Below are 56950 nucleotides of genomic sequence, written 5' to 3'. Positions count from 1 at the left end.
AGTTCCAGTGCTCGACGTCCACGCGGTACTGGCCCTGGGCGATGAGCATGCCCCGGCAGAGCTTCTTCTTGTCCGGCTCGTTCTGCTGTTGGCGCGCCCGGTCGAGCAATTCATCCCAGACCCATTGCGGCACGTGGTCGCGCTGGCCCGGATAGCTGAAGCGGTAGAAGGTGACGTGGGCCAGGAGCACCTCCCAATGCGGCTCGAAGCGCATCATCAGGTGCTTCCAGTCCATCTGCTTGCCGCGCGCGAGGATGAGATGGTTGATGTCCGTGCCATCGAAGCGCTCACGCTCGCAGACGAAGGCCTTGGACCAGATGATGTCCTCGGGGGGCGCCACGAGGATGGGCAGGCCATGGACGATGCCGGACTGGGCCCGGTCGATCCACAGGTCATCCACCACCGCCACCCCGTTGCCCGAGCTGAAGATGAGGTCGGCGAAGTACTCGTCGTTGGCGTACGCCTTGGCGATCCACACGGGGTCGTGCATCTTCGTCTGGAAGGACATGCTCGACAGGGCTTCCATGGCGCGCTGCACGTGCTCGCGCTTGAGGAAGATGTCCAGGTCCTTGGTGCTGCGGTAGATGCCCGTATAGACATGCAGCGCGTAGGCGCCCGCGACCACGAAGGGAATCTCCGCGTTCTTGAGTGTGCTCAGGGCCAGCAGGTGCGCGCCCCGCTCGATGGGCGTGCGTTGGTCCGCCTGCATCGGCGGAGGCGCCTTGCTGGGCCGCTTCGACTGCTCGTCCTGTGCTTGCGTGGTGTCCTGCCCAGCCATCTGGGTGTCGATGTCGCTCATGGCACGCCCTCGGTTGTCCTATCGGCAAAGGTAGGTCCGGGAGCAACCGAGCGCAGAGCGGCGGAGAACACCTCGTCTGGCGGGCTGCCCCCCTGGCGAGCAACTGCTCTCAGGTCGGCGCCCAGAGGGCGGTGCCCGGCTCCGCTCCCATCACCTGGCGCTCGGCGTGGCGATAGGCCAGGGCCTTGGAGGCGGCGTCGACCTTCATCTGCTCCCCGCGGGGCCCATGCAGCTCGAGGTGGTACTTCCGCTCCCGCGGCCCCTCGTTCGCGATGCTCCACCCGGCCTGCTGGATGTGCTTCTTGCACACGCGCTGACGACCCTTCATGTCCCGTCCCCTTTTGGAATCGAATGACCGACGAGGCTTCAAGGTCCATCCGCTTCCCCGCGCGTGCAGGAAGGGAAGTGGAAGGCGAGGCCCGGTTGCCTGCTCTCCGGCGCGGCGCTCAATCCCTCCCAGGCTCGAGCGGAGCGCCGAACGGCCACTGGAAGCCGGGGTACTGGAGGCGCTCGGGGGATTTACGTCCCCGCCACGCCAGGGCCTCGCCGGGACGCAGCAGCAGGGCCCTGGGCCCGTGCCGCTCGCGTCGGCGCACCTCTTCCAGCCGCTCGGGGTAGGGGTCCGCGTCCGGGTTCTCGTCGCGGGTGCTGGCGCCGCTCACGGGCTCGCCCGGATAGCCCGGGTAGCGCGGGCCCATGCCCTCGCGCCAGTACCACGGGGCGCCGCCATCCGCGCAGGGCACCACGTAGCGCGCGCCGAGCAGCTCGCCATAGCGCAGCGCCTCCTCGGGGCCGGCCATGAGCCGCTGGGGCCGGGTGAGCGCGTCCACGGGCACGTCGACGAGGTAGGCGTCCAGCGTGGTGTAGCCGAAGAAGAGCGGCTCGAGCCGGAAGCCGCGCACCCCGCAGAAGAGCACGTCCACGGGTGCTTCCTCGCGCAGCGCGCGGCACACGTCCTCCATGTCTCCGCGCACGTCATGCCCCGCGTCGGCGAAGAAGGCCGCGGAGAAGCCCGGCGCGCGCACCAGCCACGTGTTCCCCTCGTTGAAGAGCCCCGGGTACAGGCCCTCGCCATCGGTGGGCTGCTCGCCATGGAAGGGCAGGGCGCGCACGGTGATGTCCCCCACCTGGCGCTCCTCGCCCCAGCGCAGCGGCTCCACCCGGGTGTAGCCCAATTGCGCGAGCCGCAGGGCGCAGTCGGTGGAGAAGAGGCTCTCGCGCGCCACCGAGGGCACGAAGATGCGCGTGTCGCGCGGCAGTTGCAGCAGCGAGCCCAGGTGGAAGTGGTCCCCGTGCGAGTGGGTGATGACGACCGCATCCACCCGCCCGATGTCCCGCGGCTGCATGGGCTGGTAGTCCGCCCGATCCAACGGGTGGGCGGGGCGGAAGTAAGGATCCACGAGGACGCGCGCCTTCGCACTCGCCACCAGCACGGTGTTGTGGCCGACGAAGAGCGCGCCCGGCGTGGGCACCTCCACCGGCGCTTCGTGGCGCACGAGCCAGCCCGCGTCGGACAGGTCCGCGAGCAGCTCGCCTGCGGCGGGCAGCGCCGAGAGGGCCCGCAGCTCGGCGGGAGTCGCCCCGCGTGCCAGCGTCGCGAAGAGCTCGGCGAGCGCGGGCCACTCGCGCGCCTTCACGGGGAAGTCGAGCCCCTGCTCCTCCTTGCGCAGGTGCAGCACGCGGGGCGTGTGACGGGTGGCGTCGGGAAAGAGCACCTCGTGCCGCACGGGGCGCCGGCCCAGACGGCGGCGGCCGCCGGTGCACAGTGCGGCGTAGCGGGGCGTGTCCTCGAGCCAGCGCACGAGGGCGCGTGCCTCGCGCAGGGCGCGCTCGGGGCCGAGCTTCGCGAGTTGTTGCTTGAGCGCGAGCTGGGCCCGGCGCACCGGACGGGAGGTGGGGCCCTGGATGCTGCAGCCCAGGTCCTCATGGTGCTCGGCCTCGGTGCGGGCGGAGGCGAGCACGGCGAGGCTGACTCCGCGATGAAGAGAGAGCGGCATGAAGTTCGTGGTCCTACCAGGACGATGATACCGGTGCGGGCAGGGCGAGCGGACTGCTTGCCCACCCCGCGCTTTCCGATGATGCTCCGCGCCAGACCGGGACCGTGGGCTGGAATGGGAGGTGGGTGCCGGGTGGATTCTGTGTTCCAGCCATCGGAGGGGGCATGAGAGGTGTTTACAGGAAGGTCGCCGTCCTCGCGACGGTGTGCGCCCTGGTCAGCGGGGTGTGGCCCGCGGTCGCCCGGCCCCTGAGTGCCTACCGCGAGTACGACAGCGGAGTGTTCGCGGGCGGTGGTTTCAAGATCTCCCTTCCAGGCAAGGGCCGCGCGGAAGCCTCGAGCGACAAGCCGTCGGGCCGAGGGGGTGACGGGGAGGCGATCTCCCCCGAGTTGTTGCCGCTGTCGGTGTCGTCGTTTCGCACCGTGGGCAACCCCATCATGCCCAAGCGCGTGGCGGAGGCCGTGCCCGGCCTGGACAAGGAGGCGCGCCGGCAGCTCGAGGCATCCCTGATGCTGCTGCTCAGGCAGTACGAGCAGCAGCTCGATCGCGATGATGACTTCCGCCTGAAGAACAACCTGGCGGGTGCCTTCAACTTCCTCTTCGGCGCCGCCTACAGCGTGCACAAGGACGGCCGGGCGCTCAGCCCCGAGCAGCGCGAGAGCATGCTGCGGCAGATCAACGCCGGCTTCGCCCTGCGGCTCAAGGAGCAGCGGCTGTCGGATCGGGAGAAGCAGGAGCTGTACGAGTCCGCCGTGCTCTCGGGCTCCATCATCCTCGGGCTCTACTCGGAGGGGCGGGACACGCGTCAGCCGGAGCAGCAGCGCACGGCGCGCGAGCTGGCGCGCGAGCTGTTGACGCGGCTCATGGGCCTGTCCATCGAGCAGGTGCGCACCGAGGGCGGCTCGGTGCGGATCAACTAGGCGCCGCGCCCCGCCTCAACGCCAGGGGCGGGAGATGACGCAGGCGTTGATGCCGCCCACGCCCATGGACAGCTTGCCGGCGCAGCCCTGGGGCGAGGCCACGGGCGAGTCGAACACGTAGCGCTCGTGCACGCGGCCGATCTCCTTGTTGAGCTCGCCCTCGCTCAGGGGCGTGGGGAACACCTGGCCGCGCGCGTAGCCGAGGTACTGGGCCGTCAGCTCCCAGCCACCCCCGGCGCCCATGCCGTGGCCGAAGGTGCCCTTGCGCGCGGTGACGAGCACCGTCTCGGGCAGCACCGCGCGCAACGTCTCCATCTCCAGGTAGTCCCCCGGGGTGGCGGTGGCGTGCAAGTCCCAGCTTCCCATGTCCGCGGGGCTCAAGCCCGCCTGGCGCAGGGCCTCGTGGATGGCCACGGTGGGGCCTTCCTTCGAGGGGGTGATGATGTGGTCCGCGTCCGAGGTGACGCCCACGCTCAGCGGCTCCATGCCCAGCGGCTTGAAGCCCTGGGCGGTGAAGTGCTCCAGGTCCCCGAGGATCCACACCACCGAGCCGCCGGACACGTGCGTGCCGCGCAGCTGCGTGAGGGGCTTGGACACGGCGCCGTCCGCGCTCACCACGCGCGCGTTGTAGAAGCCGCCCACCACGAGCGGATGCGGCGGCGGATCCGTCATGCCCAGCACCACCGCCTGGGCGTCACCGCGGTGGATGGCATCGAGCGCCAGCTTCAGGCCGTAGCCGAACGAGGAGCAGGCCGCCACGGGCGCGAACGACATGCCGGTGAGCTTGCCCATGATGGAGATCTGCGAGGCGGGCATGTTGTGGATGTTCCACAGGATCTCCGCCGGCACCGCGTTCCACGGCGGCTCGGGCGCGCCCCACTTCTTCTGCAGGCGCTGGTTGCGCGTGCGCTTCTCCTTGATGACGGCGAGCTTGGCGGCCTCCACGTTGCCGCTCTCCACGCCCAGGCCCTCGATCTCCTTCTGCTCGGCGAGGTACTCGCGCAGCTCGGGCGACTGACCCGCCCAGAAGTGCCACCACGCCTCCTCGGCCACGTCCCGGTCGTTCTCCTCCACCGTGGCGGGGTCGGGCGGCAGGCCGGGCAGGGGCTCGCGCGTCTCCAGCCAGTGGCGCAGGGCGGAGTTGCGCTCGGGCGCCGCCCAGAAGCGGTCCCAGCGGCGCTGGGCGCGGTGCAGGTTCAGGGTGATGTCATGGACGGTGGGCAGGTCCCCGAGCCCGGTGCCCACGTAGACGTGGGCGCGGGGCCCCAGCGCCTGCAGCGCCTGCTCCAGCCCGGGGTTCTGCCCCAGTGCCTGGATGAAGGAGCCGATCGCCATCTTCGTGGGCATGCCCATCTTCTTGTCGAGCTGGGCGAAGCGCGTGGCGGGAAAGCGCGCGTCCACCCACGGCTTGTACTCGGCGAAGTCGAAGTCCGGGTTGCCCACCAGGAAGTTGTTGGGACCGAAGCCGCCGTTGAACGCGGACAGCCAGCTCTCCGACGTCGCGAGGTTCTTCTCGAAGGTCTCGATGTTCCGGGACCGGGGCGCGACCACTCCCCAGCCAAAGATTCCGACTCTGCGCACGTTGTGTTCCCCTGATTCCTGATTCGCCGCGGGTGGCTGGGAGTGGTTCCTGTTGCTACAGCGGCTCGATCTTCAGGTTGTCGAAGAAGAGTTGGGCCTCCCAGCTGGAGAACCCGAAACGGTCGTGACCCTTTCCCACGAGGGGAAGGGGATCATCGAATTGCATGAAGGGCTTGCCGTCGATGCTCCAGCGTAGCAGCGAGCCCTTGCGCTCGATACGCCAGTGATACGTCTGTCCCTGCTTCACCGGATAGGGCCGTGCTTCCACGCGCATGTGTGTCCTGGCGCGCAAGACGCCCGTCTCCACGAGGCCCGCCTGCTGCGCGTTGCCCCGCTGCTCCGCCACGCGCTGCGCCTGGCGCTGGAGCTTGTCCAGGGGCGTGCCGTGCTCGTCCAGCCTCGCGATGATGGACAGCGTGTTGTTCCACCCGCCGTGGATGAAGATGTAGCCGGAGGCGTGGTCGGAGCCGTCGCCGAAGAGCTCCACCTTGATGTCGCCCTCGGGTGACTCGGAGCGCACGTCGAACTCGACGGCCACGTCCGCGGGCAGTGACGCCTGGAGCCACAGCGGGTTGTTCCTCACGCCGGGTGACAGCAGCTGGCCGTTCACCACGCGCCAGAAGCCGCCGGTGGAGAAGAAGTCGCGCCCCACCACGCCTGGATCCGAGAAGTCCTGGGCGTAGGGCACCCGGGTGGTGGTGGCGGGCTCGCCCCGGAAGAGGGCGTAGTGGATGAGGGGGAATTGCAAGAGGACGAGCACGGCGCCGAGCACCGCCCAGCCCCCGAGGGACAGACCCTCGGGCTTCTTCCAGGCGGGCGGGGCCTCCGTGGCCGGCTCCTGGGGCCGCCCCGCGGTGGGCTCCGGCGAGGGCTCCGGCGGCGGCTCGGAGCGCCTGGGCTCCCTGGTCTCGGCGTTCTTCTCCTTGCGTCTGGCCTGGCGCATCGGTGTCGCTCGTCCCGGGGGGAGGGTGAGGGGGGCGCGGACTCTACGCGCGGCCCAGGTGCAGGTAAAGACCGAGTCCCGGGGCCTAGTCGCCGCCCCGGGGAACGCTCCAACGCTTCTCGAGGGCCTTCTGTTCCGCCTTGCGCTGCTTGAGCTTCTGGCGTTCGGCGCGCTGCCGCTCGGCTTCCTCGGGGGAGGGCCGCACGGCGATCTGGTAGATGCTGCCGGCGAGCGCGAAGAGGCCCGCGGCGATGACGATGCCCCAGGGCTGCTTGGCCATGACACCCACCAGGCCCGTGAAGCGATGCAGGGCGGCCATGGCCCCGATGACCAGCAGCCACCCGCCGAAGCACGAGGCGATGATGGCGGCCATCTGCCGGTAGAGCACCACGCCGATCAGCCCTCCGAGGATGAGGCCCGGCGCGAACCCGATGACGAAGTCGTTGGGCCCGGCGATCTCCCCGCCGAGCAGACCCAGGGGGATGCCCACGCCCAGGTAGACGATGATGGGCGGGAAGAGGAACCCCACGAGGGTGAGCGCGGCGGCGATGACGTTGATCAGGCGCGGATCCACCCACCCGAGGGAGAAGCGGGTGATGAGCAGGCCCGTCCATCCCAGGCCGATGCACGCCCCGATGGGGCCGGCCAGCACGCGGAACAGGCGACCGCCTCCGGCCAGCAGGAGGATCAGCCCCAGCACGCCGCACACGATGCCGGCCCACATGGGCAGCACCCGGTAGAGGGCCACCCAGCCCGCGGGGTTGAAGCTCTGGTAGGCCTTGAGGGCCTCGAGGTAGGCGTCCAAGAGGATTGTCCTAGTAGCGCGTGGCGGCGAGGACCACGAGCAGCACGAGGAAGAAGGCGGCCAGGGCCGCGTAGCCGTAGAGAGCGGGGGGCGTGGTGCCACGGCGCAACAGCTCCGCGGCCTGGGCCGTGTCCTCGGGAGCCGAGGGTTCGGCGAGGAGCCGTTCGGCGGCATGCCGCGCGGCCACCACGTCCCCGGCTTCCTTGAGCTTCCATGCCGCCTGCATCCGGGGGGATACGGGCTCCCTGGGCGTCTGTCCGCCTTTCGCCATGGCCCTCCTGTATAGCGGGGAATGCGAGGGCGCGTCGACGGTATATAGGGCCCCCATGCCCGTGCGCCCCCTTAGCCGTCGCCACCTGCTGTTCGGGAGCGCGGCGCTCGTCCCGCTGCTGGCCGGACGTGCGTCCGCCTTCGGAGAAAAGAGCCGTTTCATCCCCGCGGTGGCCCGGCATGGCGGCCGCTGGGATGCCCGCCTGTCCGGTCTGCGGCGCATTTCCTGGGAGGTGCAACGGCGTACCTCCGTGGAGGTGCTGCCCGATGCCCGCCCCTTCGCCCTCTCCAGTCCGGAAATCTTCGAATACCCCTTTCTCTACCTGGGCGGAGACGGGGGCTTTCCTCCCTTCAGCACCGCGGAGGTGGAGAACCTGCGGCGCTACCTCACCTTCGGCGGCTTCCTGCTCGCGGACGCCAATGACGGCAGCGACGGGGACGGCTTCGACGCGAGCTTCCGCCGGGAGATCGCCCGGGTGCTGCCCCGCAGCCCACTCACCCCCGTGCCCTCCACCCACGTGGTCTTCAAGAGCTTCTTCCTGCTGGATTCCGCGCCGGGCCGCGTGCTCAACAAGCCCCAGCTCGAGGCGGCGAACGTGGGCAAGCGCGCGGCGGTGATGTACTCGCAGAACGACCTGGCGGGGGCGTGGAGCCGCGGCGAGCTGGGCGACTACGAGTTCGACGTCACCCCCGGGGGCGAGCCCCAGCGTGAGCTGGCGGTGCGCCTGGGCATCAATCTCTGCATGTACGCGCTCTGCCTGGACTACAAGGATGACGCCGTCCACCTGCCGCTCATCCTCAACAAGCGCCGCTGACGCGCGGGACTTCGACTGTCATTCATGGACACCACTCCCTTCAATGCCTGGAAGCTCGTCAGCCTCTCGCCGCTGCCCATGTGGGTGCTGGTGCTGCTGGGGGTGGGCGTGGCGCTCGGCGTGGGACTGGCGGCGTGGGGCGTGCGGCGCGAGCCCGCGCGGGCGCGGCGCTGGACGTTGTGGGGGCTGCGCCTGGGCGCGGGCCTCGCGGCGCTCTTCTTCCTGCTCGAGCCCGGCATCCGCAACCTCCAGGTGGCGCGGATGAAGAACCGGCTGGCGGTGCTGGTGGACCGCTCGGCCTCCATGAACTTCCCGGTGGAGCCCGGGGGCGTGACGCGCTCGGCCGAGGCGGCCGCCTTCCTGGAGGGCGCCGCGCCGGGACTCGCGGCGCTCCAGGACCGCTACGCGGTGGAGGTGTATGGCTTCGACCCGGAGCTGGCGCCCGTCACCACCGAGACGCTCACGAAGGAGCCGGCGCGCGCGGGCACGTCCGACCTGCTGTCGGCCCTGCGCTCGGTGGGCGCGGGGGCGCAGGGGGCCAAGAAGCTCGGGGGCGTGCTGCTCTTGAGCGATGGCGCGGACAACGTGGAGCTGGCCAGTGGGGCGGTGGGCCGGGCGCGCGCGGCGCTCGCGGACCTGGGCGTGCCGGTGTCCACCTTCGTGGTGGGCCAGGAGGCGCTCAAGGACCTGGCCGTCGAGCGGGTGAAGGTGGATGACTTCGCCTTCGTGCGCAACTCGCTCACCGTGGAGGTGGAGGTGCACGGCCGGGGCTTCTCCGGCCAGGACGTGCCGGTGGTGCTCAAGCAGGAAGGCAAGGTGGTGGCGAGCAAGTCCGTGCGCTTCGAGTCCTCGGACGACGTGAAGCCCATTGGCTTCACCTTCACGCCGGACCAGACGGGCCGCTTCGTCTACACCGTGAGCGTGCCGGTGTACCCGGACGAGGCGGTGGGCGACAACAACACGCGCTCCTTCGTGCTCAAGGTCATCCGCGACCGGGTGCGCGTGCTGCTGGTGGTGGGCAAGCCCTCGTGGGACGAGCGCTTCCTGCGCGGCCTGCTGCGCCAGGACGCCAACGTGGACATGGTGTCCTTCTACATCCTGCGCACCATGTCCGATGACCCGGGCGTGGTGAGCCAGGAGCGCGAGCTGTCGCTCATCCCCTTCCCCATGGAGGAGATCTTCGACACGAAGCTGGACACCTTCGACGTCGTCATCTTCCAGAACTTCGGCTACTCGGACTCGTCGCTGTCCATCGCCCAGTACGAGCGCAACCTCGAGCGCTACGTGCACAACGGCGGCGCGATGGTGATGATTGGCGGGGACAGCGTGCTGGGCGAGGGCCGGGCGAACATGCCCACGCTCTACGAGGCGCTGCCGTTGGAGGGCGCGGGCCCGGCCAACGTCGATTCCTTCAAGGCGCGGCTGACGCCCGAGGGGATGCGCCACCCGGTGACGGCGATGGCCTCGGGAGGCACGAGCACGGAGGCGGCGTGGGCGGAGCTGCCGGCCATTCCGGGCGCCAACCTGACGCGCGCCAAGCCGGGAGCGACGGTGCTCATGGACCATCCCTTCCTCACGTCGGAGGGGAAGAACGCGCCGCTGGTGGCCGTGTGGGACTACGGCCGGGGCCGGGCGATGGTGCTGGCCACGGACGCCAGTTGGTACTGGGCCTTCACCGCACACAAGGAGGGCTCGCCCAGCCGCACCTATGATCGCTTCTGGGGCAACGCGCTGCGTTGGCTGGTGCGCGACCCGGACCTGACGACGCTCAACGTGACGGCGGATCCTCCCTCGGTGGAGCCGGGCCGGCCCGTGGGCGTGGTGGTGGCGTCGCGCACGTCGGACTATCAGCCGGCCCAGGATGCCCAGGTCCGGGTGGAGCTGGTGTCGGTGGACACGCAGAAGCCGGTGGCGGTGCAGACGGGCCAGACGGGGCCGGATGGCGTGGTGCGGCTGGAGTTTCCTCCGCCCGCCCCCGGGCCGTACAAGCTCGTGGCCACGGCGAAGAAGGGCGAGACGGACCTGGGCCGGGGCGAGGACGCGGTGGCGGTGCGCGCGGTGGGCCCGGAGTTGTCGGACGCCTCGGTGCGGCCGGAGCTGATGGAGCAGATCGCGAAGTACACCGGGGGCAAGGCGTACCGGTTGCCCATGAGTGGCCTGCCGGACGATGTGCCGCTGTTGGACCCTCCGGTGGTGGAGGTGGGCCGGGCGAAGGACAAGCCGCTGTGGGATCGCTGGTACTACCTCGTGGCGCTCGTGGGGTTGATGGGGGCCGAGTGGTTCCTGCGCCGCCGCTTCGGCTATGTCTAGGGGGGCATGAGCGCCTCCCCCCTTCGTGTCGGCAATGCCTCGGGTTTCTACGGCGATCGCTTCTCCGCCTTCCGCGAGATGCTCGAGGGGGGACAGCTCGACGTCCTCACGGGCGACTACCTCGCCGAGCTGACGATGCTCATCCTCGGCCGGGATCGGCTGAAGGATGCGAATGGCGGCTTCGCCAAGACCTTCCTCCGCCAGATGGAGCAGTGCCTGGCGCTCGCCGTCGAGAAGCGGGTGAAGATCGTCACGAACGCCGGAGGGTTGAACCCCGCGGGGCTCGCGACCGCGCTCCGGGCGCTCGCCGAGCGGCTGGGACTCCAGGTCCGGGTGGCGCACGTCGAGGGAGATGAACTCCTGGCCCGTGCCGGGGCGCTCGGGCTGGGCACGCCGCTCACGGCGAATGCCTACCTGGGTGCGTGGGGCATCGCCGAGTGCTTGCGCGCGGGGGCCGACATCGTCGTCACCGGACGCGTGACGGATGCCTCGCTCGTCGTGGGACCGGCGGCCGCCCACTTCGGCTGGCGGCGCGATGACTGGGATTGTCTGGCGGGCGCCCAGGCCGCGGGCCATGTGCTCGAGTGCGGTGCCCAGGCCACGGGGGGCAACTACTCCTTCTTCACGGAGATCGACGCGCGCCGCCCCGGGTTCCCCCTCGCGGAACTCCACGCCGACGGCACGTCCATCATCACCAAACACGAGGGCTCGGGAGGCGCGGTGTCCGTGGATACGGTGACCGCGCAACTGCTCTACGAAATCGAGGGCGCCCGGTACGCGGGCCCCGACGTGACGGCGCGCTTCGACACCGTGGAACTCTCCGCCGTGGGGCGCGACCGCGTGCGCATCTCCGGGGTACGCGGCGAGCCGCCTCCGCCCACCCTGAAGGTCTGCCTGAACCACCTCGGTGGCTTTCGCAACGAGATGACCTTCGTGCTCGTGGGGCTCGACATCGAGCAGAAGGCCCGCCTGGTGCGCGAGCAGCTCGAGGCCGCCCTCCCCAAGAAGCCCCGGGAGCTGCACTGGACGCTCGTCCGGACCGATCGGGAGGATGCCTCCACGGAAGAACAGGCGGCCGCGTTCCTGCGCGTCGTGGCGAAGGATCCAGACGAGAAGAAGGTGGGGCGTGTCTTCAGTGGGGCGGCCATCGAACTCGCCCTGGCGAGCTACCCGGGCTTCACCATGACGACACCTCCCACGGACGGCATGCCGTATGGCGTCTACACCCCGGCTTATGTCGACGCGGCGCTCGTCGAGCATGTCGCCGTTGTGCCGGATGGGACTCGGGTGGGCATTCCTTCATCGCAACAGACGCTGGCCCTCGCGGCGGTGGAGGCCCCGTCGCTTCCCGCGCCGCTACCTCCAGGGCCCATGCGCCGGGTGGCGCTCGGCCGGGTCGTCGCCGCGCGGAGTGGAGACAAGGGCGGCACCGCGAACATCGGCCTCTGGGTCCGCACGGATGAAGCCTGGCGATGGCTCGTGCATACGCTCACACCGGAACGGCTTCGTGAGCTGTTGCCCGAGACCCGGGACCTCCCCATCCAAAGACACCTCTTCCCCCGGTTGCGCGGGTTGAACTTCGTCATCGACGGCCTGCTCGGAGAGGGCGTGTCGTCCTCGACGCGCTTCGATCCACAAGGCAAGGCGCTCGGAGAGTGGCTCCGCTCGCGCCATGTCGATGTCCCCGAGGCGCTCCTCTGATTGCACCTCGGGCCGCTTGGGACGTGCCCTCGCTTGCGGCTATGACAGCGGGCCATGAGCCCTGACGCCACCCGCCTGTTGGATCTGTTGTGGGAACGCTACTCCGCCGAGGTTCCCTACGCGCGCACCTTCGCCGAGCTGTCCGGCGGACGCTTCCGCAATGATCACATCGCGCTGCGCTCGCTGGCCCGGTCCGGCGGGGGCATCGCGCTCTTCGTCCACGTCTTCGAGCGCTTCGGCTGGAAGCCGGCGGGGACGTACTCCTTCCCCGAGACACACCTCTCCGCCATCCACATGTCCCATCCGGAGGGGCTGCCCCGCGTCTTCATCTCCGAGCTCCACGCCGAGAAGCTCTCCGCGGAGGCCCAGCGTCTGCTGGCCGCGCTGCCCGTGGATCCTCCGGCCCCCACGTCCATCGAGGCGCTCGCCAACTGGTTCTCCGCGCCTCCTCCGCCCGAGGAGTCGGCGTTGCTCACGCTGGAGCGGGAGTCCCAATATGGCGCGTGGCTGCTCGCCTTCGGCCGCAAGGTGAACCACTTCACCGGCGCGGTGGATGACGTGGAGGTGTGGCAGCGGCGCATGCTCGAGGCGGGCGTGCCCATGAAGCGAGACATCGAGGGAGCACCGGGGGGAGATCTGCGCCAGACGGCCACCCACGCGGCCCCCGTCACCGTGACGCTCCGGGACGGCCGCACGCGCTCCTGGCCCTATGCCTACTTCGAGATCGCCCAGCGGGTCCCCGGCTTCGATGGCTTCCTGGACTCGCAGGCGCGTGCCCTGTTCGACATGACGAAGCGCTGAGCGCGGGGCACTTCGTGGAGGTTGGACGCGGTGCGTCCAACGAAACCTGCTCAACAGAGAGGGAGGACAGGTAGCCTTCGGGGGATGGCCGCCGGGGGGAGTCCGGCATGCTCCCGCGCCTCGTGCCACCAGGAGACGTCATGAAGAACGCTCGAATCGCCGCACTGCTCGCTACCGCGGGTCTCTGCTCCGCCCCCGGTGCGCTGGCCCAGACGCCCGGCTCCAGTGAGGCCACGGCGCCGGTCGCCGCCACCCAGCCTCCGCCTCCGCCCCCTCCGCCCTCCACCCCGGAAGAGGAGAACCTCTTCCGCTTCTATGGCACCTTCAACCCGCGCCTGATTGCCGCCACGGGCGCGGTGGAGTCCTACAACCAGCCCAACGCGGTGGCGATCACCGCCGCGGGCAACCCTGTCTTCTCCAACGCTCCGGACAAGGCTCGCTACTCCTTCCAGGTGGCGCAGTCGCGGGTGGGCTTCTGGCTCAACGAGAAGGGGCGCGCGCGCGCGCAGCTCGAGATCGACTTCGTGGACTTCGCCAAGGCCACGCCCACCGTGGCGAGCCTGCCCCGTGTGCGCATCGCGCGGGTGGACTATGCCTTCAATCCCAACCATGTCTTGTCGCTGGGGCAGGACTGGGATCTGCACGCGCCCCTCAACCCGCACGGCATCAACCTGGTGGGCGCGCTCTTCCAGGGGGGAAACACCGCCTTCATGCGCCAGCAGGTGAAGTATCTCTATTCGACACCGTCGCTCGAGCTGGGCGCGGCGTTGGGGTTTCCCACGCCGAACAACGCGGCCAAGGACGCGGCCTTCGAGCTGGCCTTCACGCCGACCCTGGCGGTGCGCGGCGCCTACAAGTTCGGCAAGAGCCGGGTGGGGGCCTCGGCCATCGCCACGCGGGTGCCCTTCAACCTGGGCCAGGCGGATGAGCGTTTTGGCGCCGCCGTCTCCGTCTCGCTCTTCTCCGAGCTGTCGCCCACCGCGAACACCAACGTGCGGGTGGAGCTCAATGCCGGGCAGAACTCCGCCAACCTGGGCCTGCTGACGCTGGCGCAGGGGCGCCTCGCGGAGGACATGCGGGAAGTGGGCGGCTTCATCTCCGTGCGCCAGCTCATCGCGGGCCCCCACGCCATCTACGGGATGGCGGGCTACCAGCGGGTGTTGGACCCGGAGAAGGTGGTGCCCTCCTACGGTTACTCGGGGCCCACCACGGGCGAGCCTCCGGCCTTCGGCACCGCCACGCTCTCGGGCACCGGGCCGGGTCTGCAACACAACGGCTCGGTGCGTCTGGGTTACGAGTTCAGGCCCCTGCGCCAACTGGCCTTCGTGCTGGAAGGCTTCCTCTTCCGCTCGCGCTTCCGGTTGCAGGACGTGGATGTGCCCCGCATCGGGGCGGCACGCACCGCGCTGGGCATCGAGACGGGTGCGGTGCTGACCTTCTAGGCGGGAGGCCGGGGGGCGCGCCGCAGGATGAACTCATGGTCCCGGACGCGCCCGACCGGGAACTTGTACTCGCCGACCCGGACGAAGCCATGGCGTGCGTAGAAGCGCTGCGCGCCGTGGTTCTCCGACCAGACGCCGATCCACAGGGTCCGCGGGCCGTCGCGCTCGAGCCACTCGATCGCCGTGCGGAACAGTCGCTCCCCGTGGCCGGCATTCTGGACGCGCTTGAGCAGGTAGAGCCGCTTGAGTTCCCCGTCCTCCTCGCGCACCTCGGGATGGGGGAGGGAGCAGGGCCCCGCCAGCGCGATGCCGACCGGCTCCCCGTCCGCTTCCACGAACCAGGTGCCATGGGCCTCGCTCGCGAGCACCCGGCGGTGGACCTCCACCGTATGGTGCTCGGTGAGGAAGGCGAGCAGATCCTCGGGCGGGTAGAGGTGCCCGAAGGTCTCGGTGAACGTGGCCGCCGAGAGCTTCGCCGAGGCTTCGGCGTCATCGGGTCCGGCGCGGCGGATGAGGAGGGAGGACGGGCTCAAGGGCTGTTCCGTGGGGCGAGGGTCCGGAATGGAGGATATCGCCCCTCGGAACGCGGAAGGTGCTTCAGGGGAACGTTCCGCCATCCCAGCCGGGAGGCGGGCCCATGCCGCCACCATCCCGACCACCCGGGGGAGGACCCATGCCGCCATCGCCGGGCGGGCGGGGTCCGCCGCCACCACCGCCGCCGCCCGGGACCGAGCACGAGGCATTGGAGAGCGAGGAGCGGATGACGATCGTCTTCCAGGCGAGCATGGCGCCGTCCGCCATGCGCCTGGTCTGGAAGGAGTACTCGGGAGCGCTCTCGGCCGAGACGACGTTGTCGGTGGAGTTGGTCGTGTCGCGCGGGCCGCGCGTGTTGTAGAGCGGCTGGGAGTTGATGATCTCGTCGTCCAGGGTGTCGTCGAAGACGAACTGGGACGTCACGTACTCCTGGTTGTCGAGGCGCACGGTGAAGTGGATGTGGACGGTGCGGCTGCTGTACCAGCCCGGGAAGCAGGTGTTGAAGTTGACGCGGCCGTTCGCGTCCGTCGTCTGCACGCCGCGGTACCACCGCGCGGAGCGCGCCCGCGTGTCACCCGTGGTGCAGAAGTCGCTGGCGTCCTCTCCCGAGTACAGGCCATCCGGACCGCAGTGCCAGATGTCGAGGGTCGCGCCCGGGATGGGCTTGCACGTCTCGTCCACGATGAGGAAGGCCAGGCGCACGGGCAGTCCGTCCTCGCCCTCGGTGATGTCCTCGCGCTCCACGGTGGTGGCGTAGCAGGGCCCCAGTGTGGCCTCGCACGTCAGCGCGCACGCGGTGCCCAGTCCCGCGGCGAACGGATCGGGGTAGCTGCTCAGGGCGGTCATCGCCTTGGTGCCGCCGGTGGCCCAGGCGCCGGGATCGACGACGCTGTCCATGGGGTCGGGCGTGCCAGTACCCGAGCCATCGGTGCCTTCACCACAGGCCGCGAGGAACTGGCCGAGAGGGACGGCCGCCGCGGCGAGTCCCATGCCGTAGAGCAGCTTGCGGCGCGTCAGCATGGGCGTGGGGTTGTGGGTCTTGGTCTCGCTACTCATGGTCGATGCCTCCGAGGCACGGGGCCCATCCCGTGCGGTGCCGCGTGTCGTCGCGGCCGTCAGGCATCTCTCCCATCCACATCTTAAGGAAGTGTTACGGGAGGGGTTCAGACTGACCGTCTTCCTCTCCAAGCTGGAGTCCAATCGGCCCGCGTCCACGCGTATGGCGCCGCCGGGCTCACCGACTCGCTGGATGGGGAACCGAGCCCTGCCTACGTGGTGAACGCTCTGTAGAACAGCGTCAGCTCATGCTCCTGGCCCTCCTCGAGTCGCTTGAACACCTTGCCAATGGGATTGCAGTAGGTGTTGGCGCCGAGCTGGATGACGAGGGGGAAACCCGCCGCACGCGCCATGGGCGTCCTGGCCGCCAGGCGCCACTGGCCCTTGGCATGCCGGACGAAGACCTCGCCCACATAGCAGCCGAAGCTGAACAGCGTCTCGGCGACCTCCTGGGTGCTGATGCCGTCCTGTCGCAGTCCTTCGATGACCTCGTCCAGCTTCGCCAGGCTCTCCACGGAGTAGTCCAGGGAGACACCGTCGATGTTCTGGGCCGCGGAGACGCAGAGCTGGGCGTGGTCCGGCGCGGCCTCGGGGATGGCGGGGTACTTCAGTCGCAGTTGCATCGTCCGGGTGCTCCTGTGGCTCGGCGCGGGGGGGTATATACCTCGCGCCTCGGGGCATTTCGAGCGGGGTGTTCCAGCTCAGGTGAGCAGCCCTCTCGCCACCAGGGAGTCCTTGAGCCGCCGGGCCAACTCGACATGGGCGGGGTTGTCGGCCGAGGGCGGCTCTCGCATGAGGGAGATGAGCACGCCCTCGTCCAGCGTCTCCGACTCCACGCCGGGGGGCAGGGTCAGTCTCGCCGCTGGATTGGCCAGATAGGTCAGCCAGCCCACCGACCAGTCTTCGCTCTCGGGCTCGACCTTTTCCGCGAACTCCTGGGCGGCCACGAGCCCCCGCTGGGGTTTCCAACTCTTCACCGTCACGCCCATCAGTTGCTTCACCAGCTTGGGATCGAGCATCTCCGAGGTGCGGGCGACGTGCTGGTTGATCACCACGGAGTTGCTCAACCAGGGGGAACTGACGCCCGCGGTGATCCGGAGCTGGATCCTTCCTTCCTCCAGAGGCTTGTCATTGGAGTAGACCATCAGGAAGCCGCTCTCGCATTCGGACTCGGGGGAGAGGCCGCCGTCTGGCCGGAGGTGGGTATAGAGCGAGTCCTTGTCCCGGCCCAGACGGTGGATGGCATCTTCCAGGTGGCTCAAGCTCGGCCCCAGCTCGACCCGGGATTTCGCCGTGCCTCCCCAGGCCACCAGTTCGTGGAACATCGGGTGCAGCTTCTGCAGTTCGAGCAGGTAGTGCCGGGTGGTGGCAATATAGTGACGCAGCGTCAGCCGCCGGTTCATCCAATAAGTACCCAGAAATTGACTTGCCATGCGCCAACGCCCTTACGGTTTGGGGGTGTGAATGACTTTGATACCCTTGAGATTGTTTTCCTTGAAGATCGAGCGCACCAGATCGGCACTGCCCTTGTCGGAGACGTGCCACTCGATGGGCACTCCCTTGGCGGCCTGGACTTGCTTCCTGGCATCCGAGAGGACGGCTTGAGTAGAGAAGTCCTTGTCCGGGATGGGCCACTTCTTCCAATCCTTGGCATCGATCAGCTTTCCGTCCTTGTAGCCGTCGAAGAGGACCTTGCCGCTCTTGGTATTGGCGGGGACGGCGTATTCGGTGCCCCGGTCGATTCCGGTGACCTGCTCCTGATATGCGACGCCCTTGCCCCGCTTGGGCGATTTGGCCCACTGGCCCGGTCCTCCATCGCTGTCTCCGTGCTTGGGGGAGCGCAGCTTCTTCTGGTGGGGATGTTCGGGGAGCTTGTCGGGGGGCGGGGTGGCTTTCTGGTTCCGGACGTTGGGGGTCGAGTGGCCCGCCGTGCTCGTGAGCCCGCTCTGCAGGGCGAGGTTCTTGCCGGGGAGCACTTCCTCCACCTGCTCACGGATCCACTTGTTCACCTGCTGCTTCATCGTGTCCAGACGGCCGTGGGCCTTCTGGACCGTGGTCTTGATCTCCTGGAGGCTCTTCTTGATGTCGTTGAGCTGCTTCTCTTCCAGGACCCACTTCGCGAGCTGCTGGTTGGTGTACGCCTCCGCCTTTTGGATGAGCTCCTGGATGGTATCGAGGCACGCCTTGATCTTGCTGGTGGCCGTGGCCATCCAGCCGTCGAGCTTGGAGGGAAACTCCTTGAGCCAGTGGTGCGCGTTGCCCTTGCCGAAGTAATTGAGGACCTCGACCAGCATTCCCCACAGCTTCTGGAGCTGTTGGGGAGCGAGGTCCTCCGCCTTCTTTCCCGCCTCCATGAGGAAGACGATGAGGGCCTTGAGCACGCCCTTGATGACGGACCCGAGCTCGGGGATACAGCCCAGCGCGATGATGAAGACGTTGAGCCATAGCCACAGCTCGTAGTCGAGCCCGAGCACGTCCTCATGCGCCTCCTGGCGCTCCGAGTCCTCCATGTAGTATTCGATGATGTCCTTCAACCCCGCGATGATGTCTCTCAGGTCGAGCGCCTGATCCACGACGGGGATGAGCCCGAGCACGGTGTTGACCGCGATCTGGCTCAGGGAGGGATCTTTGTTGAAGTCGCCCTGCAGGGTGCCCCAGATCCAATCGAGGATCTCGTCGAAGATGCCGCGAACGGGCTCCGCCTGGGGCTGGGCGGAGGGTTTCTTGAGGGGCGTGTAGGTGGCGGGGTCCTTGTGGAAGTAGAATTGGAACGACGTGACGTGGGATTGCACATCGGTGATGTGAGCCTGCCCGTTGGTGTCGAGCGTCCCCTGGTGCAGGTGTTTTCCTGTATGGGAGAGGACGACGTACTGGGCGCCGGCAACGGGGGTGCTGTCCGCGTGCCGGTACTGCAGATCGATGTGCCGGAGCGGGCAGGATTGGACCGCTGACTTGACCGAGTTCGTCGAGGTGTTCGCCTCCTCGACTTTCCCCCCAGCGGCGGCGTAATCCTTCAGCCATTGCTCTCGCTGGGGGACGTTCGTGCTCGAAAGCGGGTCCAGGGCCTGCCCCCCCGTTGTCGCCATGAGCTTCTCGTTGGCGATTCGAGCCGCCCGGGCATTGATGGGAAGTTTGGCCCGTTTCACGCGCGGGTGACTCCCTCACCTCCAACTCCAAACACGAGGTGATCGTGGATCAGGTCCATCTTGGCGGTGCCGGAGAGATCCTCGCGCCGCAGGATTTCCGTGGCCCAGGGCAACTGCGGGTCATTGGAGAAGCGGGGAGAGAGGACCAGCATGCACTCGATGTAGAGCCGGACGTCGTCCCCCTGGGTGATGCCGAACGCCGTCGCATCCGCGACTCCTCGGTGAACCAGCGCTTCCAGGGCGGGGCCCTGCAGCCCGTGCGCCTCTATTTCCGAGGGAAAGTCCTCGCGCAGCTGGTGCACCGTCCGGTTGATGAAGGATTGCTCCACCGTGGTGGCTAATGCCTGTAATTGCTCTTTCGCGATTCGGAACATGATGGGGGGGTCCCGTCTGACGCTGGGAAGCAGCTTCTCCATGGAGCGAAGGGAGGGGCGGTGTTTCACTCCGGAGTTCAGGGCCGAGGCGGTCCGGCTGGTAGGTGAGGGCAGCAAGAACCTGCCCAATGAGTGGATGGCTCAGGGGCGCGGCGCCTTCCCGGGCACGTTGGGCGGCGGCCACTTCCTGGCTTCCCGCAGGGCGTGGCCCTCGTCGGGCGTGGGCGCGGGGCTGGGAAAGCCAATCGCGCGAAGTCGCTCCAGCACCAGCTCCCGCTCCTTGTTCATGGGGCTGCGGCGGTCCCACGCGGGGACGGTCGCCGCTTCCTCGGCCGAATACCCCAGCGTCGTCCCGAACGAGTCCATCACCCAGGGAGAGGCGCCGCGGTCGAGGAACTCGTTCACGAGGTCGAAGCGCCGCAGGTCCGCCGCGGACAGCGCCACGGAGCCGCCGACGTTCGAGCGCATGTTCACGTTGGCGCCGTGCTCCAGGTAGAAGTCGAGGGTCGCCCGGTTCCGGGTGTTCATCGCCACCTCGAGCAGGAGATCCCCACCGCCGTAGTTGTTGAGGTCCGCCCCGGCGGCGTGGAGACGCTTCAGCCAGTACAGGTCATCCAGGAGCGTGGCGGAGTACAGGGCCTGTCCGGCGATCTTCCCCTTTGGGTCACCCAGGGCGCCCAGCTCGAGCAGCGTGTCGAGTGACTCCTTCTGACGCGCGGCGATGGCGATGGTCAGCCAGTGGGTTGCGTCGCGGCCGACGGTCAGCGGATCGACCTCGCCGGATTCGAGCAGCCGGCGGATCGTCGCGACGTCCCCATCGGCGACGGCCCGGGCCATCTGCTTGTCCGCGGGCTTCTCGAAATAGCTATCTGGGCCAGACACTGTTGCTCCTCCCTGTCTCGAACACCCACCAAACAACGAGAGCATGGCGGCCCAAGCCAGCCACGGCCATCGGCGCATCATCGGTTACCCCTCTACCGCTTTCCAAGCTGGGCCTCGCACCCGTTGGCGACGTACGTGTTCTGGAGAGTCTCCCGGTGCTCATCGAGGCTCTTCTTCACCTGGTCCATGCCATGCAGATCCACCCGGTACAGGACGGGGTCATACCAGGCGGGCTTGAAGTCCTTGCTCGGGAGGATGTTCACGCGCCGGCCGGTGGCCTGGGGCAACGTGCCGTGGACGAGCATCGCGGCCACCATTCCGCCAATGGGGCCGCCCAGCTTCGTGCCCGCGACGACGGCCCCTCCCTGGATCACCGCCCGGTTGTCCTGGACCCAGTTGAGGACCTCGCCCTCCACGACGTAGGCGTTGATGTTGGCCGCCGCGTTCGACATGTTCATGCCGGACACGGTGTTCGGATGGACGCCCGCCGGGTTGAAGGTCGTCGTCTTGGCGCCGGTCACGAGGCCCGCCGCGGCCGCCATGCCTCCCCCCTTCGAGTGGCCGATGATCTCCAGGTTGCCGGGTCCCACGGCGCGGTTGAGCAGCTGGGCCAGCTTCTTGCCCTTCTCGTAGTGCTCGCTCTCCATGCCGGCGCCCTGGAGGAGGTTCTCCTTCCAGTCCTTGAAGCCTTCCTTGTTCTCCGTGCCGCGGAACGACAGGTAGGTCTTCCCGTTCTGGTCCTGGTAGATGGCGGCGCGGTAGCTGGAGCCCTCGGGCGCGGTGAGGTTCTTGAGCTCCTCGTCGGAGAGGCGGCCCTTGAAGAGCGCCCGGAGCTTCTCGGGGTCGTTGCTGGTCCGGGTGAAGCCCTCGGGGAGCGTGCCGGGCTCGCCGGTCTGGTTGTACACGTCCGCCGCGAGGGCGGCGCGGACCTGGGCGTGGTCCATCTCGTCGATCTGCTGCGCGAGCTGCACGCACGTGACGGTGGGCGGGCGGGACTGCAGCAGCGCCATGGGGAGCATGGTGGCTGCCAGGTTCATCGGCTTGATGGGCGCGAGCTCCGTCGCGCCCTGCGCCACCGGCAGACCACTGGGTGCACGGACCTTTCCATCATCCGCCAGGGCCGGCACGGTGGGTACGGCCTCCACCGCGTCCTTGGGCGCGGTGGGCGACACCCCGCTGCCGGACAGGGCCGCGCCGCCGCTGTTGATCAGCACCATCGAGCCCTTGATGGCGATGCCGCTCGCGTCGATGGTGATGAAACCTCCCGGCCCCTGGATGGTGATGCCGCTGGCCGCCTCGACGACGATCTTGTTGGACTTGAGGTGGATCTCCTTGCCCGTCTCCTCCGCGTGGATCTGGCCCACCGAGGTGTGCAGGTCCTTGCCGACCGCCAGCGACTGGATGCCGTCCACCTTCTCGAGCACGCTCTGCTTGACGTGCAGGTGGCTGTTCTTGTGCACCAGCTCCATGCGGTTGGACTTGATGACGATGTCCACGTCTCCCGCACCGTCGATGCTGCCCACGTGTCGCTTCAGGTTGCCGCCCACGTGCTCCTGGCTGTGGCGGTGAACGGTGAGGCTCTTGTCCCGGTACACCAGCTCGTTCCGGTCGCCGACCTTGCCGTCCTTGCCCACGGCGCCGATCGTCTGGTGGCGGTCGTGCAGGATGTTCTCGAACGAGTCGTTCTTCACGTGCACGTCCATGTTGCGCTCGGCGTGCATGAAGAACTGCTCCTTCTTCTTCTCGTCCTCGAAGCGCAGCTCGTTGTAGCCGTTTCCGCCCTGCGAGGAGTTGGACTTGATGGTGCTCTTCGTCTTCTCCGCCGGCAGCTCGTAGGGCACCAGGTTGGCGCCGTTGTACGTGCGGCCGGTGATGATGGGCCGGTCCGGGTCACCCTCGATGAAGTCGACGATGACTTCCTGGCCGATGCGCGGGATGAACATCCTTCCCCACAGCTCTCCGCCCCAGGGTTGGCTCACGCGCACCCAGCAGGAGCTGTTCTCGTCCAGCTTGCCCTGCCGATCCCAGTGGAACTGGACCTTCACCCGGCCCCACTCGTCCACGTGGATTTCCTCGCCCGCGGGGCCCACCACCACCGCCGTCTGTCCTCCTCGGACATAAGGTCTGGGTGTCACCCGGGCGGGCCGGTACGGCACCTTCTCCGGGATGCAGGTGAAGGCGTTGGAGTAGCTGAAGTCCTCCTGTGCGGCCTCCTCATCCATGGCCTGGGGCTGGCTGCCCTCATGGCTCACGTGGGTGAGCAGCCAGCGGCCGTTGTAGTCCTCGCGCGAATGCTCCTGGAGCGAGAACATTCGCCCCGGACACAGGCGCTCGCAATCACTCTCACCCTGGGCCTGCATCCGGGAGGCCTGCCACGCCTCGAGCCGTAACCGGGCGATCGTGGCTCCCTTGGCGGATGAGCCGCGCCCGGAGTCCTGGTACTCGCCCGGATAGTCATAGACCTCCAGGTCCGCATCCACTTCCGCCTTGTGGTCGGCCTCCATGGGCAGGCCAGGCTTCTTGAAGTTGAAGTCCCGCAGGCTCGTGCGTCCCGGACGCACCTCCTGCACGCGGCGGAAGCGCGCCACGTGGTCCTCCATCACCACGCCGCCCGTGGCGCGGCGGAAGGGCAGCGCCTCCACCCCGTCGATGGGCTTGAGCGCCGACTCCTTGTCGCCGAGCACCAGGATGTGTTTGTCCTCATGGTGCTCGAAGAAATAGAAGATGCCGTCCTCTTCCATGAGGCGGCTGGCGAAGGCCCAGTCGGACTCGCGGTACTGCACGCAGTAGTCGCGCGGCTCGTAGCTGTTCACCAGCGAGAAGCGCACCCGGTCCGCGGGCACTCCGGCCGTCTCGAAGACCTTCTTGAGGATGGCGGGGGTGTCCAGCTTCTGGAAGATGCGGCAGTCGTGCCGGTGGTGGAGCCGCCACACCATGGGGACCACCGTGGCCCGGTAGAGGGCGTAGTGCGGCTGCTCGTTCACCTGCTCGAAGCGGCCGATGATGCCACTCAGATGGCGGAAGCCCGCCTCCCCGCGGATCGCCAGCAGCGCCGTCTTTCCCACCACCTGCGCGAGGTCGACGTCGTGGTCCTCGCAGGCCAGCTCCACCTGGAACTCGAAGAGGCTCGACAGCCCCTCCGAGCCCGAGAAGCGGAGCACCCGCATGGGTGTGTCGAAGTCCCCGATGTCGAACAGGAAGACAGGTGCTGCTCCCACCTCGTGTACGTGTGCGCGAGCAACCATGGTGTCAGCCCATTGTTCCGATCCGGCCCGGCGGACGCTTGTCGTCCTGGGAAGGTATTTCGATGACCTCCCCATCCGTGCCGCTGAAGATGAAGCCCTCGATGTCCCCGAAGAACTCTTTCCTCGACGCTGGTGGGCACGTGGGGAGGAAGGTGCCCAGCACTCGAGGATCGTAGTAACGGAAGTAGAGCCTGCTCTCGACGCCCTCCGCCTCCACCATGAGGAACTTGCGGAAGTGGCGCCGCAGCTGGATCACGGGCTGGGCACAGAGGAGGTAGACGCCCCAGTGGGCACCCCAGCCCTCCTGGACCAGCGCCTCCAGCAGCCACGAGTCCTTCCGGGGCAGGCTCACCAGGTAGGGAGCCACCTCCGCCAGCGCCGTCCCCTGCGGCCCTTCATAGAGCGAGTGGCACTCCTCTACCGACTCGTGCAACAGCTCGAGGATGCGCTGGTCGCGTGCCGCGTCGACGACGGCATACAGCGGGGCCCTCTGGGCGCGCAGCACCTCCAGGGCCCGGGCCTTGTAGTTCACCAGCCAGGAGGGCTCCGGCTGCTCGGGCTCACGCGGTGGGGTGGTCCGCTCGAAGTACACCGAGAAGTCCGTCTGCCCCGCGCGCAGCCAGGTGCCGTTGAAGACCTCGCCCTGCTCCACCTGCTCGCCGTCCAGCAGCATCCCCGTGGGGCCCGTCATGCCGTGCATCCAGCCCCTCTTGCCGCTCCAGGAGATTTCGAACTGCTCCTCCGCCAGTTGGGCGTCGTGCGGCACCGCCAGCCCCGTGGAGGGGGCGCGCCCTACCCGGAGCACCTGGCCGGGCTCGATGATGGCCTTGTGATGGGCCATGGGTCCCCAGCGCACCTGGAGGATGGCATGGCGCTTGGTTTGCGTGCTCATCGGCCGCCCTCTCAGGTTTCCTGGGCCTGCTGCCGTTTGCGCTTCTCGCACTCCTCGCAGAAGGGCACGCCATCCCGTGCGGCGATCGAAATGGTCTGCCCCTGCGCGGACGAGCCGATGACCACCGTGGGACAACCCGCGACGATGACGCCCCCGTGGGAGGTCGGGTCTCCCAGGCGGGCCGCAGGCTTGCCGCCGATGATGACGGTGGCCTCGCCCTGGGAGATGGAGTCCGACACACCCGGGCCCGTGCACAGCAGGGAGTCCCCCACCCGTGCCGCCGGTTGATAGCCGATGAGGACCGTGCCCTCACCCGAGGTCGTGGGGCCGCCCACGTGTGGCACGGGGCCCGGCTCCACCTTGGGGCACACGTGCACGTCCGAGATTCGTGCTGCTGGAGGCATCGGGTTCTCCTCTCAGGGACTGCTTCCGTCATCCGCAGGGGTAGGGACGGTGGGCGTGGCCTCCACCGCGTCCGTGGGGTCGATGGGCGACACCCCGCTGCCGGACAGGGCCGAGCCGCCGGTGTTGATCTGCACCAGGGTGCCCTTGATGGCGATGCCGCTCGCGTCGATGGTGATGAAGCCTCCCGGCCCCTTGATGGTGATGCCGCTGGCCGCCTCGACGACGATCTTGTCGGACTTGAGGTGGATCTCCTTGCCCGCCTCCAGCGCGTGCAGCCCGCCCACCTTCACGTGCAGGTCCTTGTCCACCTGCAGCGATTGCACGCCGTCTACCTTCTCGTTCAGGTTCTCCTTCACGTGCAGGTGGCTGTTCTTGTGCACCAGCTCCATGCGGTTGGACTTGATGACGATGTCCACGTCTCCCGCACCGTCGATGCCGCCCACCAGCAGCTTCAGGTCCCCACCCACGTGCTCCTGGCTGTGGCGGTGAACGGTGAGGCTCTTGTCCCGGTACACCAGCTCGTTCCGGTCGCCGACCTTGCCGTCCTTGCCCACGGCGCCGATCGTCTGGTGGCGGTCGTGCAGGATGTTCTCGAACGAGTCGTTCTTCACGTGCACGTCCATGTTGCGCTCGGCGTGCATGAAGAACTGCTCCTTCTTCTTCTCGTCCTCGAAGCGCAGCTCGTTGTAGCCGTTTCCGCCCTGCGAGGAGTTGGACTTGATGGTGCTCTTCGTCTTGTGCGCCGGCAGCTCGTAGGGCACCAGGTTGGCGCCGTTGTACACGCGGCCGATGATGAGCGGCCGGTCCGGGTCACCCTCGATGAAGTCGACGATGACCTCCTGGCCGATGCGCGGGATGAACATGGCGCCCCAGCCCTCGCCCGCCCAGAGCTGGCTCACGCGCACCCAGCAGGAGCTGTTCTCGTCCAGCTTGCCCTGCCGATCCCAGTGGAACTGGACCTTCACCCGGCCCCACTCGTCCACGTGGATTTCCTCGCCCGCGGGGCCCACCACCACCGCCGTCTGGACTCCCCGGACATGCGGCTTCGGCGTCACCGGCGCGGGCCGGTACGGCACCTTCTCCGGGATGCAGGTGAAGTAGTTGGAGTAGCTGAACTCGCCCTGCCGAGACTCTTCCTCCATCACCTGCGGCTGGCTGCCCGTGTGGCTCACGTGGGTGAGCAGCCAGCGGCCGTTGTAGTCCTCGCGCGAATGCTCCTGGAGGGTGAAGAGCCGCCCAGGCGCCAGGCGCTCGCAATCACTCTCACCCTGGGCCTGCATCCGGGAGGCCTGCCACGCCTCGAGCCGCAACCGGGCGATCGTGGTGCCCTTGGCGGATGCGCCGCGCCCGGGGTCCTGGTACTCGCCCGGATAGTCATAGACCTCCAGGTCCGCATCCACCTCGGCTTCGTGCTGGGCCTCCATGGGCAGGCCGGGTTTCTTGAAGTTGAAGTCCCGCAGGCTCGTGCGTCCCGGACGTACCTCCTGCATGCGGCGGAAGTGCGCCACGTGGTCTTCCTGCACCACGCCGCCCGTGGCGCGGCGGAAGGGCAGCGCCTCCACCCCGTCGATGGGCTTGAGCGCCGACTCCTTGTCGCCGAACACCAGGATGTGTTTGTCCTCGTGGTGCTCGAAGAAATAGAAGATGCCGTCCTCTTCCATGAGGCGGCTGGCGAAGGCCCAGTCGGACTCGCGGTACTGCACGCAGTAGTCGCGTGGCTCGTAGCTGTTCACCAGCGAGAAGCGCACCGCGTCCGCGGGCACTCCGGCCGTCTCGAAGACCTTCTTGAGGATGGCGGGAGTGTCCAGCTTCTGGAAGATGCGGCAGTCGTGCCGGTGGTGGAGCCGCCACACCATGGGGACCACCGTGACCCGGTAGAGGGCGTAGCGCGGCTGTTCGTTCACCTGCTCGAAGCGGCTGACGATGCCGTGCACGTACCGGGGTACCAGCTCGCCATTGAGCGACAGCACCCCCGGTTTGCCCACCACCTGCGAGAAGTCGAGATCCTGGTTCTCGCAGGCCACCTCCAGCTGGAACTCGAAGAGGCTCGACAGCCCCTCCGAGCCCGAGAAGCGGAGCACCTTGAGCTGCTCTCCCAGACCCGTCACTTCGAACAGGAATAGAGGAGTCTCTCCCAACAGGTGCACGAGTGCCCGAGCGACCATGGTGCAACTCCATTCCGTATGAAACGAACCGGCTCAACCCCACCCGAACCGATGTCGAGCCGTAGGGGCTCGAGGCCCCAACCCACAAGACTGTCGGTGTGCTCTAGCCGACATGCGCCAGACAGGGCAAGTACGTGTCACGATTCCACAATACGAGAAACCAGCGTGGCGGAATTGTCCGCGTGCCTCGAATTTTCCTGTGGTAGGCTCCAGGGCCGTCCCTTGTCGACACGAGGAGCCACGCACATGGCAGCCGGTGATTGGATGGAGGGGTTCGTCATCACCCACTACATCATTGTCATGGAAACGGATCCGGTGTTCGCCCATGACAAGAAGGTCAAGGCCAACGGGCTCGAGGGCGAGTACCGCGAGGGTTTCCTGTTCAAGGCGAAGACAGGGGTGACCTTCCAGGGAACGGGGCAGACCGAGTCGGGTGAGTTCATCACCATCAACTGGAGCAAGGGCGGGCCCAAGGGGCGGGACACCTGGTTCACCAAGGGCATTGGCGGCACGTGGAAGAACCCGGTGAAGTGGGAGTCGGTCGCCGTGGACCGCAGCGTCATTCCGCTCGGCAGTCGGCTGGAGATTGAAAGCTATCCGGGCAGGAAGTTCGTGGCGTGGGACACGGGAGGCGGCATCAACGGCAAGCACATCGACGTCTTCCTGGGCCCCACGAGTCTGAGCGAGGGCAATGCGTACGGCAGGAAGAAGTCCCGGGTCCGCATCCTCAAGTAGTCACAGGGGGCCCATCATGACGACTGCCGCGACCCGTTGCGCTGGAGTGCTCCTGCTGGTGTCGCTGGCGGGGCCCGCCTGCCGCTCCGTCCGCTCCGGGAAGCCCGAGGCTCCCGTTCCGCTCGGGGATCCCCACCATCACGTGGTCGATGTGAGCCGCTCGTGGGCGATGGAGAATCCCAACGAGGGCTTCTCGCTGGTGGAGGTGCCCGCGCTTCCCTCGGGGACCGAGCTGGATGAGCGTGCTCTCAGCCCGGATGGGCGCTTCCAGGCCTTCGCCACGTGTGAGCCGGGGTGCCGGGTGCTCGTGCAGCCCGTGGGCCGGGAATCGCTCCTGGAACTGAGGGGACCGGCCTTCTCGGAGCTGAGGCCCTTCTCGGGCCTGGTGTGGCTCACCGCGGACATCCTCGTCTTCGACCAGTGGACCCAGCCCCACTATGGCATCCACTACGCGGTGGACGTGAGGAACCGCAGGCTGCTCCAGGCCGCGCCCTTCCCGGACCGGATCGAGGAGCATTGAACTCGACGTGGATTTTCAGTCCCCAACCCCGAGGGGAACCGGCACCACGCGCGAGGCACCATGAACGGGCGCCCAGCATTTCTGCACCTCGGGTCCGTTGAGGAAGCGCACGAGTGCCTGGAAGGCGGCCAGTGGCCCTCCGCATCGCTCCGCCCAGGCCAGTCCCCGAGGTGAGAGATTGGGCACGAGGGGGCCCAGCTCTTCTGTGGAGCGAGCGACACGGGTGAGCCCGAGTCCCTCGTCCCGGAGCCGCTGGGGGACGAACAAGGGCGCGAAGCGGGCGTGCCGATGGTCATGCACGCAGCCCTCTTTCTCCAGGAGCGCGGCGGACAGGGGCAGCTCGCGGACGTTGAAGAGCAATTTCACCTCTCCCCGGTGCGGATCCCACGGCCCCCGCAGCCGGTGGTCGCCGCGAGGAATCAGCCGCCGATCGAGGTAGCAGAAGGCGCGCGCCTCCGCGGGGACGTGGCCTCGGTGCCGAGCACCCGCGTAGCGGAAGAAGGGCCGCACGCACGCGGCCTCCACCGCGAAGGCGGGCCCGTCCTTCAGGGCGCGCAGCTTGGGTAGCAGGGGCTCGGGGATGTTCCACGCCCGGGCGAATGTCGCGAGTTCCTCCAGGGGCGTGCGCGCGAAGTCCTCGAGCCGCGCGAGCAGCCTGCTCGGGTCCTCATCCACCAGCAATTCATCGAAGCGCGTCTTCACGCCGGGCAGGCTCACCGGCACGAGCGTGGTGAGCGGCTCGCCCTCGGCGCGCCAGCGCGCATCCAGCTCGGCGGCTTCGGTGGGCGTGGGCTGCAGGCGCCACTCGGGCGCCTCGGGCACGAAGGACTCCGCGCGTGCCGGACCCATGGCGGTGAACGGTGTGTAGAGGGCCGGGCCGCGCGGCTCGGGAGGCGAGGTCCACACGGTGATGCAGGTGCGCACCTGGGTGCCCGCGAAGGCGCCCGGGCCCAGTTTCACCACCTCGCGCAGGGTCAGCGTGCGCAGCAGCGTGGCGCGCAGGGGTGCGTAGAGGAAGGCGTCGAGGAGGCTCGTGGGGGTGATGAAGGCCAGCACCCCGGGACGCGAGGCGAGCCGGTGCGCGGCGAGCAGCAGGAAGAAGGCGAAGTCGTCGCGCAGGCTCGTGCCCGGTGGCAGCGAGAGGGGCAGCAGGGCCCTCAGGCGCTCATACGCGGCCCGGTCCTTCAGCAGCGCCGATTTGCCGTTGTAGGGCGGATTGCCGAGCCACAGTTCGCGGTGGGTGGAAGGCACGCGGGCCAGCAGTGGCTCGAGCCCTCCGCGCAGGGCGTCTCCCTGTTGGATGTCCGCGAGGGGAAGGCGTGCCTGACAGGCGCGGGCCACATCGGGAGACAGCTCCAGGCCAGCCAGATGGGCCTCGGGTCGGGCCCGTGCCGCGGCCGAGAGGAACGCTCCCGCGCCACAGGCCGGGTCCACCACCGCGAGCGGCCCGTCCCCCACGTGCTCGAGCGCGAGGGCCAGGGTGCGCTCCACCAGCGGTGCCGGCGTGTAGAAGGCGCCCAGCGCGCGCCGGTCGATTCCGGGGAACTGGTGGACGAGCGCCTCCTCGTCGATGACGGGAGGCGGCGCGGAGGGGGCACGAGGCATCTCGGTGTGCCCCCTTTTACTACGGGTGGAGGCTCAGGCGCTCGCGGTGGGCGCGGCCTGGGTGCTCGTGGTGGGCGCCGCCGCGTGGTTGCCCTCGGGCGGGGCGGAAGGGGTGCCGCCCTGTGCCAACTGGGTCATCAGCGCCGTCATGCGCCGGGCGAAGCGGTTGGGATCCTCCACGCTGCTGCCCTCGGTGAGCAGCGCCTGATCGTAGAGCATCTCCACCCACTCCTTGAGCTGCTCCGAGCCGGGCTCCTTCTGCTGCAGGGCGCTCAGGTGCTGGATGATGGGGTGCTGGGGGTTGACCTCCAGGATGCGCTTGGCGCGCGGAATGCTCCGGCCGCGCTCGCGCAGGAGCCGCTCCACGAACGCGTGCGAGCCACCCTCGGGCACCACCAGGCAGCAGGGCGAGTCGGTGAGGCGATCCGACGCGCGCACCTCGCGCACCTGCTCCTTGAGCACTTCCTTCATCTTCTCGGCGAGCGGCCCCAGGCCCTTGGCGCGCTCCTCCTTCTCGCGCTTCTCCTCGTCCGTCTCCTTGAGCTTGAGGTCCGCGTGCATCGCCGACACCAGCGGCTTGCCCTGGAAGTCCTTGAGGCCCTGGCTGGCCCACTCGTCCACCGGGTCCGTCATGTACAGCACCTCGTAGCCGCGCTTCTTGAGCGCCTCGAGGTGCGGCGAGTCCACCACGGCCTTCCGCGTCTCGCCGAAGACGTAATAGATGGCCTCCTGGCCCTCCTTCATCCGCGACACGTAGTCGGCCAGCGAGGTGAGGCCCTCCTCGCGCGAGCTCTCGTAGCGCAAGAGCGAGCCGATCTTCTCGCGGTACTCCTGGTCCACCGCGAGCCCTTCCTTGATCACGGCGCCAAAGGCCTGCCAGAACGTGCGGTAGTCCTCGGGCTTGTCCTTGGCGAGCTTCTCCAGCATGTCCAGCGTCTTCTTGGTGACGTGCTTGCGGATGCCCTGCACCACGGCCGAGTCCTGGAGCAGCTCGCGCGACACGTTGAGCGGCAGGTCATCCGAGTCCACCACGCCGCGCACGAAGCGCAGCCACTGCGGCAGCATCTCCTCGCAGCGGTCCATGATGAGCACGCGCTTGACGAACAGCCGCACCCCGCGCTGCTCCTGGCTGTTCAGGTCGAACGGCGGGTGCTTGGGCACGAAGAGCAGGCCGGTGAAGACCTGGTTGCCCTCGGTGCGGAAGTGCGTCCACGCGAGCGGCGCCTCCCAGTCGTGCGACAGGTGCTTGTAGAACTCCTGGTACTGCTCGTCGGTGATCTCGCTCTTGGCGCGCTGCCACAGGGCGCTCGCCTTGTTGATCACCTCGCGCTTCGTCTCGGTCTTCTGGGCGTCACCCTCCCCGGTGGTCTTCTTCACCTCCAGGTGGATGGGGTGGCTCACGTAGTCCGAGTACTGCTTGATGAGCTCGCGCAGCCGCCACTCGCCCAGGAACTCCTTCTGCTCCTCCTTGAGGTGCAGGGTGATGGCGGTGCCGCGCGTCGAGCGCTCGGCGGGCTCCACGGTGAAGGAGCCCTTGGCATCCGACGTCCAGCGCCAGGCCTGGGTCTGCCCCGCGGCGCGGCTGACCACCTCGACGCGGTCGGCCACGAGGTAGGCGCTGTAGAAGCCCACGCCGAACTGGCCGATGAGGTTGACGTCCTTCTGGCCGCGCTGGGCCACCATGTCCAGGAACTCGCGCGAGCCGGAGTGGGCGATGGTGCCCAGGTTCTTCACCAGCTCGTCATGCGTCATGCCGATGCCGGTGTCCTCCAGCGTCAGCGTGCCCTTGTCCGCGTCCGGAATGATGTGGATCTCCAGCGCGGACTCTCCTCCGAGCAGCTCCGGCTCGGTGACCGAGCGGAAGCGCAGCTTGTCGAGCGCGTCCGAGGCGTTCGACACGAGCTCGCGCAGGAAGATCTCCTTGTGGCTGTAGAGAGAATTGATGACCAGGTTGAGGAGCTGGTTGATCTCCGCCTGGAAGTGGTGGGTCTCCCGCTGGGAGTCGACGGACATGGGGTTCCTCCGAGGGCGTCCGGTGAACGGGACGCGAGCGTCCCTCCCTTTAACCATGGGGGGGGCCTTGTCCAGCGGACAGTGTCTGCTCGTCAGGGGGACGGGCGGGAGGCGTGTGTTCTAGGCTGCACCCCCCTTCACGACCCCCAGGAGACCTTTCATGGAAGCGGCCGTAGCGGACTTCGGACCCCCGCGGGATGAGCGGGAAGTGGCCTCGGCGGAGGACATCCTTTCCCAGGCGTTCGCCATGACCCCGGACTTCACGCTCGGCTGGCTGCGCCGGATCGAGGAGGGAGGGGCCCGGCTGCGACTCCTGAGGGAAGGGGGCGCGGTGGCCGCGACGGCCGTCCTCATTCCCATGGGGCAGTGGTGGGGAGGGCGCCGGGTGTCCCTGGGCGGCGTCGCCGGCGTGGGGGTGGCGCCCGCCCGCCGGGGGCAGGGCTCGGGGGGACGCCTCATGCGCCAGGTCCTCCAGGAACTGCGCGCCGAGGGCCATGTGCTCGCGGGTCTCTATCCGTCCACCCAACCGCTCTACCGGCGCGTGGGCTTCGAGCAGGCGGGCGCGTGCTTCGAGCACCGCCTGCAACTGTCCGGAATCGATTTCCAGGAGCGGACGCTCGCGCTGCGGCCGGTGGAGGCGGACGACATGCCCGCCCTCCACGATGTCTATCTGCGTCATGCGCGCAAGCAGATGGGGTGGCTCGATCGGGGCGCGTACATCTGGAACCGCGTCCGGCAGCCCCGGGGAGAGCGCGCCTATGGCTACCTGGTGGAGGGGGCCTCCGGGGTGGAGGGCCACCTCTTCCTGTCGCGCCGCAACCTCTCGGCCTCTGGCCACAAGCAGGAGCTGAACCTCACCGACATCCTGGCGCTCACGCCCGCCGCGGGGCGCCGGTTGTTGAGCTTCCTCGGAGACCATCGCTCGCTGGCCGCCGAGGCCACCTGGCGCGGGGGGCCCGTGAGTCCGCTCCTCTTCCTGCTGCGAGAGCAGTCGTACCAGGTGAAGCTGAACGACTACTGGATGCTGCGCGTGCTGGACGTGCCCGCCGCGCTCCAGGCCCGGGGCTATCCTCCCGGGCTCTCGGGGGCGCTGCACCTGGAGGTGGTGGACGACCTCTTCCCGGAGAACCAGGGCCGCTTCGTCCTGGAGGTGGAGGAGGGGGAGGCCCAGGTGCGCCCTGGCGGGGAGGGGGACTTGAAGCTCCATGTCCGGGCGCTCGCCGCGCTCTACAGTGGCTTCCTGTCACCCGCCGCGCTCCAGCTCGCCGGAGTCCTGGAGGCCGATGACTCCACCCTGCGCACGGCCGAGGCGCTCTTCTCCGGAGCGCCTCCGGCGATGCCCGACATGTTCTAGGACGTCAGGGCACCCAGGCGCCGAGTCCCGCGGGGGCTCCGCCGCAGTGCCCTCGCAGCCGTTCGAGGGCTTCCTCGTAGGTGAGGGTTTTCGCGGCGTGCTCGATGGTGGGCGACACCCAGTCGCGCCAGGAGCGCAGGACGACGACGTAGCGTCCATCGGACTCCTGGGCCTCGGAGGCGTGCACGAGCAGCCGCTCCTCCAGGGCCTCGCGGGCCTTGGTCCATTCGCCTTCCTTGTCCAGACGCACCTCCCGGTCGCGCTCCACGGCGGTGAGCAGGGCGCGGGCCTGGGGGGACAGGCCCTCCAATGAGCGGCGGCGGCGCGAAGGCTCCATGGCCACGCGGTACACCGCGGGCCACAGTGAGGCGTCCACGAAGGCCACCTTGCCCTCGACGAGCCGCACGGAGAGCACGTCGTGCGAGGCGCGCAGGATGCGGCCCAGCCGGTACATCAATCGGCCCTTGGCGTGTGCGCGCCAGCTCCCGCTCACCGGGCCTCCGGCCACGGCCTCGACGAGCGAGGTGGTTCCCATCGCGGGAACCTCGGTGATGACCCGCCGCTGGTGGATGAGCTCCAGCGCGTCATGCTCGGTACGGACGCCCATGCTTCGACTCCTTCTTGCCCTGGTTCTCAGGGTAGACAGCCCGGCGGGGCCTGTGTAGCGCCCACGCGCGGGAAGGAGGGCTCCTGGGAGGGCTCCCTCGCCCGCCTGGAGGGTCATGGGCCGTCAGACGGGGATGGGGCTGCGCTCGGCGAACTGCCCGTTCCAGTAGGGATAGTAGGGATAGGGCGGAGTGACGGCGCTGGCGGCATCGAGCCGAGAGAGCTGCTCGGGCGTCAGGGTCCAGCCGATCGCACCGAGGTTCTGGCGCAGTTGTTCCTCGTTGCGCGCGCCGATGAGGACCGTGGACACCGTGGGACGCCGCAGCAACCAGTTCAACGCGATCTGCGGCACGCTCTTTCCCGTCTCCTTCGCGACCGCATCGAGCGCATCGACGACGCGATACAGACGCTCGTCGTCGACCGGAGGCGCGAAGCTGGCGGTGTCGTGCAGCCGGCTGCTCTCGGGCAGGGGCTGACCCCGGCGGATCTTCCCGGTGAGCCGCCCCCAGCCGAGCGGGCTCCACACCACCGCGCCAATTCCCTGGTCGATGCCGAGCGGCATCAGTTCCCATTCGTAGTCACGTCCGATCAGCGAGTAGTACGCCTGGTTGGCGACATAGCGCGAGTAGCCGCGACGATCGGCGACCGCGAGCGACTTCATGAGCTGCCATCCGGAGAAGTTCGACGCACCGAGGTAGCGCAGCTTGCCCGCGCGCACGAGGCCATCCAGGGTCGACAGCGTTTCCTCGACCGGGGTCATCGCATCGAAGGCGTGCAGTTGCAGCAGGTCGATGTAGTCGGTGCCCAGGCGCCGCAAGGCCTTGTCGACCGCGCCGATGAGATGGTGCCGGGATGAACCCACGTCATTGGGCGCCTCGCCCGCGCGCAGTGACACTTTCGTGGACAGCAGCACCCGGTCTCGCCGTCCCTTGAGCGCCGCGCCGAGGATCGACTCGGATGCACCATCGGAATAGACGTCCGCGGTGTCGAAGAGGTTCACGCCGACGTCGAGGCAGATGTCGATGAGGCGGGTGGCCTGCGCGACATCGGTGTTGCCCCACGCACTGAACAACGGGCCCTTGCCGCCGAACGTGCCGACGCCGAAACCGAGCGCGGGGACCTTCAAACCAGACGTGCCGAGAAAGCGGTACTCCATGAATGCCTCCGATGATGGGGATGTGGGAGAAGATCAGTTCGCTCGGCCCGGTGTGTTGGACAGGGGCGTGGCATGAATCGCGGCGCCGCCTTCGCGCGCATCGAGCGCATGGCTCCAGGCCGCCACCACGAGGCCCGCGAGGGGCAACAACGCGGCCGTCCAGGTCACCGCGCCGAGCCCGGGGCCGTGGTCGATCACCACGCCGCCCATCCACGCGCCGACCGCGTTGCCGAGATTGAACGCGGCGATGTTGAGGCTCGAGGCCAGGCTCTGGCCCGCGCCCTCGGCCTTCCGCAGCACGCGCATCTGCAGGGGCGCCACCGTCGCGAAGGCCGCGGCACCGAACACGCCAACGAAGGCGATCGCGGCGATCGGGACGCGCAGCGCGAACGTCATCGCGAACAGCACCCCCGCGAGCGCCGCCAGGGTACCGAACACCGCGGGCATCAGACGGTGGTCGGCCAGGCGTCCGCCGAGCAGGTTGCCGAGGATCATGCCACCGCCGAACACGAGCAGGACGGGCGACACCGCGCCTTGCGTGAATCCGGAGATCCGCGTGAGCAAGGGCTGGATATAGGTGAACACCGCGAACACGCCGGCGAAGCCGAGCACCGTCATCACGAGCCCGAGCACCACCTGCGGACGCGCGATCACACCCAGTATCTCGCGAGACGTGGGCGTGGCGTCGTCGTTGCGAGTGTGCGGCACCAGCAAGGCGATCACCCCGGTGGCGACGAGGCCGATCGCCGTGACGGCCCAGAATGTCGCGCGCCAGCCGAAGTCCAGCCCGAGCCGCGCGCCGGCGGGCACGCCCAGCAGCGTCGCGACGGTCAGCCCGGTGAACATGATCGAGATCGCCGAGGCCTTGCGTTCCGGCGCCACCATGCTGGTCGCCACGACGGAGCCCACGCCGAAGAAGGTGCCATGCGCCAGCGACGTGACGACGCGTGCGACCATCAGCAGCGTGTAGTTGGGTGCCAGCGCGCAGGCGAGGTTGCCGAGCGTGAACACCCCCATCAGCGCGACCAGCACGGCCTTGCGCGGCATGCGGCCGGTCGCGAGCGTGAGCAGCGGTGCGCCGACGAAGACCCCGAGCGCGTAGCCCGAGATCAGCAGGCCAGCGGTGGCGATGCCGACGTGCAGGTCGTCGGCGACCTGCTGGAGGAGGCCCATGATCACGAATTCCGTCGTGCCGATTCCGAAGGCGCCGACGGTGAGGGCGTAGAGCGTCAGGGGCAGGCGTGTGGGGGGTGGAGCGGGAGTCATGCGGGGAAACTAGGCAAGCGGATATTTTTCAAAAACCGCCGCTACCTGGATTCAGTTTCAATAGAATCTTGAGAATGGATCGCGTCGCCGACATCAGCCTGTTCCTGCGTGTGCTGGACCTGGGATCGATCAGCGCCGCCGCCAGGAGCCTCGACCTCTCGGTCGCGGTGGCCAGCCTGCGTTTGAAGCGCCTGGAGCGAGACCTGGGTGTGCGCCTGCTGCATCGCACGACCCGCCGCCTGCATCCCACGCCGGAAGGAGCGCTGCTCGCCGAGCAGGGGCGCCCGTTGGTCGAGGACCTCGAAGCGTTGGGAGACAGCCTGCGCCGCTCGGGTGCGGAAGTCGCGGGCACGTTGCGCGTGGCGACGTCGGCCTCGTTCGGGCGCATGCATGTCTCGCCGTTGCTGCCCGCGTTCATGGCGCGGCATCCACGGGTGCGTCTGAGCGTGCATTTGAGCGACCAGTTCGTGGACCTGGTGAGCGAGGGCTTCGACCTCGCGATTCGCATCGGCGCGCTCGGAGACTCCAACCTCGTCGCGCGCCGCATCGGGAACAACAGACGCGTGCTGTGCGCCTCACCCGCCTATCTTCGCCGTCGCGGCACTCCGCGCTCGCCCGACGATCTGGCGGCACATGATTGTCTTTTGCTGTTCGGCGCGAAGGGCCGGCAGGACACCTGGAGCCTGCTCGATGCCTCGGGTCGTGGCATTGACGTGCGCGTGCGAGGACGCCTGGAGAGCAATTTCGGCGAGCTGCTGCGTGATGCCGCCGTCGCCGGCGAGGGCATTGCCATTCATTCCATCTGGCACATCGCGGACGACCTGCGCGCGGGGCGGCTGCGGGTGGTGCTCCCGGGCTACACGCTTCCGGAGACGGGCATCCACGCGGTCATGCCGCAGCGGCGCATGGTGCCGCCGCGTGTGCGCGCCTTCGTCGATTTCCTCGCGGAACATTTCGGCGACAACCCACCGTGGGAGCGCGCCCTGGCGAAGTGAGGAAGTGTTCTCAGGGCAGGCGCTTCTTCATGCGCAGCAGGCCGTAGGCCGAGATGCTGGATGCATCCTTGATGCGGCCCTCGAGGACGAGCGCCTCGAATTCCTCGACGGTGACCCGGGTGACCAGGAGGTCGCCCTCCTCGGCGGACAGGCGCTGGGGGCCCGGAGACAGCTCCTCGGCGAGGAAGACGTGCATGCCCTGCGTCGAGTACCCGGGGGCGTTGAAGATGTGCCCGAGGTACGTCATGCGTCCGGCCACCAGCCCGGTTTCTTCCTGGAGCTCGCCCGCGGCGACGGTCTCGGGTGGCGCATCCGCCTGCTCCTCCCAGGAGCCCTGGGGGAACTCCAGGTAGCGTCCCTTCACGGGGTAGCGGTATTGCTCCACCAGGTGGAACGCGCCGTGCTGGTAGGGGATGACGAGCGCGAAGTCCGGCTTGTCGACGACACCGTAGATGCCGCTCGTGCCGTCCTGTCTGCGGATGGCGTCCTCGCGCACGGTCATCCAGCGGTTCCGGTAGACCTCTTTCGAAGAGAGCGTCTCGATGGTCATGGCCCCAGTGTGCTCCGAAAAGAGCATGGGGCAAACGGCTTCCTGTTCACCCTTTGACGAGCGGGACGCTCGCTGGCGTGGGGATGCCTCGGCGAAGCGCTGAGAGGGCGCGAGTCAGTCCTCTTCGTTGGCGGCGAGCGACTCCAGGAAAAGACGCAGGCTGTGATTGCGCGTGGCGCAGTCCTCCAGCGTGCGTCGCTTGCGGAAGTCCCGGCTCAGCTTGTCGTGGTGTTCGTAGGCCCTCATCTGGGAGAGCTGCTTGCGCTCCTTGTCCGAGTGGCGCTGGTCCAACTCCTTCCGGAGCGCCTTCTTGGGGTCGCGAGCGGTGGAGGTCTCCTTCTTCTGATAGAGCGTCAGGATCCACGCCTCGGTCTCCTCGACGGCGATGGCGTAGTGGAACTGGTCCGACTTCCGCTTGGATAGCCACTCGTCGAGTTTCGCCGCGACGCGCTTGCGCAACTCGATGGCGGAGTCCTTCGTCGAACCCGGAGGACGGGTGACATCGTAGTCGGGAAGTCCCGCCTCCGCCGTGTCGATGTGGATGACGACCAGTCGCTCCTCGTCGATGGGGCTGTTCAGGAACTCTTCCAGCAGTGAGCCGGTGGTGCACTCCTTCTTCACGAGCCCCCAGTTGCTGAATTGCTCCTCCGACATGGCGTGGAGATCCGTCTCATCGAGCGCATATTGGGGCCGCAGGAACTGGATGTCCTCGAAGTCGATACCGAGCCCCCTCAAGATATTGGAGATGACGGCGAGGTCGCCCCGGCCCTCCGCGATGATTCCGATCCGCATGGCCAGGTTCAGAACGCCTTGGGGAGCCCGCCGAGGTGTCCACGCATCCACAGCTCCGAGAGCTTGTACTTGGATTCGCCTTTGGCCTGGGGCTTGAGTTTGATGCGCTTGCCCACGGTGTGCCCCTGATCATTGCGGTGGATGACGATGAGCCGCTGATCGTCATCGTGCAGATCCAGCCCATCCAGGATGGCGGGATTGTGCGTGGTGATGAGGACCTGCTTGTCGTGCGCCTTGGCCATCGCCGCGAGGGACTTCATCAACTCGCGGCAGAGTTGCGGGTTGAGCGCGGTCTCGATGTTGTCGATGGCGAAGATGGGCGGCGTCTTGTCACTCAGGAACAGGGCCAGATAGAAGAGGATGTGGAGGATGCCCTCGTTCGCGTTCTCGGCGGAGAAGACGTTGTTGCCCTTCTTCATGAACCGGTCCCGGAAGTAGAGCCGGGAGGTGCTCCGTCCGAGCTTGTGCCCCTTGAACTTCAGTTCATCCTGGGTGTCGATGAGGAGATTGTCGAACCAGGGGATGAACTTGCTGTAGCGCACGAGTTCGCGGCGCTGTGTCTGGGTCAATTCTTCGAGGAAGACGTCGAGATTTTCGCCATTGATGCCCAGCGGGATTCTCCGGCTGGTGTTCTGGATTCCGCGAAGAGCCAATGGATTTAGATTGTAGATGCAGAAACTCTTTAATTGTTTCTGAAGGATGGGTGCGTTTGGGCGCTTGAGTCTTAGTTTTAAGAACTCTTTCAGTGCGCCTTCGGCCAATTCCTGGCTGAGGCCAAGCTTGCGAAAGCTTCGCAGAGCCTTATCCAAGTCTACCTTGTTGGATGGAAGCTCTAGAGTCATGGTGTTGCTAGATGAGTCAACTCTCCAGCCCGAATCAATGTCGCCGGCATCTGGAAATAACCGAAGCTCCAACCGTGGAACCTCTTCATCCGTGGATGACGTTTGGGCCGCAGCGGTAAGCGTGAGCGCGATGTCCCGGATGGGCTTCTTCTGTAGAAACGAACTGATGGTGATGGAGGGTTTGGCGATCCGGACACCTCTTGTATAGAGGTCCTCGATTTCAAGAGCGCCATCCGAAGCCGCGCTCGCCGTGGCGAAGGCCTCGAGGATGTTGGTCTTGCCCGCGCCGTTCTCGCCGATGAAGACGTTGATCCGCCCAAGCTCGAGCGTGTAGTCGAGGATCGACTTGAAATTCTGGATGTGGATCTTCGCGATCATGCCGGGGCTCACCTTAACCCCGGCAGTCAGATCCCCGGAAGATTACTCACCGTCGCCTCTGCTGCGGCGGTGGGAAGGGGCCCTTGGAGTCGGGCTCCCTTCTCCTCACGGGCGGGAGCGCCTTCCGTCCGTCAGTTGTGGGGCGTCGCGGGGACCACGGGCGCCGCCGGAGCCGCGGGCGCCACGGCGTCCTCCTCCTTGCCCATGTGCATGCGGTGGCGCACCTCGGCGAAGCGCCCGGCCGCCTCGGGCTCGGGCGAGAGAATCGACACGACCCAGCCCACCAGGAAGGCCAGGGGCATGGTGACCAGTCCCGGGTTCTTCAGCGGGAAGAGGGCCTCGGGCCGGCCGAGCATCTCCACCTGCACCGTGGGCGACAGGATGATGAGCACCACCGCGCTCAGGGTGCCGGTGAGCATGCTGACCACCGCGCCGCGCGTGGTGAAGCCCTTCCACGCCATGGACAACAGCAGGGCGGGGAAGTTGCCGCTCGCGGCGATGGCGAACGCCAGGCCCACCATGAAGGCCACGTTCTGCCCCTTGAAGAGCAGGCCCAGCACGATGGCGAGCAGGCCCAGCCCGAGGCTCGACAGCCGCGCCACGCGCAACTGCTCGTGCTCGGGTGACTGGCCCTTGCGCACCACGTGCGTCCACAGGTCATGCGACAGTGCCGCCGCGCCCGACAGCGTCAGCCCGGCCACCACCGCGAGGATGGTGGCGAAGGCCACCGCGGAGATGAAGCCCAGGAACGGCGTGCCGCCCACGGCCTCGGCCAGCAGCGTCGCGGCCATGTTGCCGCCCTTGTCCACCTGGGTGATGGTGCCACGGCCCACGATCACCGAGGCGCCGAAGCCGAGGATGAACGTCACCAGGTAGAAGTAGCCGATGAGCCCCGTCGCGTAGAACACCGAGCCGCGCGCCGCCTTCGCGTCGGGCACCGTGTAGAAGCGCATGAGGATGTGGGGCAGTCCCGCCGTGCCGAACATCAGGGCGAGCCCCAGGGAGATCGTCTCCAGTGGGTTGGACACGAGCTTGCCCGGCGCCAGCGTCTCCGGCCCGTACTGCTTCACCGCCTCCTGGAAGAGGAGGAGCGGGTTGTAGGAGAAGCGCGCGAGCACCATCAACGCCAGCGCGCTCGCGCCCGCGAGCAGGAGCACCGCCTTGACGATCTGCACCCACGTGGTGGCGATCATCCCGCCGAAGAGCACGTAGAGGATCATCACCCCGCCCACGATGAGCACGGCGGCCTCGTAGGACAGGCCAAACATCATCCGGATGAGGTTGCCGGCGCCCACCATCTGGGCGATGAGGTAGAAGCTCACCACGGTGAGCGTGCCCACCGCGGCCGCCAGGCGCACCGGCGTCTGCTTGAGCCGGTAGGCCACCACGTCCGCGAAGGTGTACTTGCCCAGGTTGCGCAGGGGCTCGGCGATGAGGAACGTCACCACCGGCCAGCCCACCAGCCAGCCCACCGAGTAGATGAGGCCATCGAAGCCCGAGAGGGCCACCAGCCCCGCGATGCCCAGGAAGCTCGCGGCGCTCATGAAGTCACCCGCGAGCGCGAAGCCGTTCTGCACGGCGCTCACTCCGCCACCCGCGGCGAAGAATTCCGAGGTCGTCTTGGTGCGGCGCGCCGCCCAGTAGGTGATGCCCAGCGTGAGGCTCACGAAGGCGAGGAAGAAGATGATGGCGGTGGGATTGGCCTGGCCAATCGTTGTCGTTGCCTGATTCATGGAGTTCGGAGTCCTCGGTCAGCGGCGCAGTTGGCGGATGGTCTTGTCGTAGCGGCCGTTGGCCCACCAGACGTAGGCGCCCGTGAAGGCCCACGCGGCGACGATGACGAGCGCTCCCAGGAGGATGCCCACCGACAGCCCCGGCACGAGCTGCTGGCCCATCAGCGGCTTGTTGTAGGCCACCAGCAGGATGAAGCCGAAGTAGGAGACGAGCGTGGCCGTGGTGAGGACGGCGGCCACGCGCCAGCGCGCCGCGGCCAGGACCTCGAGTTCTCGCGATTGGGGGGTTTGCTGCATGCTTGCGGCGTTCTCCTGCTGGGGTGGAACGCCAGTAGAGCACGTTGGCGCTGGACCGTGCCCACATGGACCCACGACGCCGTGTGTCGAAGTGGCCGTGGACGACCCCCGCGGTCGACGTCCGCGTTGAAATATTCGACGCGGACCGCCGGCTCGGCGGAGGCGGGCGCGCTCAGTCGCGCAGCTTCAGCTCGGCCATGAGGAGGGGCCGGGCCTCGGCGTAGGCCTGCTCCACCTGGGTGAGCAGCCCCTCCGCCCCCTCCAGGCTGGAGCCTCGCGCGAGGTTCTCCAGCGCCTTGCAATGCTGGCGCACCCGCATCATGCCGAACATCCCGCTGGCCGTGGCCAGGCCGTGGGCCTCGTTCGCGAGCAGTCCGGCATTGCCCGCCGCCAGCAGCTCGCGCAGCCGCGAGAGCCTCGCGGGGGTACGGGCGAGGTAGCCCTGGGCCATCTCCGCCACCAGGTTGGGGGCGTCCTCGTCCTGCAGCACACTCAATTTCTCCAGTTGCCGCACATCCAGCGAGAGGGCCTGCTGCTCCATGGCGGCCATTGTGCCCCAGCCTTCCGGGAGGCCCAACTTCCGTATTTTCCAACTTGGAACGGGAGGGGGGCCTTCGCCTCACCAGCCCCACCGCGATAGAACGGGGATGGCTTTCCTGTGCCTCCCATGCGCGTCATCGTCCTTGGTGGTGGAGTCTCCGGGCTGTCCCGTGGTGTCCGGCTGCTGGAAGCCGGGGACCTGGTGGACCCCTGGGCGCGTGAGCTTTCGCCCAACACCCCGTTGCCGAGCGAGCTGGCCAGGCAGCCGGGAACGGGCGTGCGCTGCATCCCCGGGCTCGAGCCGCGCGAGCAGGAGTGCATCCTCGGAGCAATGGCCGAGGAGGGCGTCTCGCTCTTGGAGCGGGCCCGACAGGAGGCGGCGCATGTCGGACCCATCGCAAATCCTTCGATCACGGGGAGTTCGGATGGAACGTGAGCAGAATCAGGAACGAATCGAAGCCGTGCTGCGGTTGCCCGCCGCACGGCGCTACGCGTACTTCCTTCAGCGCGTGACGGAGTCGGGAGAGGTGTGGGGCCTGGATGGTGAGGGATGGGCACTCGCGCTCGACGATGCCGGACGGGACGTGCTGCCCCTCTGGCCGGCACCCGAGTTCGCCGAGCTGTGTGCCACGCGGTTGTGGTCCGGCTTCAAGCCGCGCGCCATCCCGTTGCAGGAGCTGCTCGAGAGCGTGCTGCCCCAACTGGAGCAGGAGGGGATGCCGGTGGGCATCTTCTTCACCCCGCAGGGGCAGGGCCATCCGGCCTCGGCGCGGGAGCTGATCGACGCCCTGCGCTCGGCCCGGGGCCCCGTGGCCTGACGGGTTGGGGGGGCTGCTCGCGGGTTTTCCGCGCGTTGAATGAATAATCGCGTGCCCTCTCCGTCGGGGCACAGCGGTCGTGACGAGCGCGATGGCCGCCAGGCGGCGTGTGGCCTCGTGCGCGATGCTTCGAGACGGAGTTCTATCAATGCAATCCGAGCTTCACCTGGAGAGGTGTCGCGGCATCCCGCTGCGCGCGTGGATGGTCGCGTGCGTGCTGGTGCTCGCGGCCTGTGGTGGCGAGTCGCTGTCGGAACTGGACGGCGAGCCGCCGGTGTCCGGGCCGGGCGCGGTCTCCCCGCGAGCGAGCACCCGGCCCCAGGGACTGGTCAGCGGCGACAAGGTGCTCATCCTGCGCGACACGGTGGAGATCCTCCGGGCGGGCGACAGCGTCGAGGAGCGGAAGGCCCGGGCGCTGGGCTATCAGGTGGAGGTCGTCGACGGTGCGCGCTGGAAGACCCTGGGCTCCGCGGACTTCGCCTCCTACCGCGCCCTCATCCTGGGAGACCCTTCCTGCAAGACGGACGTGGGCCGCATGGCGGCCGCCGAGAGCACCAAGCACCTCTGGGGCCCGGTGGTCGACGGCAACGTCATCGTCGTGGGCACGGATCCCGTCTACCACGGCAAGGCGGACGATCAGGTCACCCTCAACGCCGTGAAGTTCGCCGCCGCCCAGCCGGGCAAGACGGGCATGTACATCAGCCTGAGCTGCTACTACCACGTGGAGCCGCCCAAGACGCCGGACCCGCTGCCCATCGTCCCCGTCCCGGTCCCGGTGCTCGATCCCTTCGGCTCGTTCGTGGTGACGGGCGTGGGTTGCTACAACGACGCGCACATCGTCGCCTCGCACGAGGCCCTCAATGGTTTGACGGACAGCGTGCTGTCCAACTGGGGCTGCTCGGTGCACGAGGCGTTCGTCTCCTACCCGGAGGCGAACTTCACCCCGCTCGTCATCGCGCGGGATGACGCCTCCCGGGCGCGCTGGCCGGGCTCCCGGGACTTCGCGGATGGCTCGCACGGCGTGCCGTACGTGCTGGTGCGCGGAGCGGCGCCGGTGCGCTGCGGGGACGGGGTGGTGCAGTACCCCGAGCAGTGCGACACGGGCGCGCAGAATGGTGTGCCGGGCACGCCGTGCTCGTCGGTGTGCCGCACGCACTGGTGTGGCGATGGCGTGGTGGATCCGGGCGAGCAGTGTGACACGGGGGCCGCCAACGGCTCGGGCACCTGTAGCGCCTCGTGCCGTACCGTCGTCCCCGCCAACCGTCCTCCGGTGGCGCAGTGCAGGGACCTGACGCTGGCGGTGGGTCCCACCTGCGGCGCGAGCGGCTCGGTGGATGCGGGCTCGTATGACCCGGATGGCAACCTGAAGGAGTGCACGCAGAGCCTCGTCAGCTTCGGTCCGGGCACCACGCACGTGACGCTCACCTGCACGGACACCGCGGGCCTGAGCTCGAACTGCACGGCCACGGTCTCCGCCGTGGACACCACTCCGCCGACCATGGAGTGCCCCGAGGACTTCACGGCCGAGTGCTACAGCGGAGGCCTCTTCGGGGTGTATCCGCCCCAGTCCACCCAGGACAACTGCGGCATCGCCGATGTCCTCGGACCGTCCAACAACTTCTATCCGCTGGGCACCACCCGGCGGACGTACACCGCGCGGGATCCCTCCCGCAACGAGTTCTCCTGCTCGTACACCGCGACGGTGGTCGATACCCGGCGCCCGATGCTCAGCCTCTTCGGCTCCACCTCCGTCACCTTGCCGTGTGGCGAGAACTTCGTGGAGCAGGGCTACATGGCCTACGACGAGTGCTCGGGTGGGCGGCAGGTGACGCGCTCGGGAACGGTCAACACCCGGGTGCCGGGCACCTACCCCCTCACGTACACGGCGACGGACTCGGTGGGCCTCACCAGCACGGTGATGCGGACCATCACGGTGGTGCCGAGCCCCGCGTGCGAGGAGGTCCCCCAGGGCGGGTGGATTCCCACGGGCAGCATGGCGCTGCCTCGCCTGTCCCACTCCGCGACCCTGCTGGAGGATGGCCGGGTGCTGGCGGCCGGTGGCTTCAACTCCACCGCCGAGCTGTATGACCCGTACACCAAGACATGGTCCCCCACGGGGAGCACCCAGAGCGCTCACCGTGGCCACACCGCCACCCGGCTGCGCGATGGCCGCGTGCTCATGGCGGGGGGCACCGGCTCCACCAGCAAGCCCTCCGCCGAACTCTACGTGCCCGCGTCGGGCAGGTGGCTGGCCACTGGCGCGCTCACCGAGCGGCGCTTCTACCATGCCGCCGTGTTGCTCAATGATGGCCGGGTGCTCGTGGCCGGTGGCTTCGGCTCGGAGTCACGCGGTCCCGCGCTGAGCTCGGCGGAGCTGTATGACCCGGCCACCGGCGTGTGGTCCGCCACGGGCAGCCTCGCCCAGGCGCGTGGCTTCCACACCATGACCCTGCTGCCCGATGGCAAGGTGCTGGTGACGGGAGGCAGCGAGCAGCCGGATGACAACGTGGAGGACGACGCGCTGCTCTCCAGCGCCGAGCTCTATGATCCGGCAACGGGCACGTGGACGAGCGCGGGCAGTCTGAGCACGGGCCGAGCCTGGCACTCGGCCACCCTGCTGCCCAATGGCAGGGTGCTGGTGGTGGGTGGGGCGGGCATCGACATCGCCCTGAGCGCTTCGGCGGAGCTGTATGACCCGGCCACGCGCGCGTGGTTGCCCACCGGCGGCATGAAGTCGCCGCGCCGCTGGCACACGGCCACGCTGCTCGACAATGGCGAGGTGCTGGTGGCCGGCGGCTACCACCAGTTCCTGGGCATCCAGTACGCCTCCGAGCGCTACAACCCGGCGACGGGCACGTGGTCGGTGACGTCCAGGATGAACGTGGATCGCTACCGGCACACGGCCACGCTGCTGCGCGACGGCACGGTGCTCGCGGTGGGCGGAGCCAGCAACCACGACCAGGCCTCGGCCGAGTACTACGATCCGCGCGGGCTGTAGTCGCGAGGAGCCCGGGAGGGCGGTGGGTCGCCGTCCTCCCGAGGTGTTTCAAGGGGCTTCTTCAAGGGGCTTCAGTGAGGGCCGGGCTGGGCGAGCGAGCCAGAGGGGGGGGACTCCCGGGGGGCGTGCCGCCGCAGCAGTTTGTCCAGCCGGGCCAGCTCGTTCGCGTGGCGGATGGGTGAGCGGGAGTAGGTGGCATGGGCGGCCATGGCGAGCTTCCAGGCGCGCTCCGGCTGCTGCCGGGTGTCCCAGAGCGAGCGCGCGAGGGCGGCCTGCACGGCGGCGGTGTACGCCGGGCGCATGGGATGGGACTCGATGATGTTCAGCACGCGCTCGAGCAGCGGAAGGGCCTCGGCGGCCCTGCCCAGTTGCTGCAGGGCCTCGCCCTTGCCCGCCAGCGGCAGCACGCCCGAGGGCGAGTCCGCGCTCAACGTCTTCTCGAAGAAGGCCTGCTCCTTGTCGTAGAGCGCCAGTGCGCGCTCGGGCTCTCCCAGCTCCAGGTAGCTGCTGGCGATGGCCACGCGCATGAGTGCCGTGTTGATGTGCTCGGGGCCCAGGTCGCGCTCGCGCAGCTCCAGTGCCTGCTGCCGCAGGTGGAGCGCCTGCTCGTGCTGGCCGCGCGCGTCGTTCAGGTCCGCGAGTCCGGCGAGCGCCTGGGTATGCACCTGGGCGTACTGGCGCGGGTCCTTCTTCGTGAGCTCCAGCACCTGCTGGTAGGTGCGCTGGGCCGGCGCGAGCTGTCCGAGCTCCGTCCGGGCATCCGCTTCCTTCACCAGGGCCTGCAGCAGCTCCAGGCTCTCGGCGCCCGTGAGCTCGCGGAACAGGTGCGCCGCCTCCTCGTAGTGCCCGAGCGCCTCGGTGTCATGGCCCTCGGCGGCCTCGAGGTCTCCGTAGGCGATGTGGAACTGGGCCCACTCCTCCGAGCGCGCGCCATAGGCCTGCTGGCCGATGACCCGCACCCTGTCGAGCAGCCGGCGCGCGTCGGCGAAGCGCCCCTGGAAGGCGTAGAAGTTGGACAGGTTGGACAGGGGTTGGCTGAGGAAGGGGTGCAGGGGGCCGAGGTTCGTCTCGCCCAGGTGCACGAGCATCTCGAAGGCCCGCTGGGTCTCGTCGATGCGGTCCAGGTTGCCCAGCGCGGCCACCGAGTTGGTGGCGTAGCGCAGCGTCATGGCGTTGGCCGCGCCCAGGTTGTGCTCGGCCAGCGCGAAGGCCTTGTCGAAGGCCTCGTAGGCCTCGGCGAAGTTGCCCTGCTGGTAGAGCGCCAGTCCCCGGTTGTTGTGGAAGATGGCGCGCAGCTCGCCATTCTCTCCCAGCCGATCGAGCGCCGCCTGGGCGAACTGCTCCCAGTGCCGCGCCTCCTCGGGGGGACCGTGCGCGCTGTGGTAGCCCATCAGCCGCACGCAGGCGGCCGCCGCGATCCGATCATTGCGCGAGGCGTGCGCGAGCCACAGCGCGCGTTGGAGCAGCGCGGGCACGCCCTGGTTCTCCCCGGCGATGAGCTGCGTCCAGGCCTGCATGAAGAGGGCCTCGGCGTACAGGGGAGGGTAGTGCAAGCCCGCCGCCTTCTCGGCCACGTTCTTGGCCAGCAGTTGGGCGTTCTTGAACCTGCCCGCCTCGGTGAGCGCCTTGACGCGGGCGAGCTGGGCGCGCGCGGTGTCCACGGACTGGCGCGTGGCTTGATCCTCCGGAGGCGTCACCTCGGCCATGAGCGCCTCCACGTCCGCGCACCCCTCGAGCCCGCGCAGCGCGCTGGTGGCGGAGATGGCCTTCTCCACCACCGTGGCGTCGGCTTCGGTGAAGACCTCGGTGAGCGCGGCCACGTCCTGCAGCCGGTTGTCCAGGCAGGCCATGCGCAGCGACAGGACGGCCTCGGACTGCTCGCCTCGCAGGCGCGTGGCCTCGCACGTGCCCTGGTGCATGTTCCGCCACGCGGTGGTGTACAGGTCGAGCGCGTCGTGCACCCGCTGCCACGTGTCGTGGGCGTAGGAGCGCTGGGTGGCGAGGAACGCCTTCTCGATGGCCTTCTGCCGGGGCACATCCCAGACGCCGCGCAGGCGCTCCGCGGCGCCGGTGCACAGGCTCGCCTGGCGCTGGTGCCAGGAGAACCAGGCGAGCGTCCCCGAGCCCACGACGAGCAGCAGCAGGGCGGCGGCGGACAGCCGGCGGCGGCGCACCTGGGCGGGATCCCGCTCCAGCAGGGCCAGCAGCGCATCCAGCGACGGGTAGCGCGCCGCGGGCTCGGTGTTCAGGGCACGCAACAGGGCCCGCGTCACCCACGGGGGTACGTCCGAGTAGGCGGGGGGCGTGCGGATGCGCCCGTCCAGCACGTTCTGGCGGCGCTCGCCCGTGGTGGTTCCCTCGAAGGGACGCTCCCCGTACAGCGCTTCCCACAGCGACACGGCGAAGGAGAACTGATCGCTGCGCGCGTCCGCCGCGGCGCCGCGGAACTGCTCGGGGGCCATGTACGCCGGCGTCCCGAGCACCGCGCCTCGCTGCGTCAGCTCCAGCTCCAGCATGCTGTGCGCCTTGACCGGGCCGGTGTCCCGCGCGCCCGTGGAGGGCTCGGGCTCGGAGGGCTCGTCCGGGGGCGCGTTGTGCGTGCGTGCCAGCCCGAAGTCCGTCACCCGCACGCGGCCGTCCTTGCCCACCAGGACGTTGGTGGGCTTGAAGTCGCGGTGGACGAGCCCCGCGGCGTGCGCGGCGGCCAGGCCCCGGCCCGCGGACAGGAAGGCGGCGAGGATCTCCCTCCACCCGCGCTTCTGCTGCCGCTGCCACTGCAGCAGCGTCTGCCCCTCCACCAGCTCCATGGCCATGAAGACCTGGAGGCCGTGCTGGTGCACGTCGTAGACGGCCACCACGTTGGGGTGGGAGAGCCGGGCCATCGCCTGCGCCTCGCGCAGCAGCCGGGCCCGCCCCGAGGTCATCTCGGTATCCCCGTCCACGTCCCCGGGAGGCAGCAGCTTGAGTGCCACCTTGCGGTCCAGCACCGAGTCATAGGCGGCATACACCATCCCCATGCCCCCCTGGCCCAGGGGCTCGAGCACCACGTAGCGATCCAGGGCCGTGCCCCGGCCCAGCGTGGCCGGAGCGGCGGCCTCGGGGGCTTGGGCCTGGGGTGGGGGCGCCTCCTCCGTGCCGAGCGCCTGCGTGCGGTGGTTCTCGGTCCTCACCGTGCGGCGATCGTCGGTCCTCACCGTGCGGCGCTCGTTGTCATCCATGGGCTGCATGCGCCTTTCTTCCCCGTCCCATGTTACGTCCTCTTGCTCGCGCGCAGATGGGGCGGCCGGGAGAGCCTCGTCGCCAGGTGGGTGGCCGAGCCTACGTGCTTCCCGCCAGCCGCGTCAGGGCCTCCCCCGTGAGCCGGAAGACGGTCCAGTCCTTCAGGGGCACGGCGCCGAACGACTCGTAGAAGGCGATGGCGGGCGCGTTCCAGTCCAGCACGGACCACTCGAAGCGCCCGCAGCCCCGCTCGACGGCGAGCCGCGCCAGGTGCGACAGCAGCGCCTTGCCATGGCCTCCGCCCCGGTGCTCGGGCAGCACGAAGAGGTCCTCCAGGTACAGGCTCGGCCGGGCGAGGAAGGTGGAGTAGGTGTGGAAGAAGAGGGCGAAGCCCACCACCGTGCCCGCCTCCTCGGCGAGGACGACCTCGGCATGGGGCCGCTCGCCAAACAGGTGCTGCTTCAGATCCTCCTCCCGGAGGACGGCCTGGTGGGAGAGCTTCTCGTACTCGGCCAGGGCCCGGATGAGCCGGGCGATGACGGGGACGTCCTCGGCGGTGGCGGAACGAATCATGGGCGCGGATGCTAGCGCCCCGCTCCCATGCGGTGGGAGCCCCGATGGCCCGCTCCGCTCACTGGCCGCTGGTGGCCGCGCCCTGGGCGGGGGCCGGAGCTCCCGACTCGGTGGGCTGCTTGTCGATCTCCTCCGCGGGGTAGCTCCGCGCCGCGTCGAGGTAGCGCGCCGGCTTCACCTTGCGACGATCCTTCGCGCTCAGTCCCTCGGGCGACACCAGCGTGGGCTCCGCGCTCGCCGAGGAGGCCTGGACGCGGTGGCCATCGCAGAAGAGCCACTCGGTGCGGCCATCGGCGAACCGGCGCGCGTAGAAGAGATCCGTGCTGCCCACCTCGGGCTCCTTCGCGCACCACGTCTGCCGCGCCGTCTGCTCGCGCTGGGGCGCCTCCTCCGTCCACTTGAGCTGGGCCGCCTCGACCTTCTTCGCCGCGTTGCCCTCGGCCAGCCGCGCGCGGGACATCTCCACCAGCTCCAGTCCCCGCCGGCCCAGCTCCGGGAACGCCCCCGAGCGCGCGAAGCCGCAGCCCTGCAACGCCTTGAGGTTGGACTGGTGCACGTCGAGCACCTTGCCCAGCGAGCCCGCGGCCTCCTTGAGCAGCGCCATCTGCTGCGCCTGCTCCGCCGCCCCCGGCGTGTTCGCCTGCTCCGTCGAGGACACGAAGCGCGCCAGCAGACCATTCATGCTGCTCAGCTCGTCCATCAACCAGCGCGGCTCCGAGTCACAGATGTTGGCCCGCTCTCCCGCGTAGTCGCGGTACTCCGCGCGCCCTCCCGCCAGGGAGTACTGCTTCACTGGCACCTGCTGCGACGCGCACGCTCCCAGCACCAGACCCGCGCCTCCGATGACCCCTTGCTTCCAGCTCATGAAATTCATCGCTCCCAACTCTAGCGGACCATCGTCCGGCTGAATCAGTTTGATGTCAAACCACCTCGCCCGGAAGGGACGGACTCCGGGGGCGGGGTGCTGTCGTGACAGGGGTGGAGGGGACTTGCAAGGAGCGGATGGGGTTTCGCGGGGGGGCTCGCCGCGGCGGGGCCTCAGATGAGGCCGTCCCAGGCGGCGCCCTGGCGGTGGAACGCGTCACGGAGGCGTTGCACGAGGGGCTCGGGCAGGGGGCCCTGCTCGAGGGCGCGCAGGTTGTGCTGGAGGTGCTCCAGGCGCGTGGTGCCCACGATGCAGCTCGCCACGCCCGGAGTGAAGGCGGTGAAGCGCAGGGCGAACTCGTTCCAGTCCAGGCCCGAGGGATCCAACCCGAGCGCGTGCATGCGGTCCCAGTACGTGGCGATGTCGTGGGCGGCGGGGCGCTGGGGGAAGCGCCAGGGGGCGTTGCCCAGGGGCCGCTTGGCGATGACGCCGATTCCCCGCTCCCGCGCCAGGGGCAGGGCCGTGTCGAGCGCGCGCTGGTCGAAGAGGTTGAGCGAGAGCTGCACCGAGCCGAACGCGCCCGAGCGCAGGGCCCAGGCGAGGGCCTCGTTGTCGCCCGAGTACGCGGCGACGCGCACCTGGCCCCGCTGCACGGCGGCCTGGAGCGCGTCCACCACGCCGGGACGCTCGAGCACCTCCACGGGACACGAGTGGAAGTGCACCACGTCGATGAAGTCGGTGCGCAGCCGGTGCAGGGCCTGTTCAATCCCCTGGGTGATGCAGGGCCCCGTCCAGTCCTCCACGCCGGGCACGCCGTAGCCGCACTTGGTGGAGAGGATGAACTCGTGACGCCGGCCCTGGAGGGCCCGGCCGATGCGCTCCTCGGACAGGCCGTAGCTCGGGGCGGTGTCGATGAGGTTGATGCCCGCGTCGAGCACCCCGTTGAGCAGCGCGTGGGCCGCTTCCTCGGACAACTCGGGACTGCCCACGGGCCCGGCTCCATAGCCCAGCGCGGACACGTGCGGGCCGGTGGCGCCCAGGGGACGGCGAATCATGTCAGGTGCTCCCACCTCCGCGCGCCGCCAGGTCGATGAAACCGCGCACCCAGATGAGGTTGATGGCGTGGCTGGCTTCGAGCGGAGTCTGGGTGGTGGTCTCCAACGCCGCAGTATAGGGCACGCCGCTGCGCACGAAATAATCGGTGACGCTGCCGTCGTGGTACTCGATGAGCCCGTGGCGGTCCGTGCGGTTGTGCTCGTCCACCTTGTCGTCGCGGATGACGTGGGCGTGCGTGGACGCGGCCTCCATCAGCGGCACGAAGGCGGCCTTGTCCCCGAAGGTATACGCGTAGGTATGGGCCCCCGGAATGTAGTTGTCCTGGTGGATGTCGAGCGCGGCGGCGGGCGCGGGGTGCCGGGCGATGTCCGAGCGCACCGCGCGCGTCTCCTTGGGCCCGCCGTCGAACAACACCCAGCGCAGGAAGGACTCGTCGCGCTGCACCTCGCCCTTCCAGGTGCCGGGCGTGGTCTCGTAGCGCAGGAAGTCGTTGTTGATCTTCTCGCCGCTGCGGTTGTAGCGCGTGCCGTCCTCGAAGCCCGAGGGGTTGATGCACGGGTAGACGCGCAGCCCCACGCCGCGCTCGCGCGCGTAGAGGACGATCTCCTCGAAGTGCCAGCTCAACGTGAGGGGCCCGGCGGGCTCCTCTCCGTGGAAGCCCGAGGTGATGACGAGCCAGCGATCCCCGGGGACGGTGAGGCGGAAGAGCGGGTACTCGACGCCTCCCTCGAGGACCCGGGCGTACTCGTTCACCTCGGCGAGGCGGGAGTAGTCACGGATGCGGCGGGCGAACTCCTGGTAGTTGTGTGGCACCCCCGTAACGTAGCCATTCGGCGGGGGGCGCGGAGGGTCCCAGGGTCGCGGGCCTGTCCACCCGTGAGCATCCGGGGGCGCGTGGCTAGTGGCGGGCGTTCATGTGTTCACGGGCGCCGGCAGACACCTGCTGGCGCTGTGCGGGGGTGAGGACGCGGTGGGCCTCCAGGGCGGCGTCGGCCACCTTGTGGGCGAAGGCGCGCCAGGCATCCACGCGGGCGTCCACCAGGGCATGCACGGCGCGGGCGTCGGGCTGGGCCGCATCCCACTGGTTCACCAGCTCCTTGCCCGCCTCGCGCTGCTCCGTCACCAGCTTCTGGCCCTCGTCGAAGAGCGAGTCCTTCAGCCCTTGAATCGTCCGCTTCTGGTCGTCCGTGGCCTTCAGGTCCTCGAGCCGGTCATCCAGGCGCCAGGTGATCATCTGTTTGATGCGCTCGGGGTCTCGCGCGCCCCAGCCCATGTGCCCGCCCCGGAAACCCGTGAGGAGGACGACACCGAGGATGGCGGACCCGGCGAGGAGGATCTTGCTCTTCGTGTTCATGACGGTTGCTCCCTGGAGGACCCCGCGGGGGCCCTCGCGTGTTGCGCGCCGTTCGTTCGGCGACGATGGGGAGAATGCGCGGCGCTCGTCAGGGGCGTTTGTGGGGCGCATGAAGAAGTGTGAAGAGGCCCGTCCGACGGGGCGGCCGGGCGGGCGGGCGCCCGTCCCGGGCTCCTTCCAGGGGGCGGGCCGGGTAGCACTCGGCCAACCCAGGGGCTCCTTCACCCGGGGTGAGGGCCGTGCCACAAGGTGCCCGGGCCGCGCTTCCGGTCCCGGACGAACCGGGTGGACGGGAACTGGCGGGCGGCCCGGGCCTGAACAATCGTCTGGTGAAGCCACCCCCAGCTGACTACTTATCCGCCATGTCCTTTACCCACCTCCACCTGCACTCGCTGTACTCGCTCCTCGACGGGGCGATCCGGATGAAGGATCTCATCAAGACGGTGAAGGAGAAGGGGATGACGAGCGTGGCCGTGACGGATCACGGCAACATGTTCGCCACCATCGACTTCTACAAGAAGGCCAAGGACGCGGGCATCAAGCCCATCATCGGCATGGAGACGTACGTGGCCGGCCCCAAGGGGCGCGCGGACCGTACGGAGAAGGTGGGCCACCACCTCATCCTCCTGGCGAAGAACAAGGAGGGGTACGACAACCTCAAGTACCTCTCGTCCATGGCCTACCGCGAGGGCTTCTACTACCACCCGCGCATCGACAAGAAGCTCCTGGCCGACCACAGCAAGGGCCTGTTCGCCCTCACCGCGTGTCTGGGCGGCGAGGTGACGGGCGCGGCCTTCCGCGGTGACATGGACCACGCGCGCCGCGCGGCGCTCGAGTACAAGAACATCTTCGAGCCGGGCCAGTTCTTCCTCGAGGTGCAGTCCAACGGGATGCCCGAGCAGGAGACGGCCAACACCAACCTCAAGCAGCTCAGCCGCGACCTGGACATCCCGCTGTGCGCCACCGCGGACGCGCACTACATCAAGAAGGAAGACGCGCGCGCGCACGAGCTGCTCATGTGCATCGCCAGCGGCAAGACGCTCGCGGACGGCAAGCGCATGAAGCACTCCACGGACAAGCTCTACGTCACGAGCCCCCAGGAGATGCTCGAGTACTTCCACGACACGCCCGAGGCCGTCCACAACACCCAGCGCATCGTCGAGCAGATCAACCTGGAGCTGAAGCTCGGCAAGCCCATGCTGCCCACCTTCCAGGTGCCCGACAGCCACACGCCCGACAGCTACATGGCGGAGCTGGCGCGCGCGAACCTCGAGGAGCGCTTCAAGGAGATCGACCTGGCGCGCTTCCGCGCCGGCCAGAATCCCGTGGACCGCGAGCCCTACAAGGCCCGCCTGGAGCTGGAGCTCGGCGTCATCCAGAAGATGGGGTTCAGCGGCTACTTCCTCATCGTCCAGGACTTCATCAACTGGGCCAAGCAGAACAACATCCCGGTGGGCCCGGGCCGTGGCTCGGGCGCGGGCAGCCTCGTGGCGTACTGCCTGCGCATCACCGACCTGGATCCGCTCCCGTACAACCTGCTCTTCGAGCGCTTCCTCAACCCCGAGCGCGTGTCGATGCCCGACTTCGACGTCGACTTCTGCCAGGACCGGCGCGACGAGGTCATCAAGTACGTGGGCCGCAAGTACGGGGAGAACAACGTCGGGCAGATCATCACCTTCGGCTCGCTCAAGGCCAAGAGCGTGCTGCGCGACGTGTGCCGCGTGTTCGCGCTGCCCTTCAGCGAGGGTGACCGCATCGCGAAGCTCGTGCCCGAGGTGCTCGGCATCACCCTCAAGGACGCCATCGAGCAGGAGCCGCGGCTCAAGGAGATGATGGAGAAGCCGAGCGCCATCGGCCAGGTGGATGGCAAGGACGTCACCACCAAGGACGTGCTGGAGATCGCGCTCGCGCTCGAGGGCCTGCACCGCCAGCCCGGCATGCACGCGGCCGGCGTGGTCATCGCCGACAAGCCGCTGTGGGAGTTCGTGCCCACCTACCAGCCGCCGGGCGAAGACACCCTCATCACCCAGTTCGCCAAGGACGAGGTGGAGGCCGCGGGCCTGGTGAAGTTCGACTTCCTCGGCCTCAAGACGCTCACCGTCATCCAGAACGCGCTCAACCTCATCAACCGCAACCCGCCCAACGGCAAGCCCCTCCTGCGCGAGGACATCCCGCTCGATGACGCCGAGGTGTGGAAGCTCATGGCGGACGGCGACACGGCCGGCGTCTTCCAGATGGAATCCAGCGGCTTCACCGAAATGGTGATGAAGCTCAAGCCGTCGTGCTTCGAAGACGTCATCGCCGCGGGCGCGCTCTACCGTCCGGGTCCGCTCGACTCGGGCATGGTGGACGTGTTCATCAACCGCAAGCACGGCCGCGAGAAGGTGGTGTACCCGCACCCGCTGCTCGAGCCCGTCCTCAAGGACACCTACGGCGTTATCGTCTACCAGGAACAGGTGATGCAGATCTCCCAGGTGCTGGGAGGCTACACCCTGGGCCGCGCGGACCTGCTTCGCCGCGCCATGGGCAAGAAGAAGGCCGAGGTCATGCAGGCCGAGCGCGCCGGCTTCCTCGAGGGCTGCAAGAACAACAACGTGGACCTGAAGGTCGCGGGGGAGATCTTCGACCTGATGGAGAAGTTCGCCGAGTACGGCTTCAACAAGAGCCACTCGGCGGCCTACGGACTCGTCACCCTGCACACCGCGTGGCTCAAGGCGCACTACCGCGTCGAGTTCATGGCGGCGCTGCTCACGAGCGAGAAGGAAAACACGGACAAGGTGGTGCTGCACATCGGCGAGGCGCGCCAGTCGGGCGTGCAGGTGCTGCCGCCGGATGTGAACCAGTCGGACATGGCGTTCGGCGCGGTGGAGGGGAAGATCCGCTTCGGCCTGGGCGCCATCAAGGGCGTGGGCGAGGGCGCCATCGAGTCCATCGTCGAGGCACGCAAGGAAGGGTCCTTCAAGAGCCTGTTCGACTTCTGCGAGCGCGTGGACTCGCGCAAGGTGAACCGCAAGGTGCTCGAGGCGCTGGTGAAGGCGGGGTCCTTCGACTTCGAGAAGCGCCCGCGCCGGCAGATCTTCGAGAGCATCGAGCGCGCGATGAGCCGCGGCTCGAGCAGCCAGAAGGACAAGGCGGCGGGGCAGAGTTCGCTCTTCGGGATGCTGGGCGGGGGCGCGTCGGGTGGGGCGGACCTGAAGAACGACTACGTGCAGGTGGAAGAGTGGTCGGAGAAGGAGCGCCTGGCGCTGGAGAAGGAGGCCATCGGCTTCTACGTGTCGGGCCACCCGCTGCATGCCTACGACAAGGAGCTCAAGCGCTACGCGCGGCCCATCACCGCGGTGCAACGCGCGCGCAAGGACGAGAAGCTCACCATCGCGGGCGTGGTGGCGGCGCTGCGCGAGCGGCCCACCAAGACGGGCAAGCGCATGGCGTGGGTGACGCTGGAGGACCTGTCCGGCTCGCTGGAGCTGGTGTGCTTCCCGGGCAAGGACGGCACGCGCAACGTCATGGGCAAGGACGGCAAGTGGACGAAGTCGGGGCCCAAGCCCGGCTTCGAGCACTGGGAGACCCTGCTCAAGAGCGATGATCCCATCCTCGTGACG

General features: G+C 68.5%; 49 protein-coding genes (2 of these 49 cut by a window edge). 14 read left to right on the top strand and 35 right to left on the bottom strand.

Translation table 11 applies throughout. The features are described from left to right. The 3 genes from CYFUS_RS41240 to CYFUS_RS41230 all read right to left on the bottom strand — a co-directional run. Positions 1-799: the 5' portion of a nucleotidyltransferase gene (locus tag CYFUS_RS41240; protein ID WP_095990194.1), read on the bottom strand. It extends 56 nt beyond the left edge of the window; only the first 799 of its 855 coding nucleotides appear in the window; its start codon is at positions 797-799; its stop codon lies beyond the left edge, outside the window. Between the two features lie 109 nt (positions 800-908). Next, positions 909-1127, bottom strand: coding sequence for a hypothetical protein (locus CYFUS_RS41235; RefSeq protein ID WP_095990193.1), 219 nt, complete (start codon positions 1125-1127; stop codon positions 909-911). Positions 1128-1245: 118 nt separating this feature from the next. Beyond that, positions 1246-2796, bottom strand: a complete 1551-nt coding sequence (locus CYFUS_RS41230; RefSeq protein ID WP_095990192.1) for an MBL fold metallo-hydrolase — start codon at positions 2794-2796, stop codon at positions 1246-1248. A 164-nt stretch (positions 2797-2960) separates the two neighbouring features. Here CYFUS_RS41230 and CYFUS_RS41225 point away from each other — a divergent pair, with 164 nt between their 5' ends. Next, positions 2961-3716, top strand: coding sequence for a DUF6683 family protein (locus tag CYFUS_RS41225; protein ID WP_157758956.1), 756 nt, complete (start codon positions 2961-2963; stop codon positions 3714-3716). A 15-nt stretch (positions 3717-3731) separates the two neighbouring features. Here CYFUS_RS41225 and CYFUS_RS41220 read toward each other — a convergent pair whose 3' ends face one another. The 4 genes from CYFUS_RS41220 to CYFUS_RS41205 all read right to left on the bottom strand — a co-directional run bounded on the left by CYFUS_RS41220 (position 3732) and on the right by CYFUS_RS41205 (position 7316). After that, a complete protein-coding gene (locus CYFUS_RS41220) occupies positions 3732-5297 on the bottom strand; it encodes a beta-ketoacyl synthase N-terminal-like domain-containing protein (protein ID WP_095990190.1) in 1566 nt (521 codons plus the stop codon). A 55-nt stretch (positions 5298-5352) separates the two neighbouring features. Next, positions 5353-6240: a hypothetical protein gene (locus CYFUS_RS41215; protein WP_095990189.1), complete on the bottom strand. Its 888-nt coding sequence runs from the start codon at positions 6238-6240 to the stop codon at positions 5353-5355. 85 nt (positions 6241-6325) lie between these two features. Continuing rightward, on the bottom strand, positions 6326-7045 hold the full coding sequence (locus CYFUS_RS41210) for a hypothetical protein (RefSeq protein ID WP_095990188.1): 720 nt from the start codon (positions 7043-7045) through the stop codon (positions 6326-6328). Between the two features lie 10 nt (positions 7046-7055). Further along, a complete protein-coding gene (locus tag CYFUS_RS41205) occupies positions 7056-7316 on the bottom strand; it encodes a molecular chaperone DnaJ (RefSeq protein ID WP_095990187.1) in 261 nt (86 codons plus the stop codon). A 55-nt stretch (positions 7317-7371) separates the two neighbouring features. Between CYFUS_RS41205 and CYFUS_RS41200 the strand changes: the two genes are divergently transcribed. The 5 genes from CYFUS_RS41200 to CYFUS_RS41180 all read left to right on the top strand — a co-directional run bounded on the left by CYFUS_RS41200 (position 7372) and on the right by CYFUS_RS41180 (position 14384). Next, positions 7372-8130, top strand: a complete 759-nt coding sequence (locus CYFUS_RS41200) for a DUF4159 domain-containing protein (RefSeq protein WP_095990186.1) — start codon at positions 7372-7374, stop codon at positions 8128-8130. A gap of 24 nt (positions 8131-8154) precedes the next feature. After that, positions 8155-10440 (top strand): glutamine amidotransferase, encoded by a 2286-nt coding sequence (locus CYFUS_RS41195; protein WP_095990185.1) that lies wholly within the window; start codon positions 8155-8157, stop codon positions 10438-10440. 6 nt (positions 10441-10446) lie between these two features. Next, positions 10447-12141 carry an acyclic terpene utilization AtuA family protein gene (locus CYFUS_RS41190; RefSeq protein ID WP_095990184.1) on the top strand — a complete coding sequence of 565 codons (1695 nt, stop codon included), beginning with the start codon at positions 10447-10449 and terminating at the stop codon, positions 12139-12141. A gap of 54 nt (positions 12142-12195) precedes the next feature. Next, a complete protein-coding gene (locus tag CYFUS_RS41185; RefSeq protein ID WP_095990183.1) occupies positions 12196-12942 on the top strand; it encodes a DUF1338 domain-containing protein in 747 nt (248 codons plus the stop codon). A 140-nt stretch (positions 12943-13082) separates the two neighbouring features. Then, positions 13083-14384 carry a hypothetical protein gene (locus CYFUS_RS41180; protein WP_095990182.1) on the top strand — a complete coding sequence of 434 codons (1302 nt, stop codon included), beginning with the start codon at positions 13083-13085 and terminating at the stop codon, positions 14382-14384. On the opposite strand, the gene CYFUS_RS41175 is transcribed toward CYFUS_RS41180, so the two are convergent. From CYFUS_RS41175 to CYFUS_RS41125, 11 genes are all read right to left on the bottom strand, one after another. Beyond that, positions 14381-14917, bottom strand: coding sequence for a GNAT family N-acetyltransferase (locus CYFUS_RS41175; RefSeq protein ID WP_095990181.1), 537 nt, complete (start codon positions 14915-14917; stop codon positions 14381-14383). The genes CYFUS_RS41180 and CYFUS_RS41175 overlap by 4 nt on opposite strands. 64 nt (positions 14918-14981) lie before the next feature. Beyond that, positions 14982-15974 carry a protocatechuate 3,4-dioxygenase gene (locus CYFUS_RS41170; protein WP_095990180.1) on the bottom strand — a complete coding sequence of 331 codons (993 nt, stop codon included), beginning with the start codon at positions 15972-15974 and terminating at the stop codon, positions 14982-14984. 212 nt (positions 15975-16186) lie between these two features. Further along, positions 16187-16597, bottom strand: coding sequence for a hypothetical protein (locus CYFUS_RS41165; RefSeq protein ID WP_095990179.1), 411 nt, complete (start codon positions 16595-16597; stop codon positions 16187-16189). A gap of 78 nt (positions 16598-16675) precedes the next feature. Further along, complete coding sequence (locus CYFUS_RS41160) at positions 16676-17407, bottom strand: Imm52 family immunity protein (protein WP_095990178.1); 732 nt, start codon at positions 17405-17407, stop codon at positions 16676-16678. Positions 17408-17419: 12 nt separating this feature from the next. Continuing rightward, positions 17420-19120, bottom strand: a complete 1701-nt coding sequence (locus CYFUS_RS41155) for a Tox-REase-5 domain-containing protein (protein WP_095990177.1) — start codon at positions 19118-19120, stop codon at positions 17420-17422. Next, on the bottom strand, positions 19117-19494 hold the full coding sequence (locus tag CYFUS_RS41150) for a hypothetical protein (protein WP_157758954.1): 378 nt from the start codon (positions 19492-19494) through the stop codon (positions 19117-19119). The genes CYFUS_RS41155 and CYFUS_RS41150 overlap by 4 nt, the downstream gene beginning before the upstream one ends. Positions 19495-19635: 141 nt before the next feature. Beyond that, the gene (locus tag CYFUS_RS41145; protein WP_157758953.1) at positions 19636-20376 is read right to left on the bottom strand and encodes an ankyrin repeat domain-containing protein; all 741 of its coding nucleotides are present in this window, start codon (positions 20374-20376) and stop codon (positions 19636-19638) included. A 92-nt stretch (positions 20377-20468) separates the two neighbouring features. Further along, positions 20469-23621 carry a type VI secretion system Vgr family protein gene (locus CYFUS_RS41140; protein ID WP_157758952.1) on the bottom strand — a complete coding sequence of 1051 codons (3153 nt, stop codon included), beginning with the start codon at positions 23619-23621 and terminating at the stop codon, positions 20469-20471. 4 nt (positions 23622-23625) lie between these two features. Beyond that, positions 23626-24513 (bottom strand): DUF4123 domain-containing protein, encoded by an 888-nt coding sequence (locus CYFUS_RS41135; protein ID WP_095990174.1) that lies wholly within the window; start codon positions 24511-24513, stop codon positions 23626-23628. Between the two features lie 11 nt (positions 24514-24524). Then, complete coding sequence (locus tag CYFUS_RS41130; RefSeq protein WP_095990173.1) at positions 24525-24917, bottom strand: PAAR domain-containing protein; 393 nt, start codon at positions 24915-24917, stop codon at positions 24525-24527. 12 nt (positions 24918-24929) lie between these two features. Beyond that, complete coding sequence (locus CYFUS_RS41125) at positions 24930-27083, bottom strand: type VI secretion system Vgr family protein (RefSeq protein ID WP_095990172.1); 2154 nt, start codon at positions 27081-27083, stop codon at positions 24930-24932. A gap of 246 nt (positions 27084-27329) precedes the next feature. Between CYFUS_RS41125 and CYFUS_RS41120 the strand changes: the two genes are divergently transcribed. Next, positions 27330-27818: a 3D domain-containing protein gene (locus tag CYFUS_RS41120; RefSeq protein WP_198316317.1), complete on the top strand. Its 489-nt coding sequence runs from the start codon at positions 27330-27332 to the stop codon at positions 27816-27818. Between the two features lie 16 nt (positions 27819-27834). Continuing rightward, complete coding sequence (locus CYFUS_RS41115; RefSeq protein WP_157758951.1) at positions 27835-28338, top strand: hypothetical protein; 504 nt, start codon at positions 27835-27837, stop codon at positions 28336-28338. Positions 28339-28353: 15 nt separating this feature from the next. Here CYFUS_RS41115 and CYFUS_RS41110 read toward each other — a convergent pair whose 3' ends face one another. Both CYFUS_RS41110 and htpG read right to left on the bottom strand, forming a co-directional pair. Further along, positions 28354-29943: an HsdM family class I SAM-dependent methyltransferase gene (locus tag CYFUS_RS41110; RefSeq protein ID WP_095990170.1), complete on the bottom strand. Its 1590-nt coding sequence runs from the start codon at positions 29941-29943 to the stop codon at positions 28354-28356. A 33-nt stretch (positions 29944-29976) separates the two neighbouring features. Further along, a complete protein-coding gene (gene htpG / locus CYFUS_RS41105) occupies positions 29977-31956 on the bottom strand; it encodes a molecular chaperone HtpG (protein WP_095990169.1) in 1980 nt (659 codons plus the stop codon). A 160-nt stretch (positions 31957-32116) separates the two neighbouring features. On the opposite strand from htpG, the gene CYFUS_RS41100 reads away from it, so the two are divergent. After that, entirely contained in the window at positions 32117-33310 is a 1194-nt protein-coding gene (locus tag CYFUS_RS41100) for a GNAT family N-acetyltransferase (protein WP_095990168.1), read from the top strand. 4 nt (positions 33311-33314) lie between these two features. On the opposite strand, the gene CYFUS_RS41095 is transcribed toward CYFUS_RS41100, so the two are convergent. The 3 genes from CYFUS_RS41095 to CYFUS_RS41085 all read right to left on the bottom strand — a co-directional run bounded on the left by CYFUS_RS41095 (position 33315) and on the right by CYFUS_RS41085 (position 36338). Continuing rightward, positions 33315-33917, bottom strand: coding sequence for an RNA methyltransferase (locus CYFUS_RS41095; protein WP_095990167.1), 603 nt, complete (start codon positions 33915-33917; stop codon positions 33315-33317). A gap of 123 nt (positions 33918-34040) precedes the next feature. Then, positions 34041-35072 carry an aldo/keto reductase gene (locus tag CYFUS_RS41090; protein WP_095990166.1) on the bottom strand — a complete coding sequence of 344 codons (1032 nt, stop codon included), beginning with the start codon at positions 35070-35072 and terminating at the stop codon, positions 34041-34043. A 33-nt stretch (positions 35073-35105) separates the two neighbouring features. Further along, the gene (locus CYFUS_RS41085; RefSeq protein ID WP_095990165.1) at positions 35106-36338 is read right to left on the bottom strand and encodes an MFS transporter; all 1233 of its coding nucleotides are present in this window, start codon (positions 36336-36338) and stop codon (positions 35106-35108) included. A 74-nt stretch (positions 36339-36412) separates the two neighbouring features. Between CYFUS_RS41085 and CYFUS_RS41080 the strand changes: the two genes are divergently transcribed. Further along, the gene (locus tag CYFUS_RS41080; protein WP_095990164.1) at positions 36413-37333 is read left to right on the top strand and encodes a LysR family transcriptional regulator; all 921 of its coding nucleotides are present in this window, start codon (positions 36413-36415) and stop codon (positions 37331-37333) included. A gap of 10 nt (positions 37334-37343) precedes the next feature. On the opposite strand, the gene CYFUS_RS41075 is transcribed toward CYFUS_RS41080, so the two are convergent. The 6 genes from CYFUS_RS41075 to CYFUS_RS41050 form a co-directional block, all read right to left on the bottom strand. Then, a complete protein-coding gene (locus CYFUS_RS41075; protein ID WP_095992531.1) occupies positions 37344-37883 on the bottom strand; it encodes an NUDIX domain-containing protein in 540 nt (179 codons plus the stop codon). 114 nt (positions 37884-37997) lie between these two features. Next, positions 37998-38675 (bottom strand): hypothetical protein, encoded by a 678-nt coding sequence (locus CYFUS_RS41070; RefSeq protein WP_095990163.1) that lies wholly within the window; start codon positions 38673-38675, stop codon positions 37998-38000. Positions 38676-38683: 8 nt separating this feature from the next. Continuing rightward, complete coding sequence (locus CYFUS_RS41065) at positions 38684-39895, bottom strand: AAA family ATPase (RefSeq protein WP_095990162.1); 1212 nt, start codon at positions 39893-39895, stop codon at positions 38684-38686. Positions 39896-40026: 131 nt separating this feature from the next. Next, the gene (locus tag CYFUS_RS41060; RefSeq protein WP_095990161.1) at positions 40027-41628 is read right to left on the bottom strand and encodes a sodium:solute symporter family transporter; all 1602 of its coding nucleotides are present in this window, start codon (positions 41626-41628) and stop codon (positions 40027-40029) included. Positions 41629-41646: 18 nt separating this feature from the next. Continuing rightward, on the bottom strand, positions 41647-41925 hold the full coding sequence (locus CYFUS_RS41055; protein ID WP_071903575.1) for a DUF485 domain-containing protein: 279 nt from the start codon (positions 41923-41925) through the stop codon (positions 41647-41649). Positions 41926-42097: 172 nt separating this feature from the next. Beyond that, positions 42098-42475, bottom strand: coding sequence for an Hpt domain-containing protein (locus CYFUS_RS41050; protein ID WP_095990160.1), 378 nt, complete (start codon positions 42473-42475; stop codon positions 42098-42100). A 117-nt stretch (positions 42476-42592) separates the two neighbouring features. Between CYFUS_RS41050 and CYFUS_RS53415 the strand changes: the two genes are divergently transcribed. The 3 genes from CYFUS_RS53415 (at position 42593) to CYFUS_RS41035 (ending at position 46281) form a co-directional block, all read left to right on the top strand. Next, complete coding sequence (locus CYFUS_RS53415) at positions 42593-42901, top strand: hypothetical protein (RefSeq protein ID WP_232537099.1); 309 nt, start codon at positions 42593-42595, stop codon at positions 42899-42901. Next, entirely contained in the window at positions 42891-43283 is a 393-nt protein-coding gene (locus tag CYFUS_RS41040) for a DUF2750 domain-containing protein (protein WP_095990159.1), read from the top strand. Before CYFUS_RS53415 ends, CYFUS_RS41040 begins: the two co-directional genes overlap by 11 nt. 148 nt (positions 43284-43431) lie before the next feature. Next, on the top strand, positions 43432-46281 hold the full coding sequence (locus CYFUS_RS41035; protein ID WP_232537098.1) for a kelch repeat-containing protein: 2850 nt from the start codon (positions 43432-43434) through the stop codon (positions 46279-46281). 71 nt (positions 46282-46352) lie between these two features. Here CYFUS_RS41035 and CYFUS_RS41030 read toward each other — a convergent pair whose 3' ends face one another. The 6 genes from CYFUS_RS41030 to CYFUS_RS41005 all read right to left on the bottom strand — a co-directional run bounded on the left by CYFUS_RS41030 (position 46353) and on the right by CYFUS_RS41005 (position 53348). Next, complete coding sequence (locus CYFUS_RS41030; RefSeq protein WP_095990158.1) at positions 46353-49508, bottom strand: serine/threonine-protein kinase; 3156 nt, start codon at positions 49506-49508, stop codon at positions 46353-46355. A 91-nt stretch (positions 49509-49599) separates the two neighbouring features. Continuing rightward, the gene (locus tag CYFUS_RS41025; RefSeq protein ID WP_095990157.1) at positions 49600-50073 is read right to left on the bottom strand and encodes a GNAT family N-acetyltransferase; all 474 of its coding nucleotides are present in this window, start codon (positions 50071-50073) and stop codon (positions 49600-49602) included. Between the two features lie 58 nt (positions 50074-50131). Then, a complete protein-coding gene (locus CYFUS_RS54155; RefSeq protein WP_095992529.1) occupies positions 50132-50938 on the bottom strand; it encodes a hypothetical protein in 807 nt (268 codons plus the stop codon). A gap of 173 nt (positions 50939-51111) precedes the next feature. Beyond that, complete coding sequence (locus CYFUS_RS41015; RefSeq protein WP_198316316.1) at positions 51112-51993, bottom strand: aldo/keto reductase; 882 nt, start codon at positions 51991-51993, stop codon at positions 51112-51114. Between the two features lies 1 nt (position 51994). After that, positions 51995-52807, bottom strand: a complete 813-nt coding sequence (locus tag CYFUS_RS41010) for a hypothetical protein (protein ID WP_095990156.1) — start codon at positions 52805-52807, stop codon at positions 51995-51997. Positions 52808-52892: 85 nt separating this feature from the next. Next, positions 52893-53348 (bottom strand): Spy/CpxP family protein refolding chaperone, encoded by a 456-nt coding sequence (locus tag CYFUS_RS41005; protein WP_095990155.1) that lies wholly within the window; start codon positions 53346-53348, stop codon positions 52893-52895. Positions 53349-53710: 362 nt separating this feature from the next. Here CYFUS_RS41005 and dnaE point away from each other — a divergent pair, with 362 nt between their 5' ends. Further along, positions 53711-56950, top strand: partial view of a DNA polymerase III subunit alpha gene (gene dnaE / locus CYFUS_RS41000; protein ID WP_095990154.1) — the 5' portion only. It continues 330 nt past the right edge of the window; the window shows 3240 of its 3570 coding nt (coding positions 1-3240); the start codon lies at positions 53711-53713; its stop codon lies off the right edge, out of view.

It is taken from the genome of Cystobacter fuscus (assembly GCF_002305875.1).
Taxonomy (GTDB): Bacteria; Myxococcota; Myxococcia; order Myxococcales; family Myxococcaceae; genus Cystobacter; species Cystobacter fuscus_A.
This window is presented reverse-complemented; position numbering and strand designations above follow the sequence as displayed.

Bases quoted from the DNA above. Each gene is read 5' to 3' on its own strand.
- CYFUS_RS41165 (WP_095990179.1), bottom strand. From the start codon at position 16,597: ATGCAACTGCGACTGAAGTACCCCGCCATCCCCGAGGCCGCGCCGGAC.
- CYFUS_RS53415 (WP_232537099.1), top strand. From the start codon at position 42,593: ATGCGCGTCATCGTCCTTGGTGGTGGAGTCTCCGGGCTGTCCCGTGGT.
- CYFUS_RS41090 (WP_095990166.1), bottom strand. From the start codon at position 35,072: ATGGAGTACCGCTTTCTCGGCACGTCTGGTTTGAAGGTCCCCGCGCTC.
- CYFUS_RS41225 (WP_157758956.1), top strand. From the start codon at position 2,961: ATGAGAGGTGTTTACAGGAAGGTCGCCGTCCTCGCGACGGTGTGCGCC.
- CYFUS_RS41100 (WP_095990168.1), top strand. From the start codon at position 32,117: ATGGAAGCGGCCGTAGCGGACTTCGGACCCCCGCGGGATGAGCGGGAA.
- CYFUS_RS41110 (WP_095990170.1), bottom strand. From the start codon at position 29,943: ATGCCTCGTGCCCCCTCCGCGCCGCCTCCCGTCATCGACGAGGAGGCG.
- CYFUS_RS54155 (WP_095992529.1), bottom strand. From the start codon at position 50,938: ATGAGCTGGAAGCAAGGGGTCATCGGAGGCGCGGGTCTGGTGCTGGGA.
- CYFUS_RS41070 (WP_095990163.1), bottom strand. From the start codon at position 38,675: ATGCGGATCGGAATCATCGCGGAGGGCCGGGGCGACCTCGCCGTCATC.
- CYFUS_RS41205 (WP_095990187.1), bottom strand. From the start codon at position 7,316: ATGGCGAAAGGCGGACAGACGCCCAGGGAGCCCGTATCCCCCCGGATG.
- CYFUS_RS41035 (WP_232537098.1), top strand. From the start codon at position 43,432: ATGCAATCCGAGCTTCACCTGGAGAGGTGTCGCGGCATCCCGCTGCGC.
- CYFUS_RS41130 (WP_095990173.1), bottom strand. From the start codon at position 24,917: ATGCCTCCAGCAGCACGAATCTCGGACGTGCACGTGTGCCCCAAGGTG.
- CYFUS_RS41075 (WP_095992531.1), bottom strand. From the start codon at position 37,883: ATGACCATCGAGACGCTCTCTTCGAAAGAGGTCTACCGGAACCGCTGG.
- CYFUS_RS41060 (WP_095990161.1), bottom strand. From the start codon at position 41,628: ATGAATCAGGCAACGACAACGATTGGCCAGGCCAATCCCACCGCCATC.
- CYFUS_RS41115 (WP_157758951.1), top strand. From the start codon at position 27,835: ATGACGACTGCCGCGACCCGTTGCGCTGGAGTGCTCCTGCTGGTGTCG.
- CYFUS_RS41080 (WP_095990164.1), top strand. From the start codon at position 36,413: ATGGATCGCGTCGCCGACATCAGCCTGTTCCTGCGTGTGCTGGACCTG.
- CYFUS_RS41215 (WP_095990189.1), bottom strand. From the start codon at position 6,240: ATGCGCCAGGCCAGACGCAAGGAGAAGAACGCCGAGACCAGGGAGCCC.
- CYFUS_RS41120 (WP_198316317.1), top strand. From the start codon at position 27,330: ATGGCAGCCGGTGATTGGATGGAGGGGTTCGTCATCACCCACTACATC.
- CYFUS_RS41040 (WP_095990159.1), top strand. From the start codon at position 42,891: ATGGAACGTGAGCAGAATCAGGAACGAATCGAAGCCGTGCTGCGGTTG.
- CYFUS_RS41125 (WP_095990172.1), bottom strand. From the start codon at position 27,083: ATGGTCGCTCGGGCACTCGTGCACCTGTTGGGAGAGACTCCTCTATTC.
- CYFUS_RS41235 (WP_095990193.1), bottom strand. From the start codon at position 1,127: ATGAAGGGTCGTCAGCGCGTGTGCAAGAAGCACATCCAGCAGGCCGGG.
- CYFUS_RS41185 (WP_095990183.1), top strand. From the start codon at position 12,196: ATGAGCCCTGACGCCACCCGCCTGTTGGATCTGTTGTGGGAACGCTAC.
- CYFUS_RS41095 (WP_095990167.1), bottom strand. From the start codon at position 33,917: ATGGGCGTCCGTACCGAGCATGACGCGCTGGAGCTCATCCACCAGCGG.
- CYFUS_RS41195 (WP_095990185.1), top strand. From the start codon at position 8,155: ATGGACACCACTCCCTTCAATGCCTGGAAGCTCGTCAGCCTCTCGCCG.
- CYFUS_RS41140 (WP_157758952.1), bottom strand. From the start codon at position 23,621: ATGGTTGCTCGCGCACACGTACACGAGGTGGGAGCAGCACCTGTCTTC.
- CYFUS_RS41170 (WP_095990180.1), bottom strand. From the start codon at position 15,974: ATGAGTAGCGAGACCAAGACCCACAACCCCACGCCCATGCTGACGCGC.
- CYFUS_RS41065 (WP_095990162.1), bottom strand. From the start codon at position 39,895: ATGATCGCGAAGATCCACATCCAGAATTTCAAGTCGATCCTCGACTAC.
- CYFUS_RS41135 (WP_095990174.1), bottom strand. From the start codon at position 24,513: ATGAGCACGCAAACCAAGCGCCATGCCATCCTCCAGGTGCGCTGGGGA.
- CYFUS_RS41085 (WP_095990165.1), bottom strand. From the start codon at position 36,338: ATGACTCCCGCTCCACCCCCCACACGCCTGCCCCTGACGCTCTACGCC.
- CYFUS_RS41015 (WP_198316316.1), bottom strand. From the start codon at position 51,993: ATGATTCGCCGTCCCCTGGGCGCCACCGGCCCGCACGTGTCCGCGCTG.
- CYFUS_RS41055 (WP_071903575.1), bottom strand. From the start codon at position 41,925: ATGCAGCAAACCCCCCAATCGCGAGAACTCGAGGTCCTGGCCGCGGCG.
- CYFUS_RS41180 (WP_095990182.1), top strand. From the start codon at position 13,083: ATGAAGAACGCTCGAATCGCCGCACTGCTCGCTACCGCGGGTCTCTGC.
- CYFUS_RS41200 (WP_095990186.1), top strand. From the start codon at position 7,372: ATGCCCGTGCGCCCCCTTAGCCGTCGCCACCTGCTGTTCGGGAGCGCG.
- CYFUS_RS41190 (WP_095990184.1), top strand. From the start codon at position 10,447: ATGAGCGCCTCCCCCCTTCGTGTCGGCAATGCCTCGGGTTTCTACGGC.
- CYFUS_RS41025 (WP_095990157.1), bottom strand. From the start codon at position 50,073: ATGATTCGTTCCGCCACCGCCGAGGACGTCCCCGTCATCGCCCGGCTC.
- htpG (WP_095990169.1), bottom strand. From the start codon at position 31,956: ATGTCCGTCGACTCCCAGCGGGAGACCCACCACTTCCAGGCGGAGATC.
- CYFUS_RS41230 (WP_095990192.1), bottom strand. From the start codon at position 2,796: ATGCCGCTCTCTCTTCATCGCGGAGTCAGCCTCGCCGTGCTCGCCTCC.
- CYFUS_RS41150 (WP_157758954.1), bottom strand. From the start codon at position 19,494: ATGTTCCGAATCGCGAAAGAGCAATTACAGGCATTAGCCACCACGGTG.
- CYFUS_RS41050 (WP_095990160.1), bottom strand. From the start codon at position 42,475: ATGGCCGCCATGGAGCAGCAGGCCCTCTCGCTGGATGTGCGGCAACTG.
- CYFUS_RS41005 (WP_095990155.1), bottom strand. From the start codon at position 53,348: ATGAACACGAAGAGCAAGATCCTCCTCGCCGGGTCCGCCATCCTCGGT.
- CYFUS_RS41160 (WP_095990178.1), bottom strand. From the start codon at position 17,407: ATGGCAAGTCAATTTCTGGGTACTTATTGGATGAACCGGCGGCTGACG.
- CYFUS_RS41030 (WP_095990158.1), bottom strand. From the start codon at position 49,508: ATGCAGCCCATGGATGACAACGAGCGCCGCACGGTGAGGACCGACGAT.